The organism is Acetobacter fabarum (assembly GCF_040702925.2).
Classification (GTDB): domain Bacteria; phylum Pseudomonadota; class Alphaproteobacteria; order Acetobacterales; family Acetobacteraceae; genus Acetobacter; species Acetobacter fabarum_B.
Genome location: NZ_JBFCXX020000002.1, coordinates 229,285 through 271,971 on the forward strand (window position 1 = coordinate 229,285; position 42,687 = coordinate 271,971).

Here is a 42,687-nt window from a genome sequence, read left to right on the forward strand (position 1 = left end):
GTGTCGGCCGGTCTGGCTATTTACGACACCATGCAGTACATCCGCAGCCCCGTCAGCACGGTGTGCATCGGTCAGGCGGCCTCCATGGGCTCCCTGCTGCTGGCTGGTGGTGAAAAAGGGCGCAGGTTCGCTCTGCCTAACGCACGAGTCATGGTGCACCAGCCTTCTGGCGGCGCACAGGGGCAGGCGAGCGATATTGAAATTCAGGCCAAGGAAATCCTGATTATCAGGCAGCGCCTGAACGAAATCTACCGTGAACATACCGGCCGTACGCTGGAAGAAATCGAGCAGAAGCTTGAGCGTGACAGCTACATGTCCGCAGCCGAAGCCCAGTCTTTCGGTATTGTGGATGAGGTGATCAGCCACCACAAAGCGGCCGAAGCAGGTAAAAAGGATAAAGGTCATCCTTAATCTGGCATACTGTAATCCTCCTGTTGCAATAAGGAGGTCGTCTGTTCCTGGGTATGCAGAGAAGGCCCAGGGTTTGGCCCCGGGTTCCATGGAGTCCGGGGTGATCGGGGGAGTGGGCTGATGAGTGCAAAGTCCGGAGAGTCCAAGAACACGCTGTATTGCTCGTTCTGTGGCAAATCACAGCATGAAGTGCGCAAGCTTATTGCTGGCCCTACCGTGTTTATCTGCGATGAATGCGTTGAACTCTGCATGGATATCATCCGTGAAGAGAACAAGACCATGCAGGTCAAGTCGCGCGAGGGTGTCCCCACCCCCAAGGAAATCTGCAAGGTTCTGGATGACTACGTTATTGGCCAGATGCAGGCCAAAAAGGTGCTTTCCGTAGCGGTGCATAACCACTACAAGCGCCTGTCGCAGGTGAGCAAGTCAGGCGATGTGGAAATTGCCAAGTCCAATATCCTGCTCATCGGGCCTACGGGTTCGGGTAAAACACTGCTGGCCCAGACTCTGGCGCGTATTCTGGACGTGCCCTTTACAATGGCTGACGCCACAACCCTGACAGAAGCAGGGTATGTGGGGGAAGATGTCGAGAACATCATCCTCAAGCTGTTGCAGGCATCCGATTACAATGTGGAACGCGCCCAGCGCGGGATTGTCTATATTGACGAAATCGACAAGATTTCCAAAAAATCGGACAATCCCTCCATCACGCGTGACGTGAGTGGGGAAGGCGTGCAGCAGGCCCTGCTCAAGCTGATGGAAGGCACTGTTGCCTCTGTCCCCCCGCAGGGTGGTCGCAAACATCCGCAGCAGGAATTCCTGCAGGTGGATACGACCAACATGCTCTTTATCTGCGGTGGGGCTTTTGCCGGGCTGGACAAGATTATCTCCGCACGCGGCAAGGGTACGGGCATTGGCTTTGGGGCTGATGTACGCTCGCTCGATGACCGCCGGATGGGGGAAATCCTGCACGACGTTGAGCCTGAAGATCTGATGAAGTTTGGCCTTATCCCCGAATTTATCGGGCGTCTGCCTGTTCTGGCAACGCTGGGTGATCTGGACGAGGCTGCACTGATCAAGATTCTGACCGAGCCTAAAAACGCTCTGGTCAAGCAGTACCAGCGTCTCTTCCAGATGGAAGATGTCCAGTTGTCCTTTACGGATGATGCGCTCAAGGCCATTGCGGACCGGGCCATTGTTCGCAAGACCGGGGCGCGTGGGTTGCGTTCCATTCTGGAGAGCATCCTCATGTCGACCATGTTTGACCTGCCGGGGCTTGATACGGTCGAGGAAGTGGTTGTTAACCGGGAGGTAGCGGATGGCAAGGCCAGCCCGGTCTATGTTTACGGCAAGAAAAAAGACGTGCCAGCAGAGCAGTCCGCCTGAGGCAGGTTAGATTTTAGCGTAAGCAGCACGAGCGGGGCGCCTGTTCGTGCTGTTCTTGCCTCTGCCCTATTGTTCCGGGTTGTGGGCATAACAACATAAGAGAAACACGGGGGTGTTCCCTTTTGGGGGTACCTTCTTCAGTGCAGGGGTATGCCGCTTGGCGGGTGCCCCGCACCGATCGTCCTTATCGGGAGGTCATGACGATGGCTGATAACGAAAAACCGGCACCACGGCGCAGGCGCAAGAACGATCAGGCAGTTTCGGCCGTGCCCGAACAGTCTGTTCCTGCGGTTGATGCAACTGTTACGGAAACCCATACCAAGTGCGCCCATGTGGCAGTTCTGCCGCTGCGCGATATTGTGGTTTTCCCCCACATGATTGTTCCGCTGTTTGTCGGGCGGGAGAAATCCGTACGGGCTCTGGACTCGGTTACAAAAGACGACCGGCACATTCTGCTGGTAGCCCAGAAAGACGCAGCACAGGATGACCCCACACCTGATGATATTTATCGGGTTGGTACGTTGTCCACTATCCTGCAACTGCTCAAGCTGCCCGACGGCACGGTCAAGGTGCTGGTTGAAGGGGTTCGCCGTGTGCGCGTCAAGGCGCTGCATGAGGTCAATGGCCACTTCGAAGCCGATATTGAGGAAATGCCAGCCGAGGCTGCCATTGGGCCGGAAGCCGAGGCGCTGGGACGCTCCATCGTGTCGCAGTTTGAGCAGTATATGAAGCTCAACAAGAAAATTGCGTCCGAAGTGCTGGTCTCGCTTAACCAGATCAATGATCTGTCCAAGCTTGCAGATACGGTGACGAGTCACCTCTCGCTCAAGATTTCCGAAAAGCAGGAAATTCTGGAGGCCCCCACCGTGCAGGGGCAGCTGGAAAAGGTTTTCGGCCACATTGAAGCAGAAATAGATGTGCTTCAGGTGGAAAAGAAAATCCGCAACCGTGTCAAACGCCAGATGGAAAAGACACAGCGCGAGTACTATCTGAACGAGCAGCTCAAAGCCATTCAGAAAGAACTCGGCGAAGGCGAGGACGGTAAGGACGAAACGGCCGAAATTGAAGAGCGGATCGCCAAGACCAAGCTCTCCAAGGAAGCGCGCGAAAAAGCCGTGAGCGAGTTGAAGAAGCTGCGCGGCATGAGCATGATGTCCGCCGAGTCCGGGGTTGTGCGGAACTACCTTGACTGGATTTTGAGCATTCCGTGGAAAAAGCGGACCAAAGTGCGCCATGATCTGGTTGAGGCGGAAGAAGTTCTGGACGCCGATCATTACGGGCTGGAAAAAGTCAAGGAACGCATTCTGGAGTATCTGGCGGTTCAGAGCCGCTCGCAGAAACTCAAAGGACCGATTCTCTGCCTTGTCGGGCCTCCGGGTGTGGGCAAGACCTCCCTCGCGCGTTCCATCGCCAAGGCAACGGGGCGGCATTATGTGCGCATGTCTCTGGGGGGCGTGCGGGATGAGGCCGAAATTCGCGGGCACCGCCGCACCTATATCGGCTCCATGCCCGGCAAAATCATTCAGGGGATGAAAAAGGCGAAGGTGTCTAACCCGCTCTTCCTGCTTGATGAAATCGACAAGCTGGGTTCCGACTGGCGGGGTGACCCGGCATCGGCCCTGCTGGAAGTGCTGGATCCTGAACAGAATGGCACGTTCGCTGACCATTATCTGGAGGTCGATTACGACCTGTCCGATGTCATGTTCGTGACTACGGCCAACAGTCTGGATATGCCCCAGCCGCTGCTGGACCGCATGGAGGTTATTCGTCTTTCCGGTTACACGGAGGATGAAAAGGTCGAGATCGCCAAGCGCCACCTCATCAGCAAGCAGATTGAGGCGCATAACCTCAAGCCGGGTGAATGGTCGATCAGTGAGGACGCTCTGCGTGACGTTATCCGGTATTACACGCGTGAGGCCGGTGTGCGTAACCTTGAGCGTGAACTGGCCAAGCTTGCCCGCAAGGCGGTGAAGGAGATTGTGACCGGTAAGGCCAAAAAGGTCGCGGTTACGGCGCGTAATCTTGAAAAATACGCAGGTGTGCAGCGCTTCCGCTACGGTGAGACCGAGGCGGAGGACATGGTCGGTGTTGTAACCGGTCTGGCCTGGACCGAAGTGGGCGGGGAAATCCTGACCATTGAGAGCGTTATGGTGCCGGGTAAGGGTGGCATTGTCGAAACCGGCAAGCTGGGTGACGTCATGAAGGAGAGCATCTCTGCGGCGTTCTCTTTTGTGCGGAGTCGGGCGGCCAGTTTTGGAATCGTGCCAACAATCTTCGACAAGCGCGGTTTTCATGTGCATGTGCCCGAGGGTGCGACTCCTAAGGACGGTCCTTCTGCCGGGGTTGCCATGGTGACATCTCTGGTAAGTGTTTTGACCGGCATTCCCGTTCGTCGTGATGTTGCCATGACGGGTGAAATAACACTCAGAGGGCGTGTTCTGGCTATCGGAGGGCTGAAGGAAAAGCTTCTGGCTGCTGTTCGTTCGGGTATTCGCACGGTGTTTATTCCGCAGGAAAACGAGAAGGATCTGGCGGAAATTCCTGACAGCGTGAAGAAGAATCTGGAAATTGTACCCGTTTCGCATGTGGACGAAGTTTTGGCCCGTGCACTGGTCAGCCAGCCTCAGCCGATTCACTGGGAAGAGGTGCCTGAACCAGTGCCCGCCAATGGTACTCAGGCGGTTGCTCCAGTGCTGCCGCATTAACCAAAATGCACGAGAAGAGCGAAGTTTGCGTTTGCTTGGTTGACGTAGGAAAAAACGGCTTCATAGTGCGTTCAGGCAGCGGAGAGGCGGACGAAACCCGCCCGCCGCTCCTACTGAATTGAAAGAAAGTGAAAGGCGTAAGATGGAGAAGCCGCTTAACAAGCAGGAGCTCGTCTCAGCAGTAGCAGAGGCCGTTGACCTGCCGAAGGCTAAGGCCGGAGAAGTGGTCGACGCCGTATTCGGTGCGATTGAAAAAGCTCTGTCCACAAAGCAGGAAGTGCGTCTGGTGGGCTTTGGCACGTTTGTGACCGCAACCCGCAAGGCTGCCAAAGGCCGTAACCCCCGTACCGGCGAGGAAATTGACATTCCGGCTTCTACCTCTGTCCGTTTCAAGCCGGGCAAGGCACTGAAGGACGCGGTTAGCAAATAATCCTCCTTCGGATTTTATTTCAGAGCGGCCGACAATTTCTCTAAAAAAGAGGTTGTCGGCCGTTTTGTTTTATGACACATAGGGCGCGGGCGATTAGCTTAGCGGTAGAGCATCTCGTTTACACCGAGAGGGTCGGCGGTTCGATCCCGTCATCGCCCACCATTTCCAACACTGTGTGTTGTGGAGCGGAATAATTTATTCTGCTCATGGCTTCCTCCTCCGGGTAGGGAGCTTTTTTTTCGCCAAATCATTTTATTCACAACAAAGTGGCCGCGACCATACGCGTTCGTGCATGGCCGTCAGCATTTTGCGGGTCTAGGGTGACTGCATCAAACGGCTTATTACAAGCCTTTCATGCGTGCGGGAATTTTCCATGCAGTCTGTTCTAGGCGATTATGCCCCGGTTCTGATTTTTGGTTGCGTATCGGTTGTTATCGCGGCCGCAATGCTCGGTATGGCTCTGTTGAGCGGGCACCAAAAACCATATCCTGAGAAGCTCACGGCGTATGAGTGCGGGTTTGGCCCTTTTGATGATACCAGACGCCGCTTTGATGTGCGGTTTTATCTGGTGGCCATTCTGTTCATTATTTTCGATCTGGAGGTCGCATTTCTGTTCCCCTGGGCCATCAGTCTGGGGCGGATCGGGCTGTTTGGCTTTTTGTCCATGCTTGGCTTTCTGGCCGTGCTGGGGATCGGCTTTTTGTATGAATGGCGCAAAGGCGCGCTGGACTGGGATTGAGAGAGGACGCCAGCATGACCACACATCACGACGAAAACGCCATTATGTGGAACAGGGAGGCTCTGCCGCCAGGACCTGAGCAGGATGCGGTGGTGCGCGGCATTACCGGTGTTCTGGCTGAAAAGGGCTTTGTGGTTGCAAGTCTGGACAAGCTGGTGAACTGGGGGCGCACGGGCAGTCTGTGGCCCATGTCCTTCGGGCTTGCGTGCTGCGCGGTGGAAATGATCCACGCGTATATGCCGCGTTATGATCTGGACCGCATGGGCATTATTCCACGCGGGTCGCCCCGTCAGTCTGATGTGATGATTGTGGCAGGCACACTCACCAACAAAATGGCCCCGGTATTGCGCCGTCTGTATGAGCAGATGGCCGAGCCGCGCTGGGTTATTTCCATGGGGTCATGTGCCAATGGCGGGGGGTATTACCATTACTCCTACTCCGTTGTGCGTGGGTGTGACCGCATTGTTCCCGTGGACGTGTATGTGCCGGGCTGCCCGCCAACGGCCGAGGCGCTCATTTACGGCATTATGCTGCTCCAGAAAAAAATTCGTCGGACAGGGACAATTCTCCGTGGCTGATATTTCAGTAAATCCAAGGCAGGCCCGGCTGGAAGGGCAGTTGTCCTCTCTGGCGTTTACGTTTCTTGCCTCCCAGCCCCATGTGTCTTACGCGGCGGTGGAAAAGGGCGAACTGGTGGTGCACACAACGCGTGAGCATCTGGTGCCGTTCCTTACCCTTTTGCGTGATGACCCGCGCTATAGGTTCGAGCAGTTGATGGATCTGTGCGGTGTGGATTTTCCTGCCCGTGCCCAGCGGTTCGAGGTGGTCTATAACCTGCTGTCGGTTACCTATAACCGCCGTATCCGGGTTGTGGTCTGCACGGATGAATATGCGGCGGTGCCCTCGGTGCATCATCTCTGGCCATGTGCAACGTGGTGGGAGCGTGAGTGCTATGACCTGTTTGGCGTGCTGTTCTCCGGCCAGCCTGATCTGCGCCGTATCCTGACCGATAACGGGTTTGAGGGGCATCCGCTTCGCAAGGACTTCCCGCTGACCGGGTATGAAGAGGTCCGTTACGATGCGGAACGCAGGCAGGTTGTTAAAGAGCCTGTTTCGTTAACGCAGGATTTCCGTGATTTCGATTTTGTTTCTCCATGGGAAGGCATGCTGACCCTGCCGGGAGATGAAAAAGCGCACGAAGTCCGGCAGGGTATGAAGAGGTCCTCCTGATGACAAAACAGGATAACACCGAATCTCTTACGTTTGCGCAGACGATCCTGCGCGAAGATATTCCCCAAAGCCTTTTACCAGATGATAAAGCTCTGGAAATTGAGAAGAAGGTTGTCGAAATTGACTCCCACGCTCTCAATTTTGGTCCCCAGCATCCGTCAGCTCATGGCGTGTTGCGTCTGGTGCTGGAAATGGAAGGGGAGCTTGTCGCCCGTGCCGTGCCGCATATCGGCCTTTTGCACCGGGGCACGGAAAAGCTGATTGAATACAAGACGTATCAAAAAGCATTGCCGTATTTTGACCGTCTGGATTACGTCTCCCCCATGTGTGAGGAGCAGGCGTTTGCTCTGGCCACGGAAAAACTGCTGGGTATTGATATTCCAGAACGCGCCAAGTGGCTGCGCGTCATGTTTGCGGAAATTACCCGTATTTTAAACCATATTCTCAATCTGACCGCTATGGGGCTGGATTGCGGTGCGGTGACCCCGGCCTTGTGGGGATATGAAGAACGCGAGAAACTTCTGGAGTTTTACGAAGCCGCATCCGGTGCGCGCTTCCATGCCAATTACTTCCGTCCCGGCGGTGTTGCGCGGGATATACCGGCAAGTCTGGAAGACCGGATTGGGGTATGGGCCAAGGAGTTTCCCGTCTGGATTGATGAGCTGGAAGGCCTGCTGACCGAAAACCGGATATGGAAACAGCGCACGGTTGGTATTGGCGTTTTTACAACCGAGCAGGCTCTGGCCTGGGGGTTTAGTGGCCCGTGCCTGCGGGCATCTGGCGTGCCGTGGGACCTCAGACGCAACCAGCCTTATGATAACTACCATAAGGTGGATTTTAATGTGCCCGTGACCCGACAGGGTGATTCGTACGACCGCTATCTGGTACGCGTTGCCGAAATGCGTGAAAGCGTCAAAATTATCGAGCAATGCCTGAGCCAGATGCAGCCGGGTGACATTAAAATACAGGACCCCAAGTTCAGCCCGCCCCCAAGAGCGGACATGAAGCGTTCCATGGAGGCCCTGATCCATCACTTCAAGCTGTTCAGCGAAGGCTACCATGTGCCAGCGGGCTCCACCTACACGGCGGTGGAAAGCCCCAAAGGGGAATTTGGGGTCTATCTGGTGGCTGATGGCAGCAACCGGCCGTATCGGTGCAAAATCCGGCCAACGGGTTTTGCGCATCTGCAGGCCATAGATGAACTCTCACGCCGCGGTATGCTGGCGGACATGGTGGCCATTATCGGGTCGCTTGACCTTGTGTTTGGGGAAGTTGATCGATGAGCACAGCCTGGACACCGGCAGAACAGCCGGACAGCTTTGTATTCGATTCTGCATCGGAGGCGGAAATTGCTGGTGTTGTCAGCAAGTATCCGGAGGAGCGCAAGGCAAGCGCTGTTATGCCCCTGCTCTATATTGCGCAGCGGCAGATGGGCCGGGTCACCGGGAGTGCCTGGGTACCCGTGGCGGCCATGGATGTTATTGCCCAGCGTCTGGGTATGGCGGCCATGCGGGTTTACGAAGTGGCGTCTTTTTACACCATGTTCAACACGCGCCCGATCGGGCGTTACCATTTGCAGGTCTGCACCACCACGCCGTGCTGGCTGCGTGGCTCTGATGATGTGGTGGAAGCGTGCCAGAAAGCGACAGGTATCCAGCATTTTGGAGAAACCAGTGCAGATGGCCTGTTTACCATGACAGAAGTGGAATGCCTTGGTGCCTGCGCCAATGCTCCAATTCTGCAGGTTGATGATGATTTCTATGAAGATATGAACGCCGAACGTACGGCACAGGTCATAGCCGAGTTGCGGGCAGGGCGCAGGCCCACGCCCGGCCCCATGATCGACCGCAGTGTTTCGGCCCCCGAGGGTGGGCGCAAAACGTTGCTATCATCCTCCACGGCGGATCAGGAATAGGAGAGACGGCCATGCTGGCTGACAAGGACCGGATCTTCACCAATCTTTACGGGCAGAATGACTGGCGGCTGGAGGCAGCCCGCAATCGGGGCGACTGGGCCAACACAGCGGATATTCTTGCCAAAGGTCGGGATGCTATTATTGCGGAAATGAAGGCTTCTGGCCTGCGTGGGCGCGGTGGGGCGGGTTTTCCCACTGGGTTAAAATGGTCGTTCATGCCTAAACAGTCCGATGGGCGGCCGCATTATCTGGTTATCAATGGGGATGAATCCGAACCCGGCACCTGCAAGGACCGGGAGGTTATGCGCCATGAGCCGCACAAGCTGATAGAAAGCGCTCTGATCGCATCTTTTGCGATGGGGGCGCATGCGTCCTACATTTACATCCGTGGGGAGTTCTGCCGCGAGGCCGAGCGGCTACAGGCAGCTATTGATGAAGCCTATGCAGCAGGGCTGCTTGGTAAAAATGCAGCAGGCAGTGGCTGGGATTTTGATTTCCGTATCCATAGAGGGGCAGGTGCCTATATCTGTGGTGAAGAAACCGCCTTGCTGGAAAGTCTGGAAGGCAAAAAGGGTCAGCCCCGCATGAAGCCGCCATTCCCCGCAGGGGTAGGGCTTTATGGCTGCCCAACCACAGTCAATAATGTGGAAAGCATTGCGGTTACGTCCACCATCATGCGGCGTGGGGCTGCCTGGTTTGCCGGGCTTGGCCGCCCGAATAACGCGGGTTCCAAGCTCATGGCCATTTCCGGCCACGTCAACACACCCTGCGTGTTTGAGGAAGAGCTGGGTGTGCCGCTCAAGGAAATCATAGAGAAGCACGGCGGCGGTGTGCGTGGAGGATGGGATAACCTTCTGGCGGTTATTCCCGGTGGGTGTTCTGTGCCGCTGCTACCCAAATCGGTCTGTGAAACCGTTCTGATGGATTACGACAGTCTGCGTGCCGAGCATTCCGGCCTTGGTACGGCCTGTATGATTGTTATGGACAGATCGACCGATATTATAAAAGCCATTGCAAGGTTCTCAAAGTTTTTCAAACATGAAAGCTGTGGCCAGTGCACTCCCTGCCGCGAAGGCACGGGCTGGATGATGCGCATGATGGACCGGATGGTGCAGGGGCGTGCGGATATTGAAGAAATTGATCTGCTTGAACAGGTCACACGGCAGGTTGAAGGGCATACGATCTGTGCGCTCGGCGATGCCGCGGCATGGCCCATACAGGGGCTGATCCGGCATTTTCGTCCGGAAATGGAAGAACGGATCCGCCAGTACAAGGCCGCATATGGCAGTACCGGGCTGGTGCAGGTTCCCGCCGGTGGCGTTCCGGCAGCAGTGGAGTAACGGCAATGGTCAGGGTAATTGTTGATGGTACGCCAGTGGATGTGCCTCCCGGTTCCAGCGCGTTGCAGGCCTGTGAGGCCGCAGGCAAGGAAATCCCGCGGTTCTGTTACCACGAGCGCCTGTCTGTTGCGGGTAACTGCCGTATGTGTCTGGTGGAAGTAGCGCGAGCGCCCAAACCTGTTGCTTCCTGCGGGTTTCCCGTTGCGGACGGCATGCAGATTTTTACGGACACCGAAGTGGTGCGCCGCGCCCGCCGGGCCGTTATGGAATTTCTGCTGATCAACCATCCGCTTGACTGTCCGATCTGTGATCAGGGTGGGGAGTGCGATCTACAGGATCAGGCCTACGGTTATGGCTCTGGTGTTTCGCGCTACAAGGAAGATAAGCGTGCCGTAACGGACAAGGATCTGGGGCCGCTGGTTAAAACGGTCATGACCCGCTGCATCCAGTGCACACGGTGTGTGCGCTTTAGCACGGAAGTTGCAGGCACCCCCGAATTGGGTCTGGTGTCACGTGGGGAAAATGCCGAAATCACCACATATGTGGAAAAAGCCCTGACCTCTGAACTCTCGGGGAACCTGATTGATGTCTGCCCGGTTGGGGCGTTAACAGCCAAGCCGTCAGCTTTTCATGCCCGTTCATGGGAATACAAGAAGACTGACAGTATTGATGTCATGGATGCGCTGGGCACAAATATTCAGGTGCAGGCCCGCGGCGGGGAAGTCATGCGGATTGTCCCGCGTGTGAATGATGAGGTGAACGAAGAATGGCTGTCTGATAAAGGCCGTTTTTCCATTGATGGCCTCAAGCGCAAACGGCTGGACAGGCCGTGGGTGCGGGTTCATGGGAAAATTTCTTCTGTTTCATGGAAAGATGCGCTCATAGCTCTTGCGCGCCGGTTTGATGGCGTTCCGGGCGACAGGATTGGCGCCATAGCCGGTGATCTGTGTGATGCGGAAAGCCTGTGTGCCATAAAAGACCTTTTGCAGAGCCTCGGTTCTTCCAATCTGGATTGCAGGCAGGATGGTGCCTGGTACGATACAAGTGCGCGTGCGGGCTATCTGTTTAACAGTGATATAAGCGGGATAGATCAGGCTGATGCACTGTTGCTTGTCGGCACCATGCCCCGGCACGAAGCTCCGGTACTGAATGCGCGTATTCGCAAGCGCTTTGTGGATGCTGGCCGGGGTGGTTTTCCCATTGGCATGATCGGCACGCCCTCGGCGGACATGACATATGACGTGACCGTTCTGGGGAACGGGCCGGATGTGCTGGCGGATATTCTAAGTGGGCAGAATGCGTTTGCCGAAGTTCTGCAAAACGCCAAAAACCCCATGATCATTGTAGGCCACTCAGCCCTGACCCGGCGTGATGCGCCCGCAATTTACGCCGCCTGCCGTGAACTGGCCCATGCCTGTGGCGCCATAATGCCCGAATGGCAGGGGCTGAACATTCTGCACACGGCGGCGTCCCGTGTTGGGGCGCTGGATCTTGGTTTCCTGCCCGGCCCGCATGGGTGCGATGCCGCCAGCATGCTCCGTGGCGGGGTGGAAATTTTGTGGCTGCTGGGGGCGGATGATGTGCAGCTTGATCGCATCCCGCCGGAAACATTTGTCGTGTATCTGGGCCACCATGGGGACGCCGCCGCACAACGGGCGGATATTATACTCCCCGGCGCAGCCTATACCGAAAAACCGGGCACATATGTCAACACGGCAGGGCGGGTACAACGTGCTTTCCGCGCTGTGTTCGCTCCGGGGGAAGCGCGGGAAGACTGGCGGATTATTCGGGCTTTTTCCGAAGTGCTGGGGCACACTCTGCCTTACGACACGCTGGAGCAGTTGCGGGCGCACATGGCGCAGGTTAACCCGGTTTTTGCCATGAACGGTGGCAGTACGCAGCGTCTGGCGGGCACAACGGCCGGGCAGGCCACGCCAGCAAGCGGACAGGCGGGTGAACTTATGCCAGCTCCGTTCCGTCCTGTTATTCAGGATTATTACCAGACCAACGTTATAAGCCGCGCCAGCCAGACCATGGCTGAGTGTTCAAAGGTTTATGGCGTGGCGCCTGCGGTTGCAGCGGAGTAAGGGCAATGGCACATTTTTTCTACCAAACCCTTGTGGGCCAGATCCTGCTGATGCTGCTGGAAACACTGGCGGTACTGGTGCCGTTGCTGATTGGTGTTGCCTACCTTACGCTGATGGAGCGCAAGGTTATGGCCGCCATGCAGCGCCGCCGGGGACCGAATGTGAACGGTGCCTTTGGTCTGTTGCAGGCCTTTGCCGATGCGATCAAGATGATTGTGAAGGAAACGGTTATTCCCGCAGGGGCCAACCGTGTGCTGTTCCTGTTTGCACCTTTCCTGACCTTCTCGCTCGCCATGGCAGCCTGGGCGGTTATTCCGACAGGGAACGGGCTGGCGGTTGCCGACATCAATGTGGGTATTCTGTACCTGCTCGCCATGTCCTCCCTTGGGGTTTACGGCATGCTTATTGCGGGGTGGGCCTCCAACTCGCGCTATGCGTTTCTGGGGGGCTTACGCTCTGCCGCGCAGATGGTTTCTTACGAGGTGTCCATCGGGCTGGTGATTGTGTCTGTCCTGCTGGCGGTGGGGAGCCTGAACCTGAACGATATTGTGCTGGCGCAACGGCATGTATGGTTCTGTGTGCCTATGTTCCCCATGTTCATCGTGTTCTTTATTTCGGCTCTGGCGGAAACCAACCGAGCACCGTTCGACCTGCCCGAAGGGGAGAGTGAACTGGTTGCGGGCTTTTTTGTGGAATATTCGTCGCTCGCCTTTGGCCTGTTCTTTCTGGGCGAATACGCGAACATGATCCTCATGTCCTCCATGGTCAGTATTCTGTTCCTGGGGGGCTGGCTGCCGCCTCTGGGCATTGCACCGCTGACATGGGTACCCGGCCCGCTCTGGCTGATCTTTAAAATCCTGTTCTGCCTGTTTGTCTTTATCTGGGTGCGCGCCACGTTCCCGCGCTATCGCTACGACCAGCTTATGCGGCTGGGGTGGAAGGTGTTCCTGCCTTTCTCGCTGCTGTGGATGATCGGCACGGCCGGGTTCCTTATGGCAACAGGCCTGCTGCCTCACATGGGAGGGGTAAATTCATGAGCGCTCTTGGCACCACATTGCGGTCTTTTCTGCTCAAGGAACTGGCTGCGGGCATGGTTTCCACGTTCCGTATGATGTTCCAGCCCAAAGTTACGCTGAACTACCCGTACGAAAAAGGGCCGCTGTCCCACCGTTTCCGGGGTGAGCATGCCTTGCGGCGCTACCCCAATGGGGAGGAGCGCTGCATTGCCTGCAAGCTGTGCGAAGCCACATGCCCTGCAGAGGCCATTACAATTGAAGCCGAACAGCGTGACGATGGTTCCCGCCGGACCACACGCTACGACATTGACATGACAAAATGCATCTACTGCGGTCTGTGCGAAGAGGCCTGCCCGGTGGATGCGATTGTTGAAGGCCCGAACTATGAGTTCGCCACGGAAACCCGTGAAGAACTGATGTACGACAAGGGCAAGCTGTTAGCGAATGGGGACCGCTGGGAATCCCTGCTCGCACGGAGGCTGGAACTCGATGCACCGTATCGTTGAGCAGATGCAGACCACGCCAGGGCAGGAGGTTGGCCAATGATGGCACAGCTCGTTTTTTATGTTTTTGCGGCGGTATTGCTGCTTTCGGCCTCCATGGTCATTAGCGCACGTAACCCGGTTCATGCGGTTTTGTTCCTGATCCTTGGCTTCTTTAACGCGGCGGGGCTGTTTCTGGTCGCTGGTGCCGAGTTTCTGGCCATGCTGCTGGTCATTGTCTACGTGGGAGCGGTGGCGGTTCTCTTCCTGTTTGTGGTGATGATGCTGGACATAGATTTCAGCCGCCTGCGTGAAGGGTTCCAGCGTTATGCCCCTCTGGGGGTGTGCATTGGGGGTGTGCTGCTGGCCGAACTGGTGATGGCCTTCAGCAACTGGCGTATGGTCCCTGCGGGTGTGGTCGCACCTTTGGCCGTGCAGCCGGGGCTGACCAATACCGCCGCCTTGGGCACGGTCATTTACACGCATTATGTGCTGCTGTTCCAGGCCTGCGGGCTGGTTCTGCTGGTCGCCATGATTGGCGCCATTGTGCTGACCCTGCGTGATACGGCCACAGGCCGCCGCCAGAATATTGGCCGCCAGCATGCACGCACACGTGAAGAAACGCTGGAGCTTGTTAATCTGCCACTTGGCGAAAACGTGTTTGAGCAGGGAGGTTTCCTGCGGCCCAAAGGCTCCTATTACGAAATTGCGGTTCCCGGCTCCTATGGCGCGGGTGAGCCGGAAAAGACGGAAACTGAGGAGAAAGGCGCATGAATACGGCAATCGCGTCTGTAGGGCTGGGGCCTTACCTGTTTGTCAGTGCGGCCCTTCTGGTTCTGGGGGTGTTCGGGATTTTTCTGAACCGCAAGAACATTATTGTCCTGCTCATGTCCATGGAACTGATCCTGCTTTCCGCAAACCTCAATCTGGTTGCGTTTTCCTCGGCTCATGGGGACCTGTCGGGGCAGGTCATGGTGCTGTTCGTGCTGACCATTGCTGCTGCCGAAGCCGCCATTGGTCTGGCTATTGTTACGGTTTACTTCCGTAACCGCGGCTCCATCCAGGTCGAAGACGTGACGATGATGAAGGGATGAGCAGCGTTATGCAAACAGAACTCACTCTGTTTTCCGTTGCCGTGCTAACGCCTCTGGCGGGGGCGGTTGTGGCGGGCCTTGGTGGCCGCTTTATGGGGGATACCCTCGCCAAGGTTGTAACCATTGCCTGTATGGCGGTTGCCGCCCTGTGCAGTGTGGGTGCGCTGTGTGAGGCTTGGCTTGGGGGTTTTCCCCACGCTGCTGTTCCGCTGGCGCAGTGGGTGCATGCCGGGGGCTTTGACGCAACATGGACCCTGCGGTTTGACACACTCTCCGTGACCATGACCGCCATGGTGCTTGTGGTCTCGCTGCTCGTGCATTGTTACAGCATTGGCTACATGAGCCATGAGAGCATGCCAACCTACCGGTTTTTCTCCTACCTTTCGCTCTTCACCTTCGCCATGCTCATGCTGGTCTCTTCCAATGACCTGATCCAGCTTTTCTTTGGCTGGGAAGGTGTCGGCTTGGCCAGCTACCTGCTGATTGGCTACTGGTACGACCGTCCGGCCGCTACGGCTGCGGCCATCAAGGCTTTTGTGGTCAACCGTGTGGCGGACCTGTTTTTTATTGTTGGCATTGGCCTGATTTACGTTCTGTTCCATTCGGTGCAGTACGATACCATTTTTGCTGCCGTGCCTGCGGTGCTTGACACCCCTTATACGCTCTGTGGCGTTTCCTTCCGGATGCTGGAAGTCATCTGCTTCCTGCTGTTTGTCGGGGCTATGGGCAAGTCGGCTCAGTTGTTCCTGCACACATGGCTACCCGATGCCATGGAAGGCCCTACACCTGTCTCCGCCCTTATTCATGCGGCTACCATGGTTACGGCGGGTGTGTTCCTTATGGCGCGTATGTCGCCATTGCTGGAGTTTGCGCCGGGTACGCGCATTTTTGTTATTCTGATCGGGGCAACAACCTGCTTTTTTGCCGCAACCGTTGGCATGGTGCAGCCTGACATTAAGCGGACCATCGCCTATTCTACCTGCTCGCAGCTTGGCTACATGTTCGCAGCCGTTGGGGTGGGGGCGTATCAGGCGGCGGTATTCCACCTGACCACGCATGCGTTCTTTAAAGCGCTTCTGTTCCTTGCCGCTGGTTCGGTCATTCATGCCATGCATGATGAGCAGAACATGTTCCGCATGGGCGGCCTGTGGAAAAAACTGCCCGTTACCTATGTTGTCATGTGGCTGGGCAGTCTGGCGCTGGCCGGGGTTTATCCGTTTGCCGGGTACTGGTCCAAGGATGCCATTCTCAACGCGCTCTGGGCGTCCGATGCCTCCTATAGCCATTACGCATGGGCCATGGGCAGCATTACCGCGTTCCTGACAGCGTTTTATAGCTGGCGGCTCCTGTTTCTGGTCTTTCATGGCAAACCGCATGATGAGCATGCCCGTGATCATGCGCATGAAAGTCCGGCGGTTATGACCGTGCCGCTGCTGGCGCTGTCCATTGGTGCGGTTGTGGCCGGTATGGCGCTGGCACCGTTCTATATTGGCGCGCATCAGAGTGCGTTCTGGAACGGGGCGATCATGAATGCGCCTGCCAACCACATTATGGAGGCGTTTGAGCACGTGCCTGCGCTTATTGCGCTGCTCCCCAGCCTTGCGGGGCTTGCGGGTATTGCGCTGGCGTTTGTGCTGTATGTGAGCGCACCGCATGTGCCGGCCGCACTGGCCCGCAGTTTTGGGCCGGTTTACCGGTTTCTGCTTAACAAATGGTATTTTGACGAATTGTACGACAGGATTTTCGTACGCCCATATGCAGCACTGGCCCGTGTGTTGTGGAAAGGGGCGGATGAAGGGGTCGTGGAAGGTCTGCCGCTTGATATCGTGCGTGCCACGCGGGATGGCGCGTTGCAGGCGGTCCGGCTCCAGAGCGGTTCCATTGCCATTTATGCCTTTACCATGCTGGCAGGACTTGTGGTGCTGCTGACAGTTGCGCTGTGCGGGTGATTTAGCATGACCAACGCCATTCCGACCCAATCCTCTTCCTATCCTCTGCGGAGTGCGCAGCGATGAGTGTGACAGTGTTCAACTGGACCGTAGCCCTGCCTGAAATTATGCTTGCCCTGTCGGGTATTGTCATTCTGGTGGCCGGTGTACTCCAGCGGAAAGGGGAAGGGTTTTTCCCCGCCGCCATACTCAGTCTGGCGGCCTTTCTGGTCTGCGGTTTTCTGGTTGTGTTGTCTCCTTCGGGGGCAGGGTATGCAGGGACCTTTGTGAATGATGGCTTTGCCCGGTTCATGAAGGTGCTTATTCTGGCAGGCGGCTTTGTGGCCGTGGCGCTGAGCGTAAGCTACCGTACTGCTGCGCGGCAGCCCCTGCCGTTTGAAACCCCGGTGCTCATGCTGTTTTCCACGCTGGGGGCCATGCTTATGGCGTCCTCAGCCAATTTGATGACACTGTTTGTCGGGCTGGAACTCTCCTCGCTGTCCATTTACATCCTGTGCGCTCTGGAACGGGATAATGTTCTCTCGTCTGAAGCGGGGATGAAGTATTTTATCCTCGGTTCTCTGGCGTCGGGCCTGCTGCTGTATGGCATCTCGCTTGTGTACGGGTATGCGGGCACCATGGAGTATGCCGGGCTGGTCGATGCGGTCCGGGCCGCGGCCATGCCTCCCATGGGTCTGGTCGTGGGTATTGTCTTCATTGTTGTGGGCTTGTGCTTCAAGCTTTCTGCCGTGCCGTTCCATATGTGGACGCCCGATGTGTATCAGGGCGCGCCAACACCCGTTACGGCATATATGGCCGGGGCACCCAAGTTTGCAGCTTTTGCCCTGTTCCTGCGCGTTATGGCCGGGCCATTTGGCTCCGTTGCTCCCCGTTGGCAGATACTGGTGGAAGCGGTCTCTGTCCTGTCCATGGTTTACGGGGCTTTTGCGGCTATTCCGCAGACCAATATCAAGCGGCTCATGGCTTATTCCTCCATCGGGCATATGGGTTACGCCATGATGGGGCTGGCAGCGGCTTCCACAGCCGGTACGCAGGCCACGCTTATTTACCTTGCCGCCTATTTTGTTATGAATGCCGGTGTTTTTGCAGGCATTACGGCCATGCGCCGCAACGGACGGGAAGTGAACTCCATTGCGGATCTGGCGGGCCTTGGGCGCTCGGACCCGGCTATGGCGCTGGCTCTGGCCGTGTTCATGTTCAGCATGGTCGGCGCGCCACCTCTGGCTGGCTTTTTTGGCAAGTTCATGGTTTTTGCCGCAGCATGGCAATCCGGCCTTTACGTGCTGGTGTGCATTGGCGCATTGTCCAGCATTGTCGGAGCCTATTATTATCTGCGGATTGTAAAAGTTATGTATTTTGATGCGCCAGCCCATGCGCTGGACCGCCCCGCACCCAGCCTTCTGTTTGTTTCGGGCGGGATGGGTGTTGCAACTGTTGTTTTTGCTGTTGTGCTTGGGCCAATTATGTCTGTGGCGCATCAGGCCGCACTTGCTCTGGCTGGATGAGCGGGCAGGGTGATTTCTGGCGGCTCACCTGTTTTGATGAGCTGCCATCGACCTCCGATTATTGCCTGAACGCCTGCCGTTCGGGCAACCCTGTTGCCGGGCTTGCGGTTCTGGCCCGGCGGCAGACCAAAGGTCGGGGCAGCCGTGGCCGTACATGGCTGGATGGCGGGCAGGGGCTGGCACTCAGTGTTGTGCTGGACGGCACACAGGCCGGGCCGGAAGCGCTGGGGGGCTGGCCTTTTGTTGCGTCCCTCGGGTTTTATGATGGGCTTTTACGTGCGCAGCCTGCTGCCCGGCCCCACCTCATGATCAAATGGCCGAACGATATCCTGCTGGACGGGTGCAAGATGGGGGGTATCCTCATCGAGCGGGAGGGATCTTACGTTCTTGTTGGCCTTGGGGCCAATCTTGTTTCGGCTCCTGATCCGGGCGTGCTGGAGCGCACGGTGGCCTGTCTTGCGCAATGTGGTTCAGTCCCGGATGTGGAGGTTGTGGCCCGGTATGTGCTGGACGCGCTTGCGTTCTGGTCTGATCAATGGCGGCAGAAAGGCTTTGCCAGCATTTGCGCCGCCTGGCTGGAAAGGGCGCATCCTGTTGGGACCCCCCTTGTCGTTCAGGGCGGGACTACTTATGAGAAAGGGCTCTTTGCAGGTCTGGCACCAGATGGCCGCCTGCTGCTGGACACGGAAGGTGGCATGAAGACCATCGCAACAGGGGATATTCTGCTTATGGAAAAGGGCGCATAGGCGTGCTACTTGTCATTGATGCAGGGAATACCAATGTTGTATTTGCTGTACACGACGGCGAAAAATGGCGTGGTGTATGGCGGATTACCATGCAGCCCCAGCGGACTTCGGATGAATATGGGGTGTGGCTGCAAGCGCTGCTGAAAACGCAGGGTCTGGCCTCTGATGATATTGAAGGGGCTGTTATCGGTACGGTGGTGCCCGCAGCCCTGTACCATTTGCGCACTTTATGCCGCCAGTGGTTTGCTGTAGAGCCATTGCTGGCCTCCGCCCGGCTGGACTGGGGGTTTGCCATCAAGATGGACAACCCCGATGAAGTCGGGGTGGACCGTCTGCTCAACGGTCTTGCCGCCCATTACACCTATGGGGGTCCGTTGACGGTTATAGATTTTGGAACGGCCACCACGTTTGATGTGGTGGATCAGGAGGGAAGTTACTGTGGCGGTGTTATTGCGCCCGGCATCAATCTGTCGGTCGAGGCATTGCATCAGGCTGCGGCAAGACTTCCCCGTATTGGTATTGGTCGCCCCGTAGGGGAATCCGCTATTGGGCGGAATACAGTTGCAGCCATGCGCTCAGGTGTGTTCTGGGGGTATGTAGGATTGATCGAGGGGATCGTTGAGAGGATCCGCCGTGAAGTGGGGCCTTCCATGAAGGTGCTCGCAACAGGTGGTCTGGCTCCGCTCTTCTCGGAAGGGACAACGGTCTTTGACCATGTGGATTCAATGCTGACCCTTAACGGGTTGCGCTTGCTGGCGGGGCGGAACCCCCTGCCAAAACTGACAGTAGAACGAGATTTTTTGGCTGAAGGATAATCGGATAATATGACTGAACAGAACGGCGATCTGGCCTTTCTGCCCTTGGGCGGAACGGGTGAGATTGGCATGAACCTCAACCTGTATCGTCAGGGCGATACATGGTTGGCGATTGACTGTGGCATTGGCTTTAGCGGGAATGACACCCCTGAAGCGGAAATTCTGGTGCCCGACCCCGTTTTTATCGTAGAGCGCCGGAACAAGCTGGCCGGGCTGGTCATTACCCATGCACACGAGGACCATATTGGTGCCGTGGCGCATGTGTGGCCCATGCTGCAATGCCCTGTTTACGTCACTCCGTTTGCAAGTGCCGTACTGCGCCGCAAGCTGGCTGAAGCCCGCCTGATGGATGTGCCGATCCGTGTGATCATGCCCGGTGCGCGCTTTAATGTGGGACCGTTCGACATCGAGTTCGTGCCGGTTACGCATTCCGTGCCGGAAGCTCAGTCCATGGTCCTGCGTACTCCGGCGGGGATTGTGGTTCATACAGGGGACTGGAAGTTTGACCCCGAACCGCTGGTTGGTCCCGCAACAGACCTGAACCGCCTTGCCGAAATTGGTGAGGAAGGCGTTCTTGCGCTGGTGTGCGACAGCACGAACGTGATGAAGCCCGGCCCTTCGCGCTCCGAGTCCGAAGTGCGTGTGAGCATGACCGAACTGGTGGCAAGCCTTAAGGGACGCATTGCCGTGACCTGCTTCGCCTCTAACGTGGCGCGGGTGGAAACCATTGCCATGGCTGCACAGGCTGCGGGCCGTACGGTTGTACTGGTCGGGCGTTCGCTGCGTAATCTGGATACGGCTGCGCGTGAGTGCGGTTATCTGTCCGGTGTTCTGCCGTTCCTGAGCGAGCAGGACGTGAACGATGTGCCTGATGACCAGCTACTCATGATCATCACGGGCAGCCAGGGCGAGCCGCGCTCGGCTCTGTCGCGTATTTCCATGGATGTGCATCCCAATATTTCCCTCGGGGAAGGGGATACGGTCATTTATTCCAGCCGCATGATCCCGGGTAATGAACGGGCGATCATGGCGGTGCAGGATAATCTGGCAAAGCGTGGCGTTAAGGTCATTACCGACCGTGAACATTTTGTGCATGTTTCGGGCCATGCCACGGGTGGTGACGTGCAGAAGATGTATGAACTGCTCAAGCCCCAGCATGTGGTGCCGGTGCATGGCGAATGGCGGCATCTGACTGCACAGGCCGCTCTGGCACAGGAAATGGGTATTACTCCCGTTCTGCTGGAAGATGGTGATATTCTGCGCCTTTCTCCGGGCAAACTGGAAGTGGTGGATACCGCCCCCACAGGTCGCCTTGCGCTGGACGGCAACCGCCTGCTGCCCATGAATGGTGGCGTGCTGGCAGCCCGCCGCAAAATGCTGTTCAACGGCATTGTCATTGGCAGCTTTGCTGTGGATGACGAAGGCTTTGTTATTGGCGACCCCAAGGTGAGTGCGCCCGGCCTGCTGGACCCGGATGATCTGGAAAGTGTGCGTGTGCGCGAGGAATTCGCCAACGCGCTGGACGTGATCCCCGATGAACTGCGCAGCGAGGACGGAGCTTTCCGCGAGGCTGCCAAAACCGCCCTGCGTCGCGCCCTTGGCCGCAAGCTGCAAAAGCGCCCGCTGGTGGATGTGCACGTGCTGCGCGTATAAGGCGTTTTATATACCGACGAACAAGAAAGCCCGGTCCTGCCGGGTTTTCTTTCGTTCAGGGCTGTTTTACAGCTTGATAACAGATAACACAGGCATGCCTCTTTTTTGCCGGAGGCACGCCCCATACAAGGCTGAATGCACATGCGTCTTTCGCGCAGCTTTCTTCCCACCCTCAAGGAAAATCCGGCAGAGGCGCAGATCGTCTCTCACAGGCTCATGCTGCGCGCGGGGCTGATCCGCCAGACGGCTTCGGGCATTTATGCCTGGCTGCCAGCCGGGCTTAAGGTGCTGCGCAACATCAGCCAGATTGTGCGTGAAGAGCAGGACCGGGTGGATGCGCAGGAAGTGCTTATGCCTACCTTGCAGTCCGCAGATCTGTGGCGTCGCTCCGGCCGTTACGATGCGTACGGGCCGGAAATGCTGCGTATTCAGGACCGCCACAAGCGCGAACTGCTATACGGACCAACCAATGAGGAAATGGTGACAGACCTGTTTGGTCAGTCAGTGAAATCCTACAAGGATCTGCCGCAGGTTCTGTACCACATTCAGTGGAAGTTCCGTGATGAAATGCGCCCCCGCTTTGGCGTGATGCGTGGCCGCGAATTTCTGATGAAGGACGCCTACAGCTTTGATGTGGATTACGCATCTGCCGTAGCCACCTACCGGCGCATGATGCTGGCTTACCTGCGCACCTTTCAGCGTCTGGGCGTACGCGCTGTACCCATGCGGGCCGATACGGGGCCAATCGGTGGGGAACTGAGCCACGAATTCCTTATTCTGGCCCCAACGGGGGAAAGTGGGGTGTTCTATGATGCCGCACTGGAAGATCAGGACTGGCTGGACGAACCCGTGGACACCAGCAGCCCCGACGCGCTGGAAGCCTTCTTCAACCGTGTGACCACGCCTTATGCCGCCACGGATGAAATGCATGATACGGCAGCATGGGACGCCGTGCCCGATGCCCAGAAGCGCGAAGGCCGCGGCGTTGAGGTTGGTCATATTTTCTACTTTGGTACCAAATACACGGAATCCATGGGGGTGAGTGTTAGCGGTGCCGACGGTGCGCAGTTCTTCCCCGAAATGGGGTCCTACGGCATTGGGGTCTCCCGCCTTGCCGGGGCTATTATTGAAGCCTGCCACGACGAAAACGGCATTATCTGGCCTGATTCCGTCGCTCCTTTCCGCGCTGCCATCCTGAACCTGAAGTCCGGTGATGCGCTGTGTGATGAGATGTGCGAGCGGATTTACGCGAAAGCGCCAGAAGCATTCCTGTATGACGACCGGTCCGAACGGGCCGGTGTAAAATTTGCCGATGCCGATCTGATGGGCCATCCGTGGCAGATCGTGGTTGGCCCCCGCGGCGCCAAGGAAGGTCGGGTGGAACTTAAACGCCGCGCCACAGGGGAACGGCAGGAACTGAGCGTGGATGAAGCGCTGGCTCTGGTTCTGGCAGGCTGATCGCCATGTTCGGTCCCTTCGAGCGTGCGGTGGCTGGCCGTTATCTCCGCGCGCGGCGTGGGGAGCGGTTTGTTTCCATCATCGCCATATTTTCTCTGGTTGGTATTGCGCTGGGTGTTGCAACGCTGATCATTGTCATGGCGGTGATGAACGGTTTTCAGGCCGATCTTATGGGCCGTATTCTGGGCCTCAACGGGGACCTGACCATTTATGGCGCAGGGCGCACCATCTCCCAGTATGAGGATGTGGCGCAGGAAGTCCGCTCTGTTCCCGATGTGCTGAGTGCCACACCCATTATAGAAGGGCAGGTGCTGCTCAGTGCCGGGTCTTACAGTGCCGGTGGTGTGGTGCACGGCATTACGGCTCAGGGCCTGCACGACCTTACTGCGGTCAGTTCCTCCCTTGTCGCGGGGTCTCTGGACCAGTTTGGTCAGGGGGATGACTCCATTGTGGTCGGCGTAACCATGGCCGAGCGGGCAGGGCTGTCTATTGGTTCGCGCCTGACGCTGGTTTCACCCGAAGGGGCCGCCACCGCTTTTGGCACGGTACCGCGTGTGCGCTCATACCGTGTGAGCGCGATTTTTGACGCCGGGGTGAATGACTATAATTCCAGCGTTGTGTTCCTGCCCATGCACGCCGCTCAGGTATACTTCCAGATGCCGGGCAAGGTGACGCAGATTCAGGTCGCCACAAAGGATGCGCAGCATGTGCGTCCGGTTACTCTGGCCATTGTCAGGGCTGTGGATGATCCGGGTTTGCGGGTGCTGGACTGGACAACGGCCAACAACGCATTGTTCGGGGCCGTGCAGGTGGAACAGAACGTGATGTTCCTGATCCTGACCCTGATTATCGTTGTGGCGGCGTTCAATGTCATTTCTTCCCTGATCATGATGGTCAAGGACAAAACGGCCGACATTGCCGTGCTGCGCACCATTGGGGGCAGCCGTGGCGCCATTATGCGTATTTTTCTGATGTGTGGGGCATCGGTAGGTGTCACAGGCACGGTGGCGGGGACGGCACTGGGCATTGTGTTCTGCATGAATATTGAGCGCATCAGGCAACTGCTGCAAAGCCTGACGGGTACAAACCTGTTTAACCCGGAGGTGTATTACCTCGAACACCTGCCAGCCAAGCTGGAATGGGGGCAGGTTGGCGAGGTAATTGGCATGGCGCTTCTGCTTTCGCTTCTGGCAACATTGTATCCAGCCTGGCGCGCAGCCAGAACAGACCCGGTCGAGGCGCTACGTCATGAATGATACTGCGGTGCTCCGCCTTAAGGGCGTTCAAAAAACCTATCGCAGTGGGGAGCATGATGTGCTGCCCATTTTGCAGGGGGCGGATTTTACCCTGAATGCGGGGGAAATCGTGGCGCTTGTTGCGCCATCGGGTACGGGTAAGTCCACGCTTTTGCATCTGGCTGGTCTGCTGGATACGCCGGATGCGGGAGACATTATTATTCGTGGGCAATCGACCAGCACCATGGCCGATGCCGGGCGCACAGCCCTGCGGCGGGATGAGATCGGGTTTGTGTACCAGTTCCATCATCTGCTGGGGGAATTTACCGCGCGGGAAAATGTGGTTCTGCCGCAAATGATCGCAGGGGTGCCCAAGCGGGTAGCCCGGAAGGAAGCTGAGCGCCTGCTGGAGATGTTTGGCCTCGCCCACAGGGTGGACCATCTGCCGGGCAAGCTTTCTGGTGGGGAGCAGCAGCGTGTGGCTATTGCGCGCGCGCTGGCTAATGCACCCTCCCTGCTGCTGGCGGATGAGCCTACTGGCAACCTGGATGTGCATACGGCAGACACAGTGTTTACCGAACTGCTGGAAGCCGTGCGCAAGCGCGGTCTGGCCGCACTGGTCGCAACCCATAATGAGGAACTTCTGCCGCGCATGGACCGGGTTATAACCCTGCGCGATGGCAAGCTTGTTACGCGCTAGAAGACATGCTGCATAAAGCGGCATTCCCCTGCGCTAAGGGGAATGCCGCTTTTTTGTTTGCAGGTTTATCCCGCAGGTAGCAAAGCCCGTTCAACCGCATTGCGCACGCGGGCAGAGGTAGGCTTTGTTATGGAGGAAAACCACGCAACAGGCTGGCCGTTACGCCCGATCAGATATTTGAAGAAATTCCATCTGGGGCGTGCCAGAAAGCCCAGCTCTGTATCCAGCCATTTAAACAGCGGTACGGCGTTCTGGCCTTTGACAACGCTGCGCGCTGCCATGGGGAAAGCAACGCCGTAGTTCTTCTGGCAGAATGTTGCGATGTCTTCCGATGTGCCGGGTTCCTGCTGTCCAAAGTCATTGCTGGGAACGCCAATCACCACCAGCCCGGCTTTGTGGAACTGTGTCCATAAAGCCTGCAACCCTTCATATTGCGGGGTAAACCCACATTTGGAGGCAGTGTTCACGATCAGGATGGGTTGGCCCTTGTAGGCACTCAGATCAATGCTGCTGCCATCGAGTGCGGGTAAGGTAAAATCGTATATGCTTGTTGCCAAGGTGCTGCCCTTTTGCTGCTTTTGTGGCAGGTAAGGCATCCTGTGTAGCGCACCACAAGAGAAGGAGCGAGATGTTATGCTGTCTGCAAGTAGTGGGTGGAAGCCTGCTGCCCTGTTCCGGGTTCTTGTGCCAGACTTCCACCACATCTTGTGCGCGGCAAGATCGTGTTCTGCTTTTTGTTGTTCATTATGTTGAACTCGATCCCGTATGTGGAATATGAAGATATGAGCCTCTCCTGTCAACATGGAAAATAAGAATAACATGTCCAAATCGCAGGATACGGTTCCCGCTCTACGCAGGGCCGTTCGTATACTTGATATGGTCAAGGATGCCGCCAAACCGCCTCTGGCGGCAGATGTGGCCCGCCAGCTCGATTTACCGCGCAGCACGGTCCATGGTCTGCTGGCTGTTATGCAGGAGCTGGGGCTGCTGGAAAAAACAGTCACGCAGGGGTACCGGCTGGGAACACGTCTGCTTGATTGGGCAGGCGATGTTACGGAAAAGCGGGATCTGGTGAGCGAGTTCTACCATGTCCTGGAGACTCGCTCGGATCTGGAGGCCTTTACCGTTACCCTCACCATGCTGGAGGGGGCCGAGGTCGTGTATGTGGCCTGCCGTAACAGCGCGACCGTACTGGGGGCGTCCTTCAGGGTGGGGATGCGCCTGCCTGCCATATTTACGGCCACAGGCAATGCCATGCTGGCTGGTATGGATGATGCCTCCTTCCGGGAATGGCTGGCCCTGCACCCTGTCACGACATGGCCCCAGCCCCTGACGCCCAACGGCATATGCTCGGTGACAACGCTGGTGCGCGAAATTGCCGAAATCAAGGATCGCGGGTATGCGGTGGATGACGAGCAGGTGCATGACGGGCTGTGGTGCTTTGGCGCGGCTGTCAAAGACCATTCAGGGCGTGCACTGGCCGGAATCGGGATCAGCCTGCCGCAGGCGGAGCTGGGGCGGTACAGCGTTGCGCGTCTGGGGGGTGTTGCCTCCCGTCTGGCAGAGGCTGTTTCCTTCCGGCTTGGTTATCGCGCGGGATAAGGGTTTGCCTGCGGGCGGAGTGGAACAGAACATGCGTCTTGCTGCTATGCGGGCTGGAATAATGAACCGGAAAAACATGTGCCGCCGCCCTATGCGCGGTATTGCCGTGGGCATGGTCCTTGGCATGCTGCCGCTGGCCTTTTGTCCTGCCGGGCTACAGGCCCGTGCGGAGGGAGGCGTTGTGCAGACCACAGCCCGGTACCTGATCAATATGCATGGTCTGCATGTGTTAACTGCCAATGTTGGCTACAGGTTGGGGATCAATGCCTATAGCGGCATTGCACAGGTTCAGACTGCGGGTTTTTTTGGTCTGTTCGTCCAGACCGATATGCGGATGCAGGGCTCTGGCCAGTTTCTGGCCAACGGGCAGGCTGAACCTGCACAGTATGACAGCGCAGGCACCTATAACCATGAGCAGAGTCACCTGCATATGACGTATCAGGCGGGTGTACCGCAGATTACGGTGCAGGAGCCTCCCATAGGCACCCGGGAAAAGGTAACCCCCGAAGACCGGGCAGGCGCGCAGGATATTGTCGCCCTGCTGGTTGGGCTGGTGCACCAGATGCAAACCCATAACCGTTGTGATGAATCTTCCCAGAAACTTTTCGATGGCCTGCGCCTGAGCGTGCTGAGCCTGCGTAATACGGGGGTGGAGCGGCCGCCTTCCAGCGCGTCCCGTGCGTGGGGGAACGAATCCGTGACCTGCAATTTTGTTTTGCAGCAGGTCAAGGGATTTACGGCCAATGGGCAGTTCAGCAAACTCAGACAGCCACAGATTGGTCGGGTCTGGTTTGAGAACATTCCCAACATAGGCATGTCGGTTGTCAGGCTGGAAGTAGAGCACCCCAAAATGGGGCATATTGTCATGCGGCTGGATGAAACACCAAAGCAGGTACCCTGAGCTGCAAAAATAAAGGCTGGCTCCCTGATGATAAAGGAGCCAGCTTTTAAAGCATGGTTATTCCACCGTTACCGATTTTGCCAGATTGCGCGGCTGGTCAACATCCGTCCCTTTGAGCACGGCAACCTCATACGCCAGCATCTGTACCGGAATGGTTTGCAGGATTGGTGCTACAAAATCGTGCACTCGCGGGAGCACTACAATCTGCTCGGCAATGGCGGAAACACGTTCTGCTCCCTGCGTGTCGGTAAAGACCAGCAGGCGGCCGCCACGGGCTTTTGCTTCCTGCAGGTTGGACAGGGTTTTGTCGAACAGCGGTGTGGAAGGCACGCTGGCAACAATAGGTACGGTGCGGTCAATCAGGGAGATGGGTCCGTGCTTCATTTCCCCCGCCGCATAGGCTTCGGCATGGATATAGGAAATTTCTTTCAGCTTGAGCGCGCCCTCCATGGCTACGGGGAACATGCTGCCCCGACCGAGGTAGAGGACGTCGCGGGCTTCGGCTACAATAGCTGCCATGTGCCGGATGGCATTCCCCTGATTGAACACTTCCGCCGCACGGCTCGGCAGGTCCATGAGTGCTGCGACCAGTTCTTCTTCCCTCAAAGGGTCCAGTGTGCCACGGGCCCGGGCGGTGGCAATGGTCAGGCAGGCCAGTACGGTCAGCTGCGCGGTAAAGGCTTTGGTGGAGGCAACTGAAATTTCCGGGCCCGCCACGGTTCCCAGCATCACATCGCTCTCACGCGCCATGGTGCTGTGTTCCACATTGAGAACAGAGAGAATGTGGATGGCTTTTTCACGCAGGCTGCGCAGGGCTGCCAGCGTGTCCGCTGTCTCCCCGGACTGGGAGATCAGCAGGCCAAGGGAACCTGCGGTCAGGGGCGGGTCGCGGTAGCGCATCTCGCTCGCGACATCAATATCAACCGGCAGGCGGGCAATTTCTTCCAGCCAGTAGCGGCCAACCATTCCGGCGTAAAAAGCCGACCCACAGGCGGTTATGACCGCACGGGGCACCGTGGCAAGGTCAAACGGCAGGTCTGGCAGCACAACCTTGCGCGTTGCCGGGTCGATCATGCGCTGGAGGGTCTGCCCGATGACCAGAGGGTGTTCGTGCAGTTCCTTTTCCATGTAATGGCGGTAGCCATCCTTGCCAATGGAGCCTGCGGTCAGGGCGGTAATCTGCACCGGGCGCTCAAGGGGCGTGCCATCAAAGGTCATGAACTCGGCGCCCTGCGAGGTAATCACCACGCAGTCGCCATTTTCCATATAGGTGATGCGGCGGGTCAGGGGAGCCAGTGCGAGGGAATCCGAACCAAGGAACAGTTCATCATCCCCAAAACCTACGGCGAGTGGTGCGTTGTTGCACGCCCCGATCATGAGCCCTTCATGCCCTGCAAAAATCATGGCAACGGCGTATGCGCCATCCAGACGTTTGAGTGCTTTAAGGGCTGCTTCCTTGGGGGGCTGGCCCTGTTGCAGATGGTAATCCACCAGCAGAGCAATGGTTTCGCTGTCGGTTTCGGTTTCAAACACCTGACCGGCGGCTTCAAGCTCCTTACGCAGGGTTTCAAAATTTTCAATAATGCCGTTATGCACAATGGCCACACGGGCTGTGCCGTGGGGGTGCGCATTGCAGGTGGTGGGGGCACCGTGGGTGGCCCAGCGTGTGTGGCCAATGCCGGTTTTGCCCGCGAGGGGGTTCTGCTCCAGCAGTCTGGCCAGATTATCCAGCTTGCCAGCCGCCCGGCGGCGCTCTACGCGCCCATCTACCAGAGTGGCAATGCCTGCGGAATCATACCCACGGTATTCCAGCCTGCGCAGGCCTTCGAGCACAATGGGGGTTGCATGGCGTAACCCGACAACGCCGCATATTCCGCACATCAGCCGTTTTCCTTTTTTGCCTTCAGGGCGTCTTTGAACAGTTTGCCACGTTCCGGTTTGGTGGTCTGGCGCGCGCGCGCCAGAGCCAGCGCATCCTGCGGCACATTGTTTGTAATGGTGCTGCCTGCTGCGATCAGGGCGTTATCACCAATCTCGACAGGGGCAACCAGTACGGAGTTGGAGCCGACAAACGTATTTTTGCCGATGGATGTGGTGTGTTTGAACACGCCATCATAGTTGCACACAATGGTCCCGGCCCCGATGTTGGACTGCGCGCCAACCTGTGTATTTCCTAGATAGGACAGATGGTTGACTTTAACACCCGCACCCAGCTCGGCACTTTTGAGTTCAACAAAATTGCCAACCCGCGCGTTTTCGCCAATTATAGTTTCTGGCCGCAGGCGGGCATATGGGCCAATGACTGCGCCCGAATGCACCTCGCACCCTTCAAGGTGGCTGAAGGCGCGAATAACAGCACCTTCATGCACAACAACGCCGGGGCCGAACACAACATTGGGTTCGACCAGCACATCGGCGGCTAGTTGGGTGTCTGTCGCCAAAAAGACTGTCTCGGGGGCGACCAGCGTTACCCCGTTGTCCATGGCGTTCTGGCGGAGACGCTTTTGCAGGGCGGCTTCGGCCTGAGCCAGTTCGCTGCGGGAGTTCACTCCACGCAGTTCATCCTCCGCGGCCTCAACCGCACGAACCTGTGTGTGCTCGGCCACAGCCAGATCCACCACATCGGTCAGGTAGAACTCACCTTTGGCGTTGTCATTGCCTACAGCTTTCAGCCAGCGGCGGAAGTCTGCGGCATCGGCACATAAAACACCCGCGTTGCACAGGTCTATGGCGCGCTCCTCGGGTGTTGCATCCGACCATTCCACAATGCGTTCCACATTGCCTGCGCGGGTAACCACCCGGCCGTAGCGGGCTGGGTCTGCCGGGCGCATGGCCAGAAGGGCCAGACCGACATCGGGTTTGCGCCGCTCATCCAGCAGAGCGGTCAAGGTCTGGGCAGAAATAAGCGGGTTATCTGCGTACAGAACGGCCACATCGCCATCACCAAACCACTGTACCGCCTGAAGAGCCGCATGGGCCGTGCCAAGCCGTTCGTGCTGGATGACTACGGGGTAGGGGGCGGCAACGTCCGCCACATCTGCCATTTCCGGCCCGATAACCACAACCAGACGATCAAAGACCTCGGCCGCGTTGCGAAGCAGGTGGGCCAGCATGGGGCCGCCCGCAAGATGTTGCAGGGCTTTGGGGCGGGAGGATTTCATGCGGGTGCCTAGCCCTGCGGCCAGAAGAACCGCTGTGGCAGGACGGAATGCTGGATCAGACGTCATAAATGATGCGGTAAGCCAAGCTCCGGCGTGTGTCAAACATCTCGCTTATGGAAAAACTCCATGCCAGTATCATAAAAGTTTTCTAATATTTACGAGGCGGAGGAACGGAATGTCTGCTTTGCGTCTGGCTGTGTTCGATATGGACGGTACTTTGCTGGATTCCTTGCCGGATCTGGCGGAATGCTGCCGCGAAATTCTGGCTCAATGTGGCTTGCCATTGCTGTCCGATACACAGGTGCGCGGCATGATCGGCAACGGCGTGCAGGTACTGGTGGAACGGGCCCTGCACGCCAGCGTGGAGCAAAAAGCAAAAGAAAGCGGGACGGCCCCAGCCATACCTTTTTCCACGGAGGAGGCGGTCAGCCGTTTTATGGCGGCTTACACGCCCCGTGCCACCCGGTTGTCCCGCCTGTTCCCCGGTACGGAGGAGGCCCTGCACAGCCTGCGGGCGCAAGGGTGGCTGCTTGCAGTCTGCACGAACAAGCCGGAAAAAGCGGCACGCCGTATTCTTGCGGATTTTGAGCTAACCTCCCTTTTCGCTAGCGTGGGCGGAGGGGATAGCTTTGCTGCCCGCAAGCCGGATGCACGGCACCTGCTGGGCACAATTGCACAGGCCGGAGGGAGCGCGGCAAGCAGTGTGATGGTGGGAGATATGCCGCCTGATTATCTGGCGGCCGAAGGGGCGGGTTGTCCCTTTGTGTTCGCAGGTTGGGGTTATGGTGCGCCAGAACTGGCCCGTAGGGCCAAGGCATCAGCCCCCTGTATGGAAGATATCCCGGCCCTGCTGGATCGGGCTATGCCTGCCTGAAGATATGACGCCGGGGCTTTCCGGCACCCGGCCCGGTTTGGTTAATGCCCGTATTGCGCCTTCAGCACAGGTGCAAGTTGCTGGGCGAGAAGGATGTCGGCTTCCTTGTCCACATCCACAGCCGCGCGCCCATCCGATAGGGGAACCAGCTCGGCCTGTGCGCCGGTAAGGGCATAAATGCGGGCATACAGGGCCTGCGTGGATAGCCGCCCGGTGACCGCGCGGAGCAGAATGCCCAGCCCAAGAGTCCATGCGACCCGCAGAGGGTGTTTGCGGTTTTTTTCCACACTGCGCCACAGATCGGCCACCCGGGCCGAAACAGCGGTTTTGAAGTAAAACAGATTGCAGCCGGAAAACACCATGTCCGTCAGTCGGATATAGGTGCGCCTGGTCTGGGGAACACTTTGCTGGATGCTGCTCTGGGTGGCGACACCGACGGCAATATCGGTTTTATCGGCAGCGGTGTGGAGCAGTTCCTCCACCCATTCAGGCTGGAGCAGGGCATTGTCTGCTGTGGTTACCAGCAGCGGGGTGCCAAAATGTGCAAGACTGTCCAGTACGCTGGCACTTGGCCCTTCGGGGCGGGATGTCACAACCTGCACAGTGTCAGGTAAAATCCCGGCCAGAATAGCCGGGTCTTCCAGACAGACTACAATACGGGTAATGGCGGGCACGGCCTGTAGGGCGTGAACCACCCGCACAACCATTGGAACCCCGTCAATGGGTAGAAGTGCCTTGTGCGAGACACCTCCTGCAACAGCAACGGGGTCCGGCTTGCCGGGGCGTGTTCCGGCAAGCACCAGAGCGGTAATGGCGAGGGGTGTGTTCATGCTGTGCGTTTCTGATCCGGGCGGGCGCCATCGGGCCGGTCGCGTGGGGGAGCGCCAGTCAGCTTCATGACCCAGGGGTAGCGCGAGGCCTGTTCAACATCATATCCCAGATTGAACACGGTCGGGCTGCGCGGGCGTGCCTTGGCGTCCACGTAGTAGGAGCCCAGAACCCGGTCCACCACAAAGCTGGTAATGCCAAAATTACCATCTTCGTCATGGAAGTGGTGCAGCACGTGGCGGGCTTTCATGCGCTGGATCCAGGCTGAACGGGGCTTGTAGTTCAGATGCTGGATGCAGTGGAAAAACTCGTAAATGCAGGTAATGGCAATACCAGTGCTCAAGGCGGCTGCTGCCGTGGCAACGCCACCGATCAGGTAGCCAATGGGCAGGGTAATTACGGCAATGGTGGGCAGGGTCGTAACCGGCGCGCCAAACAGAACATCCAGCAGGTGCGGGTCCTGATGGTGGTCAAAATGGATGCGCTTCCACAGGCCGGCGGTCCATTTGTTTTTGTAAAGCAGGTGCCCGTGCAGAACATAGCGGTGCAGCATGTACCACACTATGGGGTAGACAAACACCACAGCCAGTATGGCGCTGAGTGTTTTGGGCCAGCCTGCAAAAAAATGGGCAGAGACAAACGCACTGGCAATGGCAAGGGCAAAGTACAGCAGAATGGTTGGATACGTCAGATAGGCGATCCACAGCTGCCGGAGATCCATTTTACCCAGGTCAAAACTGCGACCAGTCTTGAGGGAGGGGTTGTTCAGAGTTCCGCTCATCGTGTTTCGTTCCTCAGGAGCACAGTCAGTGATCCCAATGTAAAGATGATCAACGTGGGAACTGTTGCAACCGGAGGCGGGAGCAGACCGGCATTACCCATAGCCCGCAGCAGTCCCTGTACAACAATAAACAGCAGCCCAGCGCCCAGACACCATACTGGCAACCAACTGCGTGTCCCCGTTCGTGGAGGGATATAGATTACTGGCATTGCGATCAACAGCAGAACCAGCAGAGACGCCGGGCGCAGGAACCGTTCGATCAGCCCGGCCCGGAGGAAACCCGGGCTGGAATCCGAGGCAAGCTGCCCACGCAGCATGCCCAGAATGGTGGTGGTGGACAGTGGTGCATTCCCCGAAGACAGGCGAATAAAGTCCTGTGGCGCCAGAGTCGTGTGCCACGGCATGTCCGCCTGATGGTCCAGACGGTCAACCTTCTGGTCCTTGAGGTCCACGTCCAGCCCTTCCAGGTTATAAAGGGTCCAGCCGTGGGTGCCGCTGTAGTGGGCTGTTTGCGCATGCAGGGTCTTGCTCAGCATATGGTTGGCGTCACGCGTGTACACATCAACCGTGCCCAGTATGTTGCCACCATCGGCGACATGGCCAATATGGACCAAGCTGGTCCCTTCATGAAACCAGAAGGAATGTCCATCCTCCGGGGAGGGGTCGGTGCGATTCCACCAGGCGGCCAGCGCCTGCTCGGAGCGGGGGGTTATCTGATCGTCCAGTACAATACCTGCCAGTCCGAGCAGTAAAGTTGCGGGCACCAGATATTTGTATAACCCGAGTGTAGACAGGCCTGCCGCGCGGAGAATGGCTATTTCGCTGGCAAGGGTCATCTGCGTCAGCATCAGCAACGCACCAATGAGCGTGCTGAGCGGGAGTGCCCCGGACAGCAGGAAAGGCAGGCGCATGCAGGCGTAGTTGAAAATCCCCTGAAGACCCAGATGCCGTTGCAGGATGGGGGTTGTCTGTTCCAGCAGTGCCAGAATTTCCAGCATGCTGACCAGCACGCAACAGCAAAATACCACACGAAAAAGTAGGGCCCCGGACAGGTAGCGCAGCAGAACGTAACGCGGATTGGGTGAAGGTTTGCTCATATGCGGTTTTCTTTATGCCTGCCGGGTTCTGGCTGGCAGAGCCCAGCGCGCACGCCAGAGGAGAAATGTGCCCGAGCGATAAAGGAGCAGCGTCACGCACAGAGTGATAAACACAAAGGTTGGGGCCCATATGACCAGCACGGAGAGTTGCCGTGTTGCAACCATGCTGTGCCCGAACTGCAGGATATGGTCGAAACCGATCATGAGAATAAAGGCAATGGGCAGGCCCGTGTTGTTGCGCTGGCGCTTGCGGGCCATGGCCAGTGCGGTTGCAAGGAGCGGAATAAAGGGAATGGTCAGGCTGCGGGCAAGACGGAAATGCAGCTCCGACCACATATGCGGCTGCGAGATGCTACCATCCTGACGGACAATCTTGCTGATCAGTTCAGGGGATGTGAGTTCACGCTCATCGTCTCCGCGTTCGCGGAAGGGAGTGGTCTGGGAGGCGTGGGTCAGGTAGCGGGTGGAGTGCTGGAATGTTATCAGACTGGGAGGTTTATCGCCCGAATCCGAGACGATGACACCGTCCTCCAGTTCAAGCTGCACGGTACTGCCATCCGAGGCGATGCGGATATGGCCCGTGCGGGCGGTAATGTTCCGTTCCTGATGATCTGATGTATCGTGGATAAAGACGTTTTTCAGCTCTGACCCACTTTGGGTCACCTCCTCGGCAACAAGCGTGAGGTCAGAGGAGGGGCGGGCAAACATGCGTGGTTGCAGGCGCGGGGACCAGCCGGTGTGGCTGGCAAAATAGAACGCGGCCCGGAAGTCATACCGTGCATGAGGCTGGATAAACCCGTAAAGCAGGAAGGAAATAATACCCAGCCCCAGCCCCAGATGGATATAGGGCCGCGTGATTCGCAAAAGGGAGAGACCGCTGCTGTTGGTGGCGTCGATCTCCTCATTCTGGCTCATGCGGCGCATGACGGCAAAAACCGACACGCAAAGGGCGGCGGGTATGGCCAGCCCCAGATAATGGGGGAGCAGGGTGGTCAGCAGTTCAACAAACGTGCGTAGATTGTTGTTGCCTTCCGCCAGCAGGTTAAACAGAACCAGCAGGCGCTCAAGCAGAAGCGCCGTCATGACCACGGCCAAGGCAATGGTAAAGGGCGGAATAACCTGATTGATCAGGTAACGATCAAGCGTTGTAGGCCGGAGCCACTGGATAAAGCGGCGGATGGCGGGCGCGTTCAGCATGGAAAACGTCATACTGCGGTTTTTGGTAAATGGCGATGCAGTGAGTAAATTCTGCCTGCCTCACTGTCGTGCATAAAACCATCCGTACCAAGTGCCCTGCGCTGCACGGTAATATCCCATGTGTCAGGCTGGGCGGTAATGGTTATCCGGTTCCAGCCCGCCGCTTTCCGGGGGCTGCTGGGAATGTGGGATGCCGAGGTCGTGCCCAGAACAGGAATGGAAGTGCCCGGAATGGTGCATGCCGTGGCAAGGTGGGAGTGGCCATGCAGCACCAGTTCCGCTCCTTCGCGGCGCAGGACGTCCTGGAGCATGTTCAGGTCCGTCAGGCCCTTGCGGTTCTGGACCAGATGGGCGACCGGCGGGTGATGGAGCAGCACAACGCGGCATAACCCGGATTCGCCGAGTGTTCTGAGTGTCTGCCCCAAAAGCTCCAGTTGCCGCCCGCCCGTTCTGCCCGTTGCCATGAAGGGGAGGGAGGGCACTGCCGTATTCACCCCGATCAGGGCCACATGGTCCTGCACAAGAACGGAGGGGGCCCTGCTATTCTCACCCATATGGAGCCACGGTGCCCACAGGGTGCGTTTTTCCAGATTTTTTTCCCGTATCAGAGCTTCATGGTTACCCGGCACAAGCAGCGTGGGGGGAAGATTCTGCTCTTTTAACCAATGTTCCGCAGCCCGGAATTCGGACAGGAGACCCAGATTGGTCATATCCCCTGTAATGGCGACCAGTGCGGGGTGAGCCTGCCTGATGTCTTGCATGACCTGTAACAGCGGTGCCGGGGTATGCAGATGCCTGCGACGGTAAAACCAGCTTAACAGGCTCAACACGCGTTTAAAACGCCATTCCCGCCACGTGGGCAGGCCAGCCAGAGGTAGATGTGGGTCGGAAAAATGGGCAAGAAGAACGCTGGCCAAGAAAATCAGGTCTCCAGTCAGAGGCGTCGCCAGCGTACAAAATGTGACAAGCGCGCGCTGGCTCTTTATACCACTGAGCCGAGCCGGGGCAAAAGCACCGACCAGCAACTTGTGCATTATAGAGTACGTGAGTGCCCGATCATCTAGCCCTTATTTATAATCCGTTCAGCTGTAAAAACCTGAAGAATGGCCCAGACTACCTCCAGAGTATTCAGGCATTGCCCAATGTCCTGTTTTATGCGCCAGACACGTATGCCGCATTGCAGGGCGTTGTGGAGGAACTGCGTACACACAGGCCCTCCTGCATTGTGGTGGATGGGGGAGATGGTACGGTTGGTAAGGTTCTGAGCGTTCTGCATGCTTCTGGCTGGCCGCCGGAAGAGTGGCCGCCTGTTGCCGTTATTCCATCGGGGAATACCAACCTGATCGCTGCGGATGTCGGATATGGCAAACGTGGGGCGGAGGCGCTGCGTTGCCTGCAGGCCGAGTTACGCTCGGGGCAGGCGATGCACAAGGTCAAGCAGCGTCACCCGCTGGTTGTGCTGCGTACGGGGTATGAGGGAGCAGAAGTTCTTGGCTTTTTTGGCGGCATGGGGGCTTTTGGCCGGGGTATAAGCATTGCGCACCAGCCTGCGGTTCTCAACCGTTACGCGCATGATATGGCGGTTATAGCAACTTTGATCATGACAGTTATGCAGCTTTTGCTTCCCCGCCAGCGCGATGGCTGGTTGGCAGGGGCTGCTGCGCGTCTGACCTATGATGGCAAGGCCAGCAGTGTGCACAATCATTTTATGGTACTTTGCACAGCGCTGAACACGTTGCCCTACGGTGTCTGGCCGTTCTGGCGTGCCGGTGGTGCGTCGTGCAATGGCATGCATTATCTGGACGTGGCGGCATATCCGCCTTCTCTTCTGCGGGCGGTGTGGACATTGCTGCGTGGCAAGGCTCCGGAGTGGCTGCGTTGCTCCGCTGCTTACCAGAGTGGTGCCGTACAAACCCTCCAGATGCAGACAAACGAGAGTTTTGTGCTGGACGGCGAGATTCTGGAACCGGGCAACAAGACGGATTTTACCATTCAGGCAGGTCCGCCCGTCTCCTTCCTCTATGCGTAATGGCTGATACACATGGCTAATACCGAGCAGACAACCCGCAGGCAGGCCGTTGACCAGATCACACATATGCTGGCGCAGGAACTGGCTCTTCCCGTTGCTCCGGAAGTGACCCTGTTTGTGGAACAGATGCTGGGGCACGTGCGGCCTCTGGGGGTTCTGTTTTATGGATCGGGCCTGCGGGCCGGTCTTGATGAAGACACGCTGCTCGATTTCTACATTATTGTCAGCCGGCAGTCAGACTGGCCGCGCTCCGCTCTGGCCTGTGCGGCCAATGCGGTGTTGCCACCCAATGTGGAGTATCAGGAACTCGGAGTGGCAGGCCGTGCCATGCGCGCCAAAATTGCCATTCTTACCTTGGCGCAACTGCATGAACTGACCGGATTTTCCACTTTGAACACCACGGTTTGGGCGCGGTTCTCCCAGCCTGTCAGGCTGGTCTGGAGTAACAACGCACAGGCTGCGCAGGCCATTACCCACTGCATCGTGCGCGCCAATGTCACGGCGGCAAAATGGGCGGCATTTCTTGGTCCGCTCAAGGCTCCATACAGAGCATTCTGGGATGCTCTGTATGCCAGTACCTACAAAGCAGAGTTACGCGTTGAAAACGGGCAGCGAAGCAGCAGTCTGGTTGACGCCAATCTGGAGCGGTACGAGCATAGTCTGCTCCCGTGCTGGCAGGCTGCGGGCATACCGTTCAGAACGGAGGGAGGGGAGGTCTTGCCCCTGCTCACTGCTGAACAGAAAAACAAGGCCCAGCGCCAATGGCGACTCAGAGCGCGGCTGGGGCGCCCGCTGAATATCCTGCGCCTGATCAAGGCGGTTTATACATTTAAAGGAAGTGCCCGCTATGCCGTGTGGAAAATCCGGCGGCATAGCGGAATAAACATTACCCTTAGCCCGTTTGCGGAAAAACATCCGCTGCTGGCCGCTCCGCCAGTGCTGTGGAGGCTCTGGCGGCAAGGGGCCTTCAGGCAGGGTGCGTAATGTTACGTGGCTTCCGGCTGGAGCGGTACACCACACTCCACGGCAGCCTGACCAAAAATGGCAAGGGCCTGATCAATCTGTGCCGCTGTATGCGTTGCCATAACGGAGCAGCGCAGCAGAGGGCGTGAATCCGGCGTTGCCGGAGGCAGGCTGAGATTGACGTAAACCCCAAGCTCAAGCAGCCGGTTCCACATGGGAATGGCCTGCTCGACCGTTTCCAGCGTTACGGCAATAACCGGGCTGACCCGCTTGCTGGCGTTAAGGCCAAGTCTGGTAAAGCCTGCATGCAGGTGGGCGGCATTGTCCATAAGCTGGCGGCGCAGCTCTGGCTGGGCAATCATGTCCTCAAGAGCAGCCCCTGTTGCTGCAATCACTTCCGGGGGGAGTGAGGCAGTAAACATGTAAGGGCGGCAGTTCAGGCGCACGAGTTCCAGCTCAGGGTGGTCGGATACGCAGTAACCGCCAACCGTGCCCAGACTTTTGGAAAAAGTGCCAACAATAAAGTCAACATCCGCTTCCACACCTTCGGCTTCGGCCGCACCGCGCCCGTGCTCGCCCAGCACACCAAAGGAGTGGGCTTCGTCCACCATAAGGTATGCGCCGGTTTCACGCTTGACGGCGGCAAACTCGGCCATGGGGGCCACGTTGCCGGTCATGGAGTAAATGCCCTCCACAACAATCAGCTTGGCGCTGTTGGGTGCATCCAGCCGCTTGAGACGCTTGTACAGATCATCCGGGCTGTTATGACGGAAGCGGATCACCTGCGCCGCACTCAGGCGGCTGCCATCGTAGATACTGGCATGGCTGTCGGCATCCAGAATCAGATAATCGTCTTTCCCGGCCAGGGCGGAGATCATGCCAAGGTTAGCCTGATACCCGGTGGAGAACACCATGGCGTCCCGCCGTTTGAAAAAGTCAGCTATCTTGCGTTCCAGATGGCGGTGGAGCGACTGTGTTCCATTGGCAATGCGGGAGCCGGTTGTGCCAACACCACAGGTTTCTGCCGCTGCCTGTGCGGCCTTGATGGCGCGCTCGGACTGGCTGAGACCCAGATAGTTGTTGGTACCAAAGAGCAGGGTTTCACGCCCCTCTATAATCCCGACAGTGGAGGAAACCGGCTTTTCAATGACAACGGCAAACGGGTTGCGCCCGCCAGCCGCCACAACAGAGCCCAGAGCGCCCGCAAGGCCCTCGAATTTGGAAAACAGTGACGTCATCCACGTTTACCCTTTGTTCTTCAGGTCAACAATGCAGGCGGCCAGATCATTGATCGTGCGAATATCCGCCAGTTTGTCGAGCGGAACAGAGACGTCCAGACTATCTTCCACTTCCATGACAAAGTTCATGACTGCGAGAGAGTCAAATGCCAGATCTTCCATGATCTTGCAGTTGCCGTCGATGTCGCGCGGGACTTTGGGATTGGCAAGAAGCTTTTGGATGATCAGCGCGGAAACGCTTTCAACGGTTTCGCTCATGTCGGGTCCTTCATCCTTTATGGCATTTATATCAAGCCGAGCTTCCGCCCGCCGTGGCCGCCTTATGAGAGAAAAAACCAGATTTGACTAGCCTCTCACTCACAGGCGCCTTTTCTCCCGTGCTTCAGGCGACTTCGGGCTGCTGGGCAAAAGCGCCGTTCACATACATTGTGCGGGCTTTGGCGCGGGTCAGCTTGCCAGAAGAGGTCTGCGGCAGCGTATGAGGGGGAACCAGCACAACCATAACATCAACCCCATGCAGTCTGCGGAACAGGCTGGCCGTTTCGGCGCGTAGGGCTTCACGGGCTTCGGGGTTGGTGGTGCGGCACTGGATCAGCGCCACGATTTCTTCCTGATTGTCTTTTTCAAGGGAAAAAACAGCCACGTCACGGCTACGCAGGGTGGGAATGTGGGTTTCAGCCGACCATTCCAGATCCTGCGGCCAGATGTTGCGGCCGTTGATGATAATCAGGTCCTTGGCGCGCCCTGTGACCACAATCTGGCCATTGAGCATGTAGCCCAGATCACCCGTGTTCAGCCACTTATCCTGATCCAGCACCTGTGAGGTTTCTTCGGGCATGCGGAAGTAGCCGGACATAAGGCTCGGGCCACGGACGTAAATGGTGCCAACCTCACGGTCTCTCAGCACAACGCCGTCGGGGTTGCGGACTTCCATGGCATGCTTGGGCAGTACTTTGCCACACACGACGAAGGTGCGCGACGGTGTGCCGGAGTTTGCCGGAGCCTGCGCAATCCCTTTGCTTTCCAGCAGGGACAGGTCAACCGTATCCGTTTCAATTCCGGTGTCGAGCGGGACAAAGCTGATGGCAAGCGTTGCTTCGGCCATGCCGTAGCTGGCAACAAAAGCTTTGGCGTTGAACCCGGCCGGGGCAAAGCGCTCGGCAAATTCCTGCAGGATATGGGCGCGGATCATGTCACCCCCAATCCCGGCAACCCGCCAGCGGGACAGGTCCAGACCGGGAGCCGCCGGGCGACGGGCGCACAGTTCATACCCAAAGGATGGACTGTAGGCGATGGTGCCGTGGTTACGGCTGATCAGGTCAAGCCAGACATGGGGGCGGCGCGCAAATTCACGCGTCGGCAGCAGGTCGACTGTCAACTGGCATGTCATGGGAGTCAGGAAGAAGCCTACAAGCCCCATGTCATGGTAAAGCGGCAGCCACGAAACGCAGCGATCACCGGTTTCGCGGACCTGCAGCCCGTCATGCGCGATGGCGGCCACATTGGCCATACCCGAACGCTGGGAGACACAGACTCCCATGGGAAAGCGGGTGCTGCCAGAAGAGAACTGAAGGTAGGAAAGCGCATCGGGGTCCACCGTGCCCAGTTCCACATCGGGCACGGGGCGGGCCATCAGTTCGCTGGGGGAGCCAGCAAAAACCAGACCAAGACCTTCTACAATGTCATCGGTCCAGCCTTCAATAATGGCCGGAATCACCACTGCGCTGGCCTGCGCACTGGTGATCATGCCACGCAGGGTAGTCAGGTAAGCGTCCTTGCCACCAAACGCGACGGGCAGGGGGAGGGGCGCTGCAACAAGGCCCGCATACTGGCAGCCAAAAAAGATGCGGGCAAAGTCGCCATCGCTTTCCGCGACAATGGCCACGCGGTCACCTGCCTGTAGCCCCATACCAAGCAGGCGTTTTGCGGTCTCAATAGCCTGTGTCCGCAGCACGCTGTAGGGCAGCGCTTCGAGCAGCGTGCCTTTGCCTGAATAGATATTAAACCCGGCCGTACCCTGTGCAGCATAATCCAGCGCATCTGGAAAAGTCGCAAAATCACCATAACGGCGCGGTTGCCCAGACGCGGAGGGAAGTGGCTGGAGTGTTGCTTCCGTGGTGGGGGCAGAGGCTGGGTTCATAAGGTTCATCAGTTGGCCATTCGAAGAAAATCAAAAAATGCGGCGGCGCCAACCGGCGCAGTAAGTTCGTCCCCCAGAAAGGTCGAACGTCAGGCGTATATAGTCTTTTTGTGGATTTATAAAAGTATCATGTAGAGAGGGAAGGCAGATCACTCCCTTTTTCGTGCATATTCCCCCTGCAATGGCAGGAGTTCGCAGCGTAGAAGGTGGAGGCGTGACTGGAGTATGCAGTCTTTTATAATAAAGTCAGCCAGAATAGATATTCTTGTTTAAATTCAACGAACTATGGAAATTTTCAGATAGTCGTTCCCGCAGGGGGCGTGTTTTCATATCAAATGACTGAGGCGGTCGCCCAGACAGGGGGGCGTATGATCCAGAACATCAGGAACCGTGAGGTTGCCAGAGCGTTAAAATGGTAGCGTTATCGGGATGCTGGTGGCTTTCTTGGGTATTTTGGATGCGAGAGATTTACGGGTACTGCTGGAAAGGGCGGTATCCCGTGCATAGAAGATATATGGAAACGTAAAGTAACAAATTGTGTTGACATGATGGGGTGAAACTCTCCTGCCTTCAGGAGGCAGGGCGGTTTTTTACGATTCCGATCCGTGCGTTTTCTGTCGTGTTTTCGTGGGTGCCTGATGGTGCAGGCAGAGGCCTGTTTCATACGGAGGATATGGGTAAAATCGACCTGAAAGAAAAATGTCATTTTTTTTGATTTCTGCTGTTGACGGTGTAGTGTTTGTGGGTATAGAAGCTGCTTCACCGAGACGAAGTGATCTTGGCGGTTTCGGAAGTTTCTGCTAAGGTTTTTGGCTCTTTTGGTCTTTGACAAGAGAATATGAGATAGAGAGGGATATGCTGACGGCGTGTTTTTCTGACTGAGGCCTTTTGGTTTTGGTTGGATGGACTGACGGTTATCTGTGGATGACCTGAGTTTGTTGGTATATCTTTTGATATGCGTTTTGACAGATGTTTCGAAT

At 57.4% G+C, this 42,687-nt stretch carries 40 protein-coding genes and 1 tRNA gene (1 of these 41 only partly in view); 29 read left to right on the forward strand and 12 right to left on the reverse strand.

Going from position 1 to position 42,687, the window contains the following annotated elements; translation table 11 throughout:
- The 24 genes from AB2L51_RS03465 to AB2L51_RS03580 all read left to right on the forward strand — a co-directional run.
- Positions 1-411: the 3' portion of an ATP-dependent Clp protease proteolytic subunit gene (locus AB2L51_RS03465; protein ID WP_179290119.1), read on the forward strand. It extends 252 nt beyond the left edge of the window; the window shows 411 of its 663 coding nt (coding positions 253-663); the start codon falls outside the window, past its left edge; its stop codon occupies positions 409-411.
- A 120-nt stretch (positions 412-531) separates the two neighbouring features.
- Positions 532-1,797 carry an ATP-dependent Clp protease ATP-binding subunit ClpX gene (gene clpX / locus AB2L51_RS03470; protein WP_395581277.1) on the forward strand — a complete coding sequence of 422 codons (1,266 nt, stop codon included), beginning with the start codon at positions 532-534 and terminating at the stop codon, positions 1,795-1,797.
- 203 nt (positions 1,798-2,000) lie between these two features.
- Complete coding sequence (lon, locus tag AB2L51_RS03475; RefSeq protein WP_395581276.1) at positions 2,001-4,502, forward strand: endopeptidase La; 2,502 nt, start codon at positions 2,001-2,003, stop codon at positions 4,500-4,502.
- A gap of 142 nt (positions 4,503-4,644) precedes the next feature.
- Positions 4,645-4,932, forward strand: coding sequence for an HU family DNA-binding protein (locus tag AB2L51_RS03480; RefSeq protein WP_086637932.1), 288 nt, complete (start codon positions 4,645-4,647; stop codon positions 4,930-4,932).
- Positions 4,933-5,019: 87 nt separating this feature from the next.
- Positions 5,020-5,094, forward strand: a tRNA-Val gene (locus AB2L51_RS03485).
- A gap of 211 nt (positions 5,095-5,305) precedes the next feature.
- On the forward strand, positions 5,306-5,671 hold the full coding sequence (locus AB2L51_RS03490; RefSeq protein WP_166112258.1) for an NADH-quinone oxidoreductase subunit A: 366 nt from the start codon (positions 5,306-5,308) through the stop codon (positions 5,669-5,671).
- 14 nt (positions 5,672-5,685) lie between these two features.
- Positions 5,686-6,249: a NuoB/complex I 20 kDa subunit family protein gene (locus AB2L51_RS03495; RefSeq protein WP_025826157.1), complete on the forward strand. Its 564-nt coding sequence runs from the start codon at positions 5,686-5,688 to the stop codon at positions 6,247-6,249.
- Positions 6,242-6,901 carry an NADH-quinone oxidoreductase subunit C gene (locus AB2L51_RS03500; protein WP_086645430.1) on the forward strand — a complete coding sequence of 220 codons (660 nt, stop codon included), beginning with the start codon at positions 6,242-6,244 and terminating at the stop codon, positions 6,899-6,901. Before AB2L51_RS03495 ends, AB2L51_RS03500 begins: the two co-directional genes overlap by 8 nt.
- Entirely contained in the window at positions 6,901-8,184 is a 1,284-nt protein-coding gene (locus AB2L51_RS03505) for an NADH-quinone oxidoreductase subunit D (protein WP_395581275.1), read from the forward strand. The genes AB2L51_RS03500 and AB2L51_RS03505 overlap by 1 nt, the downstream gene beginning before the upstream one ends.
- The gene (locus AB2L51_RS03510; RefSeq protein WP_395581274.1) at positions 8,181-8,816 is read left to right on the forward strand and encodes a complex I 24 kDa subunit family protein; all 636 of its coding nucleotides are present in this window, start codon (positions 8,181-8,183) and stop codon (positions 8,814-8,816) included. The genes AB2L51_RS03505 and AB2L51_RS03510 overlap by 4 nt, the downstream gene beginning before the upstream one ends.
- Positions 8,817-8,827: 11 nt before the next feature.
- The gene (nuoF, locus tag AB2L51_RS03515; protein ID WP_395581273.1) at positions 8,828-10,156 is read left to right on the forward strand and encodes an NADH-quinone oxidoreductase subunit NuoF; all 1,329 of its coding nucleotides are present in this window, start codon (positions 8,828-8,830) and stop codon (positions 10,154-10,156) included.
- Positions 10,157-10,161: 5 nt separating this feature from the next.
- Positions 10,162-12,243 carry an NADH-quinone oxidoreductase subunit NuoG gene (nuoG, locus tag AB2L51_RS03520; protein ID WP_395581272.1) on the forward strand — a complete coding sequence of 694 codons (2,082 nt, stop codon included), beginning with the start codon at positions 10,162-10,164 and terminating at the stop codon, positions 12,241-12,243.
- Between the two features lie 5 nt (positions 12,244-12,248).
- Positions 12,249-13,280 carry an NADH-quinone oxidoreductase subunit NuoH gene (gene nuoH, locus AB2L51_RS03525; protein WP_395581271.1) on the forward strand — a complete coding sequence of 344 codons (1,032 nt, stop codon included), beginning with the start codon at positions 12,249-12,251 and terminating at the stop codon, positions 13,278-13,280.
- Positions 13,277-13,765: an NADH-quinone oxidoreductase subunit NuoI gene (gene nuoI, locus AB2L51_RS03530; protein WP_095349420.1), complete on the forward strand. Its 489-nt coding sequence runs from the start codon at positions 13,277-13,279 to the stop codon at positions 13,763-13,765. The genes nuoH and nuoI overlap by 4 nt, the downstream gene beginning before the upstream one ends.
- Positions 13,766-13,801: 36 nt before the next feature.
- Positions 13,802-14,515: an NADH-quinone oxidoreductase subunit J gene (locus AB2L51_RS03535; protein WP_395581270.1), complete on the forward strand. Its 714-nt coding sequence runs from the start codon at positions 13,802-13,804 to the stop codon at positions 14,513-14,515.
- Positions 14,512-14,835: an NADH-quinone oxidoreductase subunit NuoK gene (gene nuoK, locus AB2L51_RS03540; RefSeq protein ID WP_179290120.1), complete on the forward strand. Its 324-nt coding sequence runs from the start codon at positions 14,512-14,514 to the stop codon at positions 14,833-14,835. The genes AB2L51_RS03535 and nuoK overlap by 4 nt, the downstream gene beginning before the upstream one ends.
- Before the next feature lie 8 nt (positions 14,836-14,843).
- On the forward strand, positions 14,844-16,784 hold the full coding sequence (gene nuoL, locus AB2L51_RS03545; RefSeq protein ID WP_395581269.1) for an NADH-quinone oxidoreductase subunit L: 1,941 nt from the start codon (positions 14,844-14,846) through the stop codon (positions 16,782-16,784).
- Between the two features lie 62 nt (positions 16,785-16,846).
- A complete protein-coding gene (gene nuoN / locus AB2L51_RS03550; protein WP_395581268.1) occupies positions 16,847-18,289 on the forward strand; it encodes an NADH-quinone oxidoreductase subunit NuoN in 1,443 nt (480 codons plus the stop codon).
- Positions 18,286-19,035 (forward strand): biotin--[acetyl-CoA-carboxylase] ligase, encoded by a 750-nt coding sequence (locus tag AB2L51_RS03555; RefSeq protein WP_395581267.1) that lies wholly within the window; start codon positions 18,286-18,288, stop codon positions 19,033-19,035. Before nuoN ends, AB2L51_RS03555 begins: the two co-directional genes overlap by 4 nt.
- 2 nt (positions 19,036-19,037) lie before the next feature.
- Positions 19,038-19,850 carry a type III pantothenate kinase gene (locus tag AB2L51_RS03560; RefSeq protein ID WP_395581266.1) on the forward strand — a complete coding sequence of 271 codons (813 nt, stop codon included), beginning with the start codon at positions 19,038-19,040 and terminating at the stop codon, positions 19,848-19,850.
- A 9-nt stretch (positions 19,851-19,859) separates the two neighbouring features.
- Positions 19,860-21,503 carry a ribonuclease J gene (locus tag AB2L51_RS03565; protein WP_395581265.1) on the forward strand — a complete coding sequence of 548 codons (1,644 nt, stop codon included), beginning with the start codon at positions 19,860-19,862 and terminating at the stop codon, positions 21,501-21,503.
- A 141-nt stretch (positions 21,504-21,644) separates the two neighbouring features.
- On the forward strand, positions 21,645-22,961 hold the full coding sequence (gene proS, locus AB2L51_RS03570; protein ID WP_395581264.1) for a proline--tRNA ligase: 1,317 nt from the start codon (positions 21,645-21,647) through the stop codon (positions 22,959-22,961).
- A gap of 5 nt (positions 22,962-22,966) precedes the next feature.
- Positions 22,967-24,217 carry a lipoprotein-releasing ABC transporter permease subunit gene (locus tag AB2L51_RS03575; RefSeq protein WP_395581263.1) on the forward strand — a complete coding sequence of 417 codons (1,251 nt, stop codon included), beginning with the start codon at positions 22,967-22,969 and terminating at the stop codon, positions 24,215-24,217.
- On the forward strand, positions 24,210-24,896 hold the full coding sequence (locus AB2L51_RS03580) for an ABC transporter ATP-binding protein (protein ID WP_395581262.1): 687 nt from the start codon (positions 24,210-24,212) through the stop codon (positions 24,894-24,896). Before AB2L51_RS03575 ends, AB2L51_RS03580 begins: the two co-directional genes overlap by 8 nt.
- Positions 24,897-24,961: 65 nt before the next feature.
- Here AB2L51_RS03580 and AB2L51_RS03585 read toward each other — a convergent pair whose 3' ends face one another.
- On the reverse strand, positions 24,962-25,492 hold the full coding sequence (locus tag AB2L51_RS03585; protein ID WP_395581261.1) for a glutathione peroxidase: 531 nt from the start codon (positions 25,490-25,492) through the stop codon (positions 24,962-24,964).
- 223 nt (positions 25,493-25,715) lie between these two features.
- Here AB2L51_RS03585 and AB2L51_RS03590 point away from each other — a divergent pair, with 223 nt between their 5' ends.
- Complete coding sequence (locus AB2L51_RS03590) at positions 25,716-26,498, forward strand: IclR family transcriptional regulator (RefSeq protein ID WP_395581260.1); 783 nt, start codon at positions 25,716-25,718, stop codon at positions 26,496-26,498.
- A gap of 76 nt (positions 26,499-26,574) precedes the next feature.
- Positions 26,575-27,399, forward strand: a complete 825-nt coding sequence (locus tag AB2L51_RS03595) for a hypothetical protein (RefSeq protein WP_395581259.1) — start codon at positions 26,575-26,577, stop codon at positions 27,397-27,399.
- A gap of 57 nt (positions 27,400-27,456) precedes the next feature.
- Here AB2L51_RS03595 and glmS read toward each other — a convergent pair whose 3' ends face one another.
- A complete protein-coding gene (glmS, locus tag AB2L51_RS03600) occupies positions 27,457-29,280 on the reverse strand; it encodes a glutamine--fructose-6-phosphate transaminase (isomerizing) (protein WP_395581258.1) in 1,824 nt (607 codons plus the stop codon).
- Positions 29,280-30,626, reverse strand: a complete 1,347-nt coding sequence (gene glmU / locus AB2L51_RS03605) for a bifunctional UDP-N-acetylglucosamine diphosphorylase/glucosamine-1-phosphate N-acetyltransferase GlmU (protein ID WP_395581257.1) — start codon at positions 30,624-30,626, stop codon at positions 29,280-29,282. Before glmU ends, glmS begins: the two co-directional genes overlap by 1 nt.
- 109 nt (positions 30,627-30,735) lie before the next feature.
- Between glmU and AB2L51_RS03610 the strand changes: the two genes are divergently transcribed.
- The gene (locus tag AB2L51_RS03610) at positions 30,736-31,434 is read left to right on the forward strand and encodes an HAD hydrolase-like protein (protein ID WP_395581256.1); all 699 of its coding nucleotides are present in this window, start codon (positions 30,736-30,738) and stop codon (positions 31,432-31,434) included.
- A 41-nt stretch (positions 31,435-31,475) separates the two neighbouring features.
- On the opposite strand, the gene AB2L51_RS03615 is transcribed toward AB2L51_RS03610, so the two are convergent.
- Genes AB2L51_RS03615 through AB2L51_RS03635 form a run of 5 tightly spaced genes read right to left on the reverse strand, consistent with a single transcriptional unit; the run spans position 31,476 to position 36,254 of the window.
- Positions 31,476-32,264, reverse strand: a complete 789-nt coding sequence (locus AB2L51_RS03615; protein WP_395581255.1) for a nucleotidyltransferase family protein — start codon at positions 32,262-32,264, stop codon at positions 31,476-31,478.
- On the reverse strand, positions 32,261-33,043 hold the full coding sequence (locus tag AB2L51_RS03620; RefSeq protein ID WP_166112191.1) for a sterol desaturase family protein: 783 nt from the start codon (positions 33,041-33,043) through the stop codon (positions 32,261-32,263). The genes AB2L51_RS03615 and AB2L51_RS03620 overlap by 4 nt, the downstream gene beginning before the upstream one ends.
- Complete coding sequence (locus tag AB2L51_RS03625; RefSeq protein WP_395581254.1) at positions 33,040-34,140, reverse strand: LptF/LptG family permease; 1,101 nt, start codon at positions 34,138-34,140, stop codon at positions 33,040-33,042. The genes AB2L51_RS03620 and AB2L51_RS03625 overlap by 4 nt, the downstream gene beginning before the upstream one ends.
- A gap of 12 nt (positions 34,141-34,152) precedes the next feature.
- The gene (locus tag AB2L51_RS03630) at positions 34,153-35,349 is read right to left on the reverse strand and encodes an LptF/LptG family permease (protein WP_395581253.1); all 1,197 of its coding nucleotides are present in this window, start codon (positions 35,347-35,349) and stop codon (positions 34,153-34,155) included.
- Positions 35,346-36,254: a metallophosphoesterase family protein gene (locus AB2L51_RS03635; RefSeq protein WP_395581252.1), complete on the reverse strand. Its 909-nt coding sequence runs from the start codon at positions 36,252-36,254 to the stop codon at positions 35,346-35,348. Before AB2L51_RS03635 ends, AB2L51_RS03630 begins: the two co-directional genes overlap by 4 nt.
- A gap of 131 nt (positions 36,255-36,385) precedes the next feature.
- Between AB2L51_RS03635 and AB2L51_RS03640 the strand changes: the two genes are divergently transcribed.
- Positions 36,386-37,366 (forward strand): diacylglycerol kinase family protein, encoded by a 981-nt coding sequence (locus tag AB2L51_RS03640; protein WP_395581251.1) that lies wholly within the window; start codon positions 36,386-36,388, stop codon positions 37,364-37,366.
- 12 nt (positions 37,367-37,378) lie between these two features.
- Positions 37,379-38,350: a hypothetical protein gene (locus AB2L51_RS03645; RefSeq protein WP_395581250.1), complete on the forward strand. Its 972-nt coding sequence runs from the start codon at positions 37,379-37,381 to the stop codon at positions 38,348-38,350.
- 2 nt (positions 38,351-38,352) lie between these two features.
- Here AB2L51_RS03645 and spt read toward each other — a convergent pair whose 3' ends face one another.
- The 4 genes from spt to AB2L51_RS03665 all read right to left on the reverse strand — a co-directional run.
- Complete coding sequence (gene spt / locus AB2L51_RS03650; protein ID WP_395581249.1) at positions 38,353-39,567, reverse strand: serine palmitoyltransferase; 1,215 nt, start codon at positions 39,565-39,567, stop codon at positions 38,353-38,355.
- Positions 39,568-39,573: 6 nt separating this feature from the next.
- Positions 39,574-39,825, reverse strand: a complete 252-nt coding sequence (locus AB2L51_RS03655; protein WP_025826198.1) for an acyl carrier protein — start codon at positions 39,823-39,825, stop codon at positions 39,574-39,576.
- 124 nt (positions 39,826-39,949) lie between these two features.
- Positions 39,950-41,716, reverse strand: coding sequence for a fatty acyl-AMP ligase (locus AB2L51_RS03660; RefSeq protein ID WP_395581248.1), 1,767 nt, complete (start codon positions 41,714-41,716; stop codon positions 39,950-39,952).
- 750 nt (positions 41,717-42,466) lie between these two features.
- A partial coding sequence (locus AB2L51_RS03665; RefSeq protein WP_400920745.1) for a hypothetical protein occupies positions 42,467-42,687 on the reverse strand: 221 nt, incomplete at its 5' end.

Coding starts and splice junctions, on each gene's coding strand:
- nuoF (WP_395581273.1), top strand. CDS start 8,828: ATGCTGGCTGACAAGGACCGGATCTTCACCAATCTTTACGGGCAGAAT.
- AB2L51_RS03555 (WP_395581267.1), top strand. CDS start 18,286: ATGAGCGGGCAGGGTGATTTCTGGCGGCTCACCTGTTTTGATGAGCTG.
- nuoN (WP_395581268.1), top strand. CDS start 16,847: ATGAGTGTGACAGTGTTCAACTGGACCGTAGCCCTGCCTGAAATTATG.
- nuoI (WP_095349420.1), top strand. CDS start 13,277: ATGAGCGCTCTTGGCACCACATTGCGGTCTTTTCTGCTCAAGGAACTG.
- AB2L51_RS03585 (WP_395581261.1), bottom strand. CDS start 25,492: ATGCCTTACCTGCCACAAAAGCAGCAAAAGGGCAGCACCTTGGCAACA.
- AB2L51_RS03595 (WP_395581259.1), top strand. CDS start 26,575: ATGTGCCGCCGCCCTATGCGCGGTATTGCCGTGGGCATGGTCCTTGGC.
- proS (WP_395581264.1), top strand. CDS start 21,645: ATGCGTCTTTCGCGCAGCTTTCTTCCCACCCTCAAGGAAAATCCGGCA.
- AB2L51_RS03580 (WP_395581262.1), top strand. CDS start 24,210: ATGAATGATACTGCGGTGCTCCGCCTTAAGGGCGTTCAAAAAACCTAT.
- AB2L51_RS03505 (WP_395581275.1), top strand. CDS start 6,901: ATGACAAAACAGGATAACACCGAATCTCTTACGTTTGCGCAGACGATC.
- AB2L51_RS03575 (WP_395581263.1), top strand. CDS start 22,967: ATGTTCGGTCCCTTCGAGCGTGCGGTGGCTGGCCGTTATCTCCGCGCG.
- nuoK (WP_179290120.1), top strand. CDS start 14,512: ATGAATACGGCAATCGCGTCTGTAGGGCTGGGGCCTTACCTGTTTGTC.
- AB2L51_RS03660 (WP_395581248.1), bottom strand. CDS start 41,716: ATGAACCTTATGAACCCAGCCTCTGCCCCCACCACGGAAGCAACACTC.
- clpX (WP_395581277.1), top strand. CDS start 532: ATGAGTGCAAAGTCCGGAGAGTCCAAGAACACGCTGTATTGCTCGTTC.
- lon (WP_395581276.1), top strand. CDS start 2,001: ATGGCTGATAACGAAAAACCGGCACCACGGCGCAGGCGCAAGAACGAT.
- AB2L51_RS03615 (WP_395581255.1), bottom strand. CDS start 32,264: ATGAACACACCCCTCGCCATTACCGCTCTGGTGCTTGCCGGAACACGC.
- AB2L51_RS03535 (WP_395581270.1), top strand. CDS start 13,802: ATGATGGCACAGCTCGTTTTTTATGTTTTTGCGGCGGTATTGCTGCTT.
- AB2L51_RS03610 (WP_395581256.1), top strand. CDS start 30,736: ATGTCTGCTTTGCGTCTGGCTGTGTTCGATATGGACGGTACTTTGCTG.
- AB2L51_RS03565 (WP_395581265.1), top strand. CDS start 19,860: ATGACTGAACAGAACGGCGATCTGGCCTTTCTGCCCTTGGGCGGAACG.
- AB2L51_RS03510 (WP_395581274.1), top strand. CDS start 8,181: ATGAGCACAGCCTGGACACCGGCAGAACAGCCGGACAGCTTTGTATTC.
- AB2L51_RS03655 (WP_025826198.1), bottom strand. CDS start 39,825: ATGAGCGAAACCGTTGAAAGCGTTTCCGCGCTGATCATCCAAAAGCTT.
- nuoL (WP_395581269.1), top strand. CDS start 14,844: ATGCAAACAGAACTCACTCTGTTTTCCGTTGCCGTGCTAACGCCTCTG.
- AB2L51_RS03490 (WP_166112258.1), top strand. CDS start 5,306: ATGCAGTCTGTTCTAGGCGATTATGCCCCGGTTCTGATTTTTGGTTGC.
- AB2L51_RS03480 (WP_086637932.1), top strand. CDS start 4,645: ATGGAGAAGCCGCTTAACAAGCAGGAGCTCGTCTCAGCAGTAGCAGAG.
- AB2L51_RS03590 (WP_395581260.1), top strand. CDS start 25,716: ATGTCCAAATCGCAGGATACGGTTCCCGCTCTACGCAGGGCCGTTCGT.
- AB2L51_RS03625 (WP_395581254.1), bottom strand. CDS start 34,140: ATGAGCAAACCTTCACCCAATCCGCGTTACGTTCTGCTGCGCTACCTG.
- nuoH (WP_395581271.1), top strand. CDS start 12,249: ATGGCACATTTTTTCTACCAAACCCTTGTGGGCCAGATCCTGCTGATG.
- spt (WP_395581249.1), bottom strand. CDS start 39,567: ATGACGTCACTGTTTTCCAAATTCGAGGGCCTTGCGGGCGCTCTGGGC.
- AB2L51_RS03495 (WP_025826157.1), top strand. CDS start 5,686: ATGACCACACATCACGACGAAAACGCCATTATGTGGAACAGGGAGGCT.
- AB2L51_RS03620 (WP_166112191.1), bottom strand. CDS start 33,043: ATGAGCGGAACTCTGAACAACCCCTCCCTCAAGACTGGTCGCAGTTTT.
- glmU (WP_395581257.1), bottom strand. CDS start 30,626: ATGACGTCTGATCCAGCATTCCGTCCTGCCACAGCGGTTCTTCTGGCC.
- glmS (WP_395581258.1), bottom strand. CDS start 29,280: ATGTGCGGAATATGCGGCGTTGTCGGGTTACGCCATGCAACCCCCATT.
- AB2L51_RS03630 (WP_395581253.1), bottom strand. CDS start 35,349: ATGACGTTTTCCATGCTGAACGCGCCCGCCATCCGCCGCTTTATCCAG.
- AB2L51_RS03645 (WP_395581250.1), top strand. CDS start 37,379: ATGGCTAATACCGAGCAGACAACCCGCAGGCAGGCCGTTGACCAGATC.
- nuoG (WP_395581272.1), top strand. CDS start 10,162: ATGGTCAGGGTAATTGTTGATGGTACGCCAGTGGATGTGCCTCCCGGT.